The organism is Dysgonomonadaceae bacterium zrk40, from assembly GCA_016916535.1.
Taxonomy (GTDB): domain Bacteria; phylum Bacteroidota; class Bacteroidia; order Bacteroidales; family Dysgonomonadaceae; genus Proteiniphilum.
In genome coordinates this window covers 172,686-229,557 of sequence record CP070278.1, presented here as the reverse complement: position 1 = coordinate 229,557, position 56,872 = coordinate 172,686, and the positions used below count along the sequence as shown (strand labels likewise).

Below are 56,872 nucleotides of genomic sequence, written 5' to 3'. Positions count from 1 at the left end.
GAAATGCATATCCGTGCAGTGCCGCTCGCGCCCCGAAAGACAAAACCGGCAATGGCCGCAAGGCCGGCTTGGATTGACTGCAACCAGCATGCCGGGTTGAAAGCCCGCCACGTCCTGGCCGACGGATTCGACCCGGCCCGCGGCCTCGTGGCCGAGTATGATCGGCGCGCGCACGCGGATTTTCCCGACGCCGCCGTCGGCGTAGTAATGCAGGTCGGAACCGCAGATGCCGCCACGCTCCATGGATAGCCGAAGCTGGCCCGGCCCTGGCCGCGCCGACATTTCGCTTTCAAGGCGCAGGTCGCCTTTGGCGTGAAGACGGAGCACTGCGGCCGCAATCGAACCGCCGGAAGAAGCAGGCATCAGCGGCGCTCCGTGGCAAACAGAATGACGATAAGGATTGTGATGCCGGTGAAAATGTACCGCGAGCCGGCGGCGATGCCGGATGTGTTCAGCAGCGTTACCAGCAGGCTGAGAAAAAGCGCGGCGCCCCAGATGCCGAAGGCGGAGGCCCGGCCGCCGGACACGGCCGTCCCGCCGAGAACGGCGACAGCCACGGATTCCATCAGATAGGATTCGCCCATGTTGAGCGCTGCACCGCCGGTAAAGCCGGCCAGCAGCACACCGCAGAGCCCCGCCATCACGCCGGACACGACATAAGCGATCATCCGCACGCGTTCGGTTCTGACCCCGGCCAGCCGTGCCGCGCGCTCGTTCTGGCCGATGGCAAGCAGATGACGCCCGTATTCCGTGCGCGAAAGAACGATATGCACACAAAGCGAGCCTAGGAGAGCGAGAACGAGAACCACCTGCACGCCGGCGATCCGCCAGTCCATGAACTGCGAAAGCAAGGCCGGGGGTTTGACGGTGCTGTCGCCGCCGGCCCACATCGCAAACGACATGACAATGAAACTCGTGGCCAGCGTCGCGATGATCGGCGGAATGCGCAGGGCGCGCACAAGGCCATAATTGAACCCGCCGATCAGACCGCCGGCGACAAGCGCCAGAAGAATGCCAAGGGGCAGCATGACGGACGAACCGCCCATCACATTCATTCCCAGATAGGCGCAAGCCGTGATGACCGCGGAGCAGGACAGGTCGATATTGCCGGGGCCGGACGCAATCACGAACATCTGTCCGGTGCCAACGGTGACCGTGAAAATCGAAAACGAAAGGGCAATGGCCAGCATTTCCGTGGCGCCGCGTCCGTCCGACATCAGGATGGTCCCGCCCCACAGAAGCGCAGCCGCAATAAACCCATAGCTGGCGACCGGCGGCCTGCGTATCGCGCGGGAAAACAGGGCGGATGTCATTGATCGTCTCCCTTGAGAAGGCCGCGCAACAGCAGCACAAGAATGAGAAGGCCGCCCTGCGCGCCGATCTGCCAGACCGAAGGCACATGCAGAAAAGTCAGGACCGAGGAAACCAGTGTGAGGGTGATGGCGCCGACAACCGCGCCGAAAGGCGATACGATGCCGCCCACGAAGGCGCCGCCGCCGAGAATGACGCTGGCAATCGAAAGCAGCGTATAGGATGGCGCGATATTCGGCGCGCCGGAGGTGGTGAGCCCGGAGAGCAACAGGCCGGAGATCATCGCACACACCCCGGCCAGCAGATAGGCGATGGCCCGCAATCCCGCGACCGACCAGCCCGCGCGCACCATTGCCTGGGGATTGCCGCCGGCGCCGCGCAGCACGACCCCGGCGGACGATCGCATCAGGCCGAATTCAAGAACGATCACGCAGACAATGGCCGTCCAGATGGGAAACGGCATGAACGCTGGGCGCAGACGCGGCAGTGCGACCAGCCAGTCAGGCGCCTGCCCGCCCGGCGATGGAAGGATGAACAAGGCCAGTCCGAGCCAGACGAAGGACATACCGAGCGTAACCACGATCGACGGCAGCCGCCGCAACCAGGTGACAAGCCCGACAAGCCCGTACAGCAGAACCGAGCCGATCAGGATGCTCCAGCCCAGTATCGGCTGGTCGGCGAGGTAGACGGCGGAAATGCAGGTGACGAAACCGACATAGGCCCCGGTCGAAAGGTCTAGGTCGCCCTGCGAAATGATCAGCATCTGGCTGAGCGCGGCAAAGATAAGGGGCACAGAGAGCTTCAACAGAAGGTTGAGGCCCATATAGCTCATCGTGTTCGGGCGCAGGACGAACACCAGGCCGACAAGCATGACGAGTATCAGGAGGGGCAGAAGGACCGGCGTCAGGCGCCTGATCCTGCCCCCTGCCAGAGCGGCGGACATGGTGGTCATGAGGCACACCCTTCAAGACTGGAACGAGGCTGCAATGATGGCCTCTTGCGACAATGACTGGTGATCGATGCAGTGAACGGGCTGACCTTCGCGAAAGACATAGACCCGATCGCAGTTTTCCAGCTCTTCGACCTCCGTGGAGAACCACACAAAGGTTCGCCCGGCATCTGCTTCTTCCCTGATGATGCGGTAGAACTCGGCCTTGGTGCCGACATCCACGCCCCGCATGGGGTCATCGAGCAAGACGATGGGCGCGGGCGCCGCCAGCGCGCGGGCCAAGAGCACCTTCTGCTGGTTTCCGCCGCTCAGTTCGGTGAGGCGCTGGTTGATATCGCGGGCGCGAATCCCGATCCGTTGCCGCCGGTCCTCCGCGAAGGTCTGCTCGGTCGCATGGGAAAGAAACAAGCCGCGCCGGATGGCGCCGAGACAGGAAATCGTAAGATTCTCGGCGATTGTCCATACCGGCAACACGCCATCGCTTTGCCTGTCCCCGGCGACGAAACTGGTCGGGACTTCCGTGCCGCGGCCCTCGAGCTGGATCGCCAGCAAGGCTTCGCGCTGGCCGTGGCCATCTAGCCCGGTAAAGCCGATGATCTCGCCTTTTCGGGCTACGGCTTCGACGGCGCCAGGAACCGTTACCATGATCGCATTGTCGGTATTGCCGGCGCGCTCCTGCCGCTGCCGCCGTGGGGCGCCATTGCCGCCCATGAGGGCAACGAGCCTTTCTTTCGGCAGGTCCGATGACGGCGCCTGGGCGACGACCGTTCCATCCTTCATCACCACGATCTCGTCGGAAACCGCATAGATCTCGTTGAGCCGGTGCGTGATGATGACAATCGAAACGCCGCGCCGGGCGGTCTTTCCGACGTAATCGAGAAACTGCCGGGTTGCCTTTTCGCCAAGCGCCGAGGTCGGCTCGTCCAGAATGACCATCGCCAATGGCTTGTCGAGTTCGGAAAAAGCTCTGGCGACCTCGACCATCTGGCGCTGCCCGATCGGCAACTGCGACAGCCTGGCACCGACGTCTATGTCATTGTCGGGAAAAATCTCGTCGAGGCAGGCGCGCATCATCTGCGCCGCGCGACGGCGCCAGCCGGGGCCTTTCAGGCCGCGATGCACGAGGCGGGCATTTTCCACCACATCGAGATTTGCGCACAGCGAGAGTTCCTGAAAGACACAGCGGATCTCGGCATTCGCGCCGATTTCCATATGGCCGGAGTCAACCCTGAGGTTATCCATCATGACATTGACGAGGGTGGACTTGCCGGCGCCATTGTGGCCGACAAGCCCGACGACTTCTCCCCGGGAGATCGTGAAGTTAACATTCGTCAATGCCTTTACGGGACCGAAGGCCTTGGAGATCCCCACCAGCCTGAGGACTGTTTGAGAAGTCATTGTCCGACCCTTCGGCTTATTGATTTGGGGCGGGCGTCGCAGGCAGCGGATCGCCGTTCTTGTTGGCGTCGATCATCTTGACGACCAGATCCTGAGTATAGGTCGGATTGGCGACCCCGCCGACCGGCGTTGCGGCCAGCCATGCGTCGAGATCGTCGCCATTGATCGTCAACAGCGGAACCTCGACCTTTTTCGGAACATCCTTGCCCGCCAGGATCTGCTGGGCCGTCCAGAAGGCGATCTGCGAAACGGATGGCGTTGCCGCCAGCGACATGGTCTGGTAGCCGTTTGCGTCTTTCTGTTCCTTCCACCAGGCCAGTTCATCCTGGCGATTGCCCATGATGATGATCGGCATCTTGCGGCCCGATGCGGCAAACGCCATGGCCGCGCCATAACCGTCGCCCCCCTGCGTGACCACCGCATCAACATCCGGCAAGGTCGGCAGCACGGTTGCCACCTCCTTCTGGGCAACAGTTGATGTCCATTGTCCGTAGACGGTGCCAACGAAATTCAGGTCGGGATAGGCTTCGGCGGCGGAATGCAGTCCGTCCGAGATGTCCTTGTCGGTGGAATCGCCGGCAATGCCGCGGATTTCGAGCAGGTTGCCCTTGTCGCCGAGCTGACCGGCGACAAAGTCGATCTCCTGCTTGCCCATCGACGCCCAGTTGTAGTTGACATTGTAGGCGCAATCTTCTGTCACCGTTCCCGCAAAAACGACAACGGTGATCCCGGCGTCGCAGGCATCGCGAACCGCGCCGTTGAGCGCCGTGTCGGACCCCGCCAGGATCGCGATTGCGTCATATCCTTCCAGGATCATGTTCTGGATCTGGCCGGCCTGTTCCGTCACGTTGTTGTTGGCGCTGACCATGCCGTAATCGGCGATCACGCCATCGGCGACAGCCTGTTTGGCGATCGCCTCGAAGCTCTGGTTCATGACTTGGCGAAACGAATTCCCGGAATAGGAATTGCTGAAGCCGATCTTCATCGTGCTGGTGTCGCCGTCGGCGACCTGAGCCATCACACTGTTGGCACAAAGCAGGGCAATGGCGGCAACGCCCAATGACAGTGATTTTGAGAGATGCATTTGTTCCTCCATAAAATGCATTGAGCGGTCATTGCCTCCAAACAACCGACCGCAGCACACTAATATAACTACCATGGTAGTACGTCAAGAGTTGATTGCGCCCTGATTTTGTGACAAGACAGAAAGGCAAATGAGGCTTGCGTCATTTTGGGGCCGGTGACCGTCTGTCAAGAGAAGACGCAAGCGGTTGTTGCTGACGAAAGTGATGCCTGCGTTGGCGGTTCGCTCTGCGAATCTGAAGACAAAAGCGTCTGGATTTGCGCTGTAGGCCAGCAGCACCAGAAACGAGAAAGTGCGACATGACCCAGTTGGCGGCAACTGAAACTATACCGGCATTGCGGGAATCGTGGCGGGAGTGGTTCGATCCCAAACAGCCGATCGTGACGCAGCTCTATCGCTATCTTCGCAGCGAGATCCTGACGCTGTCGATCGCGCCCAAGGTGAGGCTCAGCGAAAAGGACCTTTCGGACCGTCTGGGGCTCAGCCGCACGCCGGTCCGTGAGGCGCTGATCCGTCTGGCCGAAGAGGGGCTGGTTGATATTCTGCCGCAGCGTGGCACATTCGTCTCGCCGATCCGGATCAATCAGGTCAAGGAAGCGCAGTTCATCAGGGAGGCACTGGAGACCGCGATCGCGAGACGGGCTGCAGAAACGGTCACGGACGAGCTCATGATCCAGCTCGACCGGCTGATTGCCCAGCAGGAAGCAGCAATCGGCGTGTCCGATCTCGACGGCTTCTTGAAATATGACGAGGCTTTCCACGAGACTCTCTGCGAACATTGCAGTCTGAACCGTACGTGGAAAATGCTGCAGCACGTCAAAGGCCAGCTCGACCGCGTTCGATATCTAAGCCTGCCCAATAACAGGCTTCACGTCGATGACCTGTTCAACCAGCACAAGGTGATTACGGAGGCCATCCGTGCGCGCGACGCGCAGTCTGCCAGCGCGGCGATGGCACAACATCTGAGCGAAGTCTACAGCACCATAGAACGGCTTATCCGCAGCAAGCCGGAGATTTTCGATCTCAGCGAGGCGCAGGCGTAATCGTGGAACAAGCTCTCAACGCATTGATGGCGGGCTATGAACACATCGACCTGACTCATAAATTGTCGCCTGACATGCCCGTCTGGCCCGGACATCCGCCGATGTGTCACGATCTGTGCGAAAGCTACGAGACCGGCGCCGTCAGCAAGTTTTACGCCGTCTCCCTTGGCGAGCATACGGGCACCCATCTCGATGCCCCTGTGCATTTCGTCGCCGGTGGCGCCTCCATCGACCAGGTTCCGGTCACGCAGCTGGCCCTCAGGCTTGCCTGCCTGCAATTTCCCGAAAGGACCGCCGGTGCGCTGATCTCTGCCGATGACATTGCCTCCTGGGAAAAGCAGAATGGCGCCATTCGAGCAGACGATGCTGTGTTTTTCCATTTCGGCTGGGATCGCTATTTTATCGAAGACCGCGCGCTGTTTCTCGCCGGCTGGCCGGGGCTTTCGGAAGATGCCGCGCTTTATCTGGCCAAGGGGAATGTCAGGATGGTCGGCTGTGACTGCCTTTCCATAGACAGTTCCCGGACGGAGCATTTCCCGGCCCACCGGGTCCTTCTCGGTAACGGCATCCTGATCGGCGAGAATTTTAATAATCTCGGGCGGCTGCCGGCCTTTTCGACCCTCATCGGCCTGCCGCTTCCCATCGCCAACGGAAGCGGCGCCCCGATACGCGCGGTCGCGCTTGTCTGAAATGTGATCACACCAACGTCTCCCGGGAGACAAATGACCGGATACGGCGCGCCCTTTTCGCGCATTACGGCGCGTCGTATGCAAGCGACGAATGCGCACCGAAACGATTGACCCAGAGACGAATTGGTGCTCGGCCGATAATCACGCCATGTTCGGCAAGCGGATCCCCGACATCAGTCGTGCTCAGCGAGAATCGCTGCTACGCCCGAACCGCGTAGGCGATGATTTCACAACGATAACGATAGCCCTTCAGGCGCGGCAATGTGGATGGTATCTTTATGTGCCTCCTTGTAGCCAAGTCAGCATGGCTGAACAACATGGAGGTCGATGTCGAAGTAGCCATGCGCGATCCTGTTGCGCGTGCCACAAATGCTGCGCCAGCGAACAGTGGCGTGCGACTGCGCGAACGCCGGATAGTCGGCGAGAACCCCGCTTGCGGCCTCCCCGACAATCATCAGGCTGATGACAACGGCACGCTGTGTCTTGAGGTCAGCCAGGAAGTCGCCTTCGTCCATGCTGTCTATGAAGATCACAGCGTCAGCCGAACTCTGAGGATGTCCGCCAGCGGGAGCATCGATCAGTTGAATCCTCTCGTTTTTGTTCGACGCCTTGCGACCGCACTAACTGCCCTGCGAAGGTCGACATGCAGTGAGGTCAGCCTCGCACGCTTTCAAAGTGCCTGGACGATAAGCTTTCCTTTCGAAAAGCCTCTCAGCCGGCTCATGCCAGCGGTCAATCGCGGCAGGGCTGAGCACTGCGAAGCCCGCCCGGTTCTCCCGATCCATCATGGTTCTGCGCGTTACGCTAGCTGCCGAAACCATTCTTCGCGTTGACCATGCCGCAGACAATGTTCTGCGGGTACTGCTGGTACATCGGATCCGGGTGCACGAACGACTTGAACTGCGCCGACATCGGGTCCTTGAGCTTGTCCATGACCGCCGCCATGGCAGCCTTGGCGTTCACTTCTCCGACCTTCGCGATGCTGTCATCGAGTACCTGTTGCGCGGAAGCGGTCGAGGCCATAAGGCCCAGTGCCAGCGCGACGTATGCGTATTTCATTGCAAAGCTCCTAGCCACCATATGTCCTGAACTCTTCCTTGGGCGATTCCGGGATAGGCATCCCTGAAAACCCCAGCAGGGTGATCTTCGTCGATCCACTCCTCAAGGCGGTCTGGAAACGGTGGAACCTGATCACGACTGATAGCTTCGACATAGTCTGGCATCGTGACCTTCGATCGACGCAGATGATTCTACATCAGGATTGCAATTTTACACAGCTTCGTGAGATTGCCGACTTGTCCCGCTAGAGTGTCATTCCCCCTCAGCCTGAACCGACCCCTTTATTGCTTCTTCGCCGGAAATGGCATGGGGACGCTTGGAATCCGCCCACCATTCCGGCTCCACTTCCAAATCTCCAAGCGAATGAATGGTCCATAGGAGAGCAACCTCCATCTCGGATGGAAGCGCTTGCTCGACCTTTTTTGAATGATTCAAACGGCCGAGAATGTAGTTAAGTTTGCCCTCGACCAATACGGGAGCAAGCTGGTCCAGCATCGGTAGCAAGCGCCATCGCGCAAAGATCGTCGTGCGCGAACCCCGCTCATCTGGCAGGCATTTCTTTCGGTTCCCGCTTGGACGAGGCTTTCCGCTGACGGCCGCGTGATTTCGCGCGCTCGGTCGGCAAGCGCGGCTGGAGGTCGAGGCTGCGCACAATCAACCGCAAGCAGCCGCCCATTTCCTGCTCGATCCGAGCAGCTTCTTCATTCAACATGGTGATGAGCCCGGCTAAGTCTAATGCCGCGCCGCTCTCGGGGTGCAGCCACGTGCGGCTAGAATTAGCGCTGATGAGCAAACAGCCTGCGCGACTGTTTTCCGCTGCCATGTATTTGACCACGAGTTGGTCTTTGATCGTGGCTTTCAGGTCGGCGGCAGAGCGGTCCTTTTCGCCAATCTTCAATTCGATAATCGCCTCATGTTCCGAGCCGGTAGAGCGAAGGCGGATGTCGGTTTCTTTCTCATCGGCCGTCACCGCCTCCTGATCGACCGTATAAGCACCGTTGGCAAGGGCACGCAGTTCGCGGGCGACCTGCTGGCGCATGACTTTCTCATCATTGATGAGCGCCCAAGCCGCACGGGGCGAGTCATCGCGCAGCAACGCATCGTCGATGTCGCCCAAGCGATCGGTCAGGAGGGTGAACATCTCGTCGCGCGTCAGCGGCGGCAATTCGCCATAGCGATCGAGAGCCACCATGTCGCCCTCGGTGAAGGCGGCTGCATCTGCTTCCTCGGAGGCCCGTTCGCGAGCCATGGCCAATGCCCGGTCTTTGAAGTCGGCAAAGAGCGGATCCTCAGCCAATTTGAGTTTGATTGCCCAACCTTCAGCCCCGGAGGTCGACAAAAGCGCATTGACGATATTGCTACGCCCGCGTTCGGCATGATCGCGCGCGTTGGGCGAGAAGCTACCCACGTCCCGCACAATATCGTCGGAAGGGCGGATGTATTGGTAGGCAAGGCGTGCCAGCCGAAGGAGCAATTCCGGAGTGAAGCCGGACGCCGAAAGATAGGTTTCCTCATCACCATGCCGGTTGCCGAAGAGCGAGCTGAACCAATCCAATGCCGGACCCAATTTTTCTGGTGCATGTGGCTTTAAGGTTTTCTCGAGCGCATCGATGCCATCCGCCGCGTTGAGCCGCATCAGAATCGGCAACCAGATGCTGGCCATCGCATCTCTTGCACCCTCGGCCAGTTCTGTCTTGGCGAGCGTATGGATGTGCGCCGTGGTGTCGGAGTCGCCATGCTGCACGAGGACTTGAACCACCTGGCGAAGCCGGTTCGCGCGGGCGGCTTCATCCTCGTTGCGCCCAAGCCGCCATTTGCCCGCATCTAGCCAAGCACGAAGGCGTGGTACGAAAAGGCGCGCGACTGCGGGAGCACCGTACTTAATATCTTGCAGCATGCCGGAATGGCCCACCGCTGGCTCGTCAAGTTCCGCCGTCAATTCCGTTCCCAGTACGGTGTCGACCGCAGCTGGATGCGCAGTGGCAAATCCTTCCAGCCAAGCGGGAAAGCCGTTGAGTTCGATGGAAACGTAGCGCAGGGCCAATTCGGTCTCGTCTTGACTGAGCTTTTTCGCCCACTGAGAATCTTCCGCCTCGGCGTAGATCCCTGCGAGGCCCAGTTGCCACCGGGTCAGGTACGCACCTTTTTCTTCTTCGGGGCGTTCACTTCGCAAGGTCGGATGGTCTTTGCGCCAGAATGCCATGACCGCGAGGCGCAATCGGTCAGCAACCTCTTTGCCAAAATGCCGCTCGATGAAGCGTCTGTTCCAGCCCGAGGCCCGACTTTCCTCACCGTTGCGCTCCATCGCTCGCCAAAGATTCCAAGCGGTATTCTCAGAACGGTCAGTGGCAAACACCGATTCAGGGTCATTGACGATTTCGCGCCAGAACATCACCCAACTGGCATGGGCTTTCGCGTCGCGGCGTTCATCGTGCTTCCGCCGCTTGGCATCTTCTCGTTGCCAGCGCAGCTCTTCTGGGGCGGGCTTACGCGGCTGCGCAAGCTGGTCGAGGCGTTCAATCAAGTCCGGTAGATCAAGAACATGCGATTTTAGCGAAGCTAGGTGTTCGGTCCAGTCAACATTGTCTTCGCGAATGCGAATGGCTGCTTCGAGCATCATCGTGCGATCTTCGGCAGAGCGGCTGCGATCGGCGAGCGACGCGAGAACCCAACCAGCGTCGACGGCGCCTATATCAATTGCAGCCCCGTGAAACGCCAATCGGGCATAGCGTTTGAAGGGGTCCGTTTGTGGCTGATACGCTTGAAGAAATGCGTCTTCGGCCTCGAACATGAGACGCCGAGCTTCGGCCGGTAAGTCCGAAAGGGCTGCCGCCAACTGTTTGGCCATCTCGGTATGATCGTACTCGCGCTCTGCCAACCGCAACGCAATCGCCGTGGAACGCATCACATCAGGGGTCGTCGTGCCATTCCGAACCTGGCGGAGGCACGTTGCAGCCAGTGCTGGCAGAAGGAACTGCCGCTTACTGGCAAGATGGGGCCATTGCTTCTCGTTCCAGGCGAGCCCCTCCAAAGCCAGTTCGGTAAGCCCGGAACGTAGTGTGTCGAGCGTCTCCGGCGATAGATCGACATGCTCGATCAGGCGAGGGAGATTCCATGAGATACCGCCAGCGGAGCGCTTCTTTTCTGTGATCCGGGTGAGCACATTGTACAAGTGTTCTACGGAGAGGTGGGCTGGGAACAGCCGTAGCAGCGCAGCGCGTGAGAGACGGTTTGGCCAAATTGGCCCGTTTTCGGCCAAGCTGGTGCTGATTGCAGTAAGGCGGGCATCGTTCAAATGGACAAGCGCATCGAGTGCATCAATCCGCTCGCCCTCGGGCGCTGTGGCATCGACCGCGATACCGTAAGCAATATCCGCACAATCGGTCATCTTACCAAGGCCGATCAGGTCCAGTAGAATTTCGCGGATTTCGTGATTCTCGATGCCGCCTTCCCAAAGGCGCTTCACCTCCGGTCCCAAGTCTTTGGTCGCAAAGCGATGGAGCTGGACGCTGGGCACACGCAATCCCCGCCAGCCGCCAGCGCTATGGCGTTCAACATAGGAGCGTAGGGCTCGCTGTCGTTGCGCAGGCGAGAGCGATTCAGGGTCGCCGAAATTCAAGAGAACGTCTGGCTCGCGTCGCAGCAGTTCTTCAAAAATAGCATCGTCGCGCAGGGCCATCCACGCAACAACCGGACGTAGCGATGGCCTAACGACCTCGTCGCCTTGCGTCGTGGTCGTAAACAGAATGCGCTTAATCGACCGGACGGGCACACCCCGTTCGCGCAAGGCAAGAAGATGCTCGGCAGCCAGATATTCGATCACTGAGCGGTGGTGGAAGCGCACCCGACCATAAGAGGCAAAGCCGAAAAGCGACCGCTCCAGCAACGTCGTGCATTCGTCCTGCGTCCAGTCGTGCAGGATGGTTGAAGGATCAAGCGGCGCGTCGGTCGGATCGCCTTCGCGGTCTGCCTCAGCGCTATGGCGCAAGGTAAGCTTGCGGCTCAAACTAGCGGCGAGAGCAAGACGCCGTGCTCCTTTCAATGCCTTGTCGGCAGACAAAGCAGCCCTTTCTCGGCCATCTTGGCGCGGTTTCAACTTCACGGCGATGTCGCTCGCCACTTGGTCGCGATGCGAGCTAATGCGACGATGCTCTCGCCAATCGGCGCACAGTTCGATCAAGTCTTGGGGGCGGCGAACAAAATCCTCGGCGTTGCGTTGCCGGATGTCGGCGAGCAATGCATCGGGATCATCTACGCCTTCCTTGATCGCCATTTGCTTGATCTGACCATTCGAGAGAGGCAGGAGTGCAACGTTGCGCCAATCTCGCGCAATCTGCTCCTCGGAAGATTTCTGCGCTCGGCGCGCCATGACGCTATTCGCGAACTTCTCGCTGGTCGCGGCTTCGTGCGGTTCATCTGGCACCGGCAAAAACTGACGGAAGATTTGCTCATCGACTGGAATGGGGCGGGACGTGATAATAACGCGGACCCGGCCGAGCTGCCCGGCAACCGCTTTGGCCAACCGCTTCAGTGCCTGCTCGAATGATCCGAGGCTAAGCTTCAGCTCATCGATGGAATCGAGAAAGAACGTGGCGACATCCGATTGGGACGCATGCCAAGAATCGAAACGGATTTCTTCATCGTGCGATAGGAGATCGCGCAGGTTGCTGTGTGCAAGGTCTGCCAGTTCAACATAGAAGGCAGGTTCGCCAGCAGCCCAAAGCATTTGCTGCTGCGTGCGGCATTCATACGTTTTGCCTGCCCCTGCTGCGGAAATGATGAGGATACGTTTGGATTTTAGCAGGTCAGCCCAATTCGAGCCCTTGTGCCAGCCCAAATCCATGAGGAAGGCAGTTTGCTCGGCCTCATTGATCTTATCGTCAGGAATGTCCTGAAAACTGCGCTCGATGTCGTTGGTTTCGGGTTCTGTTGCCATGCAGTTCTTCTCTTGTTCAAATAGAACTTAATGCCAACACGGGATTCAGGCTATACCTGAATGGACCTGGAGCAGGTTTCCAGAGCGGCGCTTGATTTGTGTTTTCGGTATCAGCGATTGAATGTCTGTTCTTCACGGTTTTCCGCTGATAGCTGACTGACAGCAAACGGCCCCGTTTTTGTGGGTCAGGAAGGCGCGTCCAAAGCGGTCAGTGTGTGCAGCAGACGAAACGGCCAACATGGTACAAAATTGGTTGCAGAGTCTACAATAACAACCGAATATTCAGATTCTAACACTGGGAGACAGCATGATTTCCTTGCTCCACACACTGTTGGAACTTGGCCATTCCACCTCGAAGAACTTGGAATTCGCCCATTCGCCCCATGTAAAGGTCAGCTATGGAGAAGAGACGATTACCGAGACGAATTTGCTGGAAATCAGGCGGCGCCATCCACGCAAAGTAACACTGCTGACATTTTCAAAATTGCAGGAAAGCAAAAACACCGGGGCCGACTGGGAGTGGCACATTATCGGAAGAGCCTACACGCTGAAGATGCGCGTGCAAGCCAAGAGAATTCATAAGGCCGGTGGAATTGGAAACTTGAAGCAAATGGGCAAAGGAGCCGCCAAGCCGCAGATAGATTTACTCATCGAAGATGCAAAAGCGAACAGCCTCTTCCCTGCATACTGCTTTTATTGTGCCGAACCCCAGAGGTCCTACTGGGTGAAAGGGATCGCAGAAGAAAAAGTCGAAGCATTCGAAACCGGTTGCCTTATTGCGGACGCTGAAACTGTGAAATCAAAAGCGCCCAAAAAACTCAATAAGATCGAAAACGATACTGTTCCCTGGCATTTTTTGTGCGCGAGACATAAGTTCTCGGCGACGCAGGGCCCCTACCTTCAGCGATTGCAGGAAGACCTTCCAATTGAGCGATATATGGAAGAAATCATCCCGTCCTATGAAGGTCGCGCGACCGATATTGGGCTGCCTACGATCTTCCAATTGAACGATTGGCGCTCCAGGCTGGACGAGAGAAAAGGGATATCCCGCACGCCGGAGGCCGTTGGCGAAGAGATCATTCCAGAGGATTTTGAAAGGCGAGGAATAACCAGAATTTTAAAAATCGACGTGCGGCAGCCGGACCTGTTCGCGATAAGAGGCTAACCAACTGAGCTATCGGGCTACGCGCAATCCCATTTATTTGCAATGGTCTCGATCTGGCCTTCGATGATGGAAACAGCCTCGAACTCGCTCAGCAGAAAACTAGATACGGCCACAGATCACATGAATTCGATGACCGGCAAAAATATAGAAACACTCATGGCCCTGGATTTCGAAGCCTCATCTCTATCGGCAGAGAGCTGGCCGATCGAAGTCGGCATATCATGGATTGAAGGCAACCAGGTTCAGACATGGTCGTCGCTGATACGGCCAGCATCGGTCTGGAATCGTGCGGATTGGTCGAGGCAAAGCGAAGCTGTGCATGGGATTTCGATGTCGGATCTGGAGACCGCCCCGACCGTTGAAGACGTCGCCCAACAGCTGATGCCCAAAATCGAGGGCTTTATTCTGGTTTCCGATGCTCCAAAACTCGAAACCCACTGGCTGAGCCGTCTCCTTGTCGCCGCAGGCTGGACACCGTCAGCAAGCACTGTCGAAGACTACGATGCTGTGAGCTTCGCTCATTTTGATGGCCTCGCCCTGGATTTTCTATACGAAAAGCTCGAGCGCATGCGTGTGCCCCATCGGGCCGGCGCCGACAGTGCTCGCCTGGCTTCGGGCTGGCTCAAGGCCTCGCAGGTACGCGAGCAACAGAAAACTGGATAATTCCTCGAATCGAGGCGGTTGCCAATTTGCAGGGTGAAATCGCAAGGTCTGCCGAAGGCAGCCATTCTGAACAACAGTATGCAGAAATCGACCGGCTTCCCGCCTGGCAGGTTTGCGTGTTACGCGATAGCGATCCGATCGTCCGAGTGCTAATCAGGCAGCAACCACGCGAAATGGCAATACCGAACCAGAGCGCTCATGATGCGAATACTCGTTACAGCCGATTGGCACTTGGACTTCTGGTGGCGAAGCTATCGCGATCCTTTTGCGACGTTTAGGTCGATTTTCGATGGGCTTGACGCTCTTGTTTTGGCGGGGGATCTCGCGAACAACCCATCGCAGAACTGGCCAAGGGGTCTGGAGCAGCTGTCACGTCTGATTAATCCGGCAAAGGTATTCATCCTGCCAGGCAACCACGACTATTATCAGTGGCAACTCGATGGTGACGAGCGGCTGAAGTCATTCGTGGAAGATGCCGGGATGCGCTTTATCCAGAAGGAGGCGCTGGAGCTCGGTGGTGTTCGTTTCCTTTGCTGCACGCTTTGGACAGATTTCTGTCTGACCGGGGATCGTGGAGCCGCAATCCGGCAGGCGAGCTATCGTATGACCGATTATGATCGGATCCGGATCGACGGGAGAATGGTGCACCCGGATGATACGATCGGAGTTCATGCGGACCATCTCGAATGGTTGACGCGAAAAATCCAGGAGCCTTTTGACGGTCGTACCGTCATCGTCGGCCATCATGCGCCCAGTCCATGTGTGGCTGGACCTGTCGATGATCTGACGCCTTGTTTCGCTTCCGGTCTGGACGGATGGATTTTGCGGCATAGCCCCGACTTGTGGCTGTTTGGGCATACGCACCGACACCTGAGCGGACAAGTCGGAAGGACGCCGATCGTGAACGTTTCTTTCGGGTATCCGGAAAACGTCAGAGCTGATGCGGAAGCGGATGTGTTGCTGCGGGGTCTGATTGACACAGACAAAGCCGGTCTGTTGGCGCGGGAAGCTTAGCACCGGCTGATCGGCGCTGCGTGGCATCTATTTTTTCAATTCATCGGTAAGGGGAGAGATCAGTAGGCGCCCGATTTGGAAGGCGAAGAGGTCTCCAAGGCATCGCCGCAAGCGGCGAATCGAAAAACCGTCTTTTGTCGCAAAGTCGGCGTTTCCGTGTCGGACGACAATCAAAGTCAAAATTCAAGGGTGGTGGGCCTGGAGGGACTCGAACCCCCAACCAAGCGGTTATGAGCCGCCGGCTCTAACCATTGAGCTACAGGCCCGCCCGGACGTCAGACGGTTTGTCCGGCGCCGCGCCGGCAATGGCTCCCGGCGCGGTTCTTCCGACTACCCCAAATTCGAAACCACGGCAAGCCTCGCCGCGGTCGTGCCTGCGATCCCGCCGAGGCATGCCGACGGGGCGCTCCGCCAACAGGAAGGCCGCGCGTTTCCGCGCCGGGGAGAAGGCTTCGGCGCGCGCGTCGCCCGCTTGTCGTCGCCAGTCGTCAAGGCCACGTGCCGGCGTCAAGCTCAAGCCTCTGAAAAAGGGCATCTCTACCCACCCAAGACGCTGCGGCGCGATGCGGTGGCCATCGACCGCCTTCGAAACAGGTTGTCCGTTGCCGCAGGCAATCCTTGCTGCTACGCAAGGCGGACCGAGGCAGTCTGCTATCCGGCGCGTTGGCGCCCGTTTTGCCGCATTGGCTTCACAATTGCCGGACAAGACTGCGCTCACGGCTTTTTTCAAGGAGGGATTTCCCATGGCCAATCTTCCGGTTCGCATCGCAGCCGCCGGGCTTGTTCTCGCGCTTCCGTTCGCAGGCGGCGCTGCGCTTGCCCAATCCCCGGAAAGTCCGGCGACGATCTCGATCTCGGCCGAGGGCGACGCGACGCTGGTGCCGGACATGGCGACTGTCTCGCTTTCCGTCATCAGCCAGGCGGACGACACGTCAACCGCCATGGCCGACAATGCGAGCGCCATGCAGAAGGTAATCGCAGCCCTGAAGGAGGACGGTATCGCGGAAAGGGATATCCAGACCGCAAACTTCTCCGTCAGCCCGCGCTACGAGCAGGTCAAGGCCTCCGACGGCTCGACGCAGAGCGAGATCGTCGGCTACGAGGTGCGCAACGGACTGAACGTGAAGGTGCGCGACCTTGCAAAACTCGGGGCGGTGCTCGACCGGGCGGTCGCTCTCGGCGTCAATTCGGGCGGCGGCATCGCCCTTACCAACAGCGATCCGTCCGCGGCCGAGGACGAGGCGCGGCGCGAGGCCGTCGCGAAGGCCCTTGCCAAGGCTGAGACGCTTGCCGAGGCCGCCGGCGTCTCGCTCGGCAATGTGCTGTCGATTTCGGAGCAGAGTTCCATGCCGCAGCCGATGATGTTCGCCCGGTCCGATATGATGATGGCGAAGGCCGAAGGCGCGCCGCCGATCGCCGCTGGCGAGAACACCTACACGATCACCGTCAACATGACGCTGGCGATCGAGTAGGCTTTTGGGCGTTTCCAGGAAAAGCGGAAGCGCTCTGCGCGTGCGCTCGGTCTCTCGGGCGTCGCGCGTCTCGACGCCGGCCAGAACTGATCGCCTTCTCGCTCGGGAAGGCGGATGAGCCGTTTGCATCGCCGCCTTTCCAACCGGCCGCCGGGCGTGGATCCGACGGATGGACAGGATCTTCGGCAAAGGCTTCAGCGGAACCTCAGCTTCAGGCCGGCCGGACCGAAAAATCATGGTTTGCGCGTGCTGCCGCGCTCGATGATGGTGGGCAGAATCTGCACATGTTTCACGGCCTTGCGGCCGCCGTGCCTTTCCATCAGCAGGTCGACCGCGGTTTCTCCGATCACGCCGGCTTCCAGCCGCAGGGTGGATAGCTTGGGCGCGAGCATGTGGGCAATCGAACTGTCGTTGAATGCGACGACCTGGACATCCCGCGGGATCGAAAGTTTCGCCTTTTCAAGTCCGCGATAGACCTCGACCGCCGTGCGGTCCGCATAGATCACCACGGCGTCGGGCAGCGGCTTGCCGGTATCCGCAAGCCGAGAAAACAAGGTGCGTATCTGGTCTTGCCCGTCGTCGGAAGAGTCTCTTGCATAGGTCACATAATCCGGGTCGAACAGACCGGCCTCCGACATCACCGAACGGAACGCCGCCAGCCGCCGCGACTGCGGGCCCTGGACGCCCACAAGGGCCGGTTGCCTGACGCCGCGCGTCAAAAGCCATTCGCAAAGCCGGGTGGATGCGCTCCAAAGGTCGACATAGGCGACGTCGACATCGACGGGCCTTTCCTGCGGATGGGCAAGCACGGTCGCAACGCCGAGCGCGCGGATCGCCTCCAGGTGCCCGTCGGGAAGATCGCCGACGGAGATGATGCCGACATTGCGCCCACGGGTAAGCATCGCCGGATCGAATTCGCCGGCAAAGAGCCTTGTCGTCGCCATGCCATAGGCTTCCGCGCGCGCTTCGATGCCCTGGCGCAGGCCGACATAGAAGGGCTGGGAGAGTTCGGAAGCACTGGAAAGAAAGTGCACGATCATCACCGATCGGAGGTCGCCGGGCCGGCGCAGCGCGACTGAGGCGTCTTCCTTGCGGCTGTTGCGCGACCGTCGCATCACATATTGCAGCGCTTCGGCCGTCTCGACCACGCGGCGACGCTTCTCATCGGAGATCGAAAGGGTCGGATCGCGGTTGAGAATGCGCGAGATGGTTGATTCCGCGACCCCGGTCCGCTTGGCGATCTCCTTCAGCGTTACCATGCACCCGTCCCTTTCTGCCCGTTAGTTCCCCGGGACGATCTCCGCGGGCGCTTCGCCGGCCGCGATGATACGCGCGGCAAGCCGTTTTGCCAGTTCGTCCCGAACTCCAGCGTAGTCGGGCGCGGCGACCAGATTGTCAAGTTCGGCCGGGTCGCGCTCCAGATCGTAGAGGTGCGTTTCCACATAGCGCCGGCTGGCGCTGTCGCTCCAGCCGTCGGCGTCTGGATCGGCGACACAGTATTTCCATCGTCCAGCCCTGAGCGCGCGACCGACCTGGCTTTCGCTGATCTGGATGAATACCTCGTCCTCAGGCCGGTCGGTCGGCCTCAGGAGCGACCGCCCCTCCATCGCGGCCGGTATCTCAATGCCGGCGGCGTCGAGCAAGGTCGGCGGCAGGTCGATCAGCGAGGCGGCACGGGTGATATCCCCCTTGCCGTCGAGCCCGGGTCCCGCAAGCAGTGTTGGCACCCTGATCGAGGCTTCGTGACAGGAGCGCTTGTATTCCGCGTTGCGGGTCTTGAAATGGCAGCCATGATCGGAGGTGAACAGGATGATGGTATTGTCGAGTTCCCCGCGCGAGATCAGCGCATCGATGATCCGGCCGAAGGCCTCGTCGAGCCGCGCGACCATGCCCATATAGCCGTGATAGTGCTCCTTCGTCGTGCCGCCCAGCGTGTCGAGGTCGGAAGGGTAGGATGTGATCCGCCGCGCGATCCGCTCCGCGTAGCCAACCGGCGCCGGGTAATTGTCGTGCTGGTTCTGATGGTGCGGCTCCAGGAAGGAGAGGAACAGGAAGAAGGGTTTGTCGCGCGCCCGGTCGATATGGCGGATTGCCGCATCGGCCAGCGCATCGACCCGGTAGCCCGGCAGACGATGGCGCTCGCCTTTGCGATCGAAGAGATCGGTTTGATACGGCCAGGAGGTGAACTCCAGGATATTGGCTGCAAGCCATTCGTCATAGCCGCCCTGCTGACTCTGGGGCACGGGGTCGGTCTCCGCCAGATGCCATTTGCCGATATAGCCGGTTTCGTAGCCGGCCTCGCCGAAATAGTGCGCAAGCGTCTTTTCGCCGGGGGGCAGCGGTATGTCATTGCGGTAGCAACCGGTCGTGGTCGGGTATTTGCCCGTCTGGAAGGCGGAGCGGGCGGGGCCGCAGACCGGCTGGCAGGTAAAGGAGTTGCGGATGAAGCGTCCCTTTTCGGCCATCATGTCGAAATTGGGGGTGAGATCCAGAGGGTTGCCATGGGCGCCAACCGTGTCCCAGCGCTGCTGGTCGGTGAAGAAGATCAGCACATTCGGGCATTTCGTCTTTTTCGTCATGGCCTCTTCCTCACTTCATGCCGGAGAGCATGACACTCTGCACGAAATAGCGTTGCATGATGACGAAGAGCAGGAAGCAGGGCAGGAACAGAAGCATGCCGCCCACGGCTGTGAGATTCCATTGGGTAAAGAATTCCTGGTTGAAAAGGGTAAGCCCGGTGGTGATCGGACGCATGCTCTCGGAAGAGACAGCCACCAGCGGCCAGATGAACTCGTTGAACTGGAAGACGAAGGTCAGAAGCGCCAGCGTCGCGATCGCGGGTTTGAGCTGCGGCAGGATGATATCGATGAAGATCCTGAATTCGCTCGCCCCGTCGAGCCGGGCGGCTGCCACCAGATCATCCGGGATCGGCATGATGAACTGGCGCATCAGGAAAATGCCGAAAGCGCTCATGGCAAAGGGCAGGATCAGGCCCGGATAGGTGTTGAGGAGGCCCATTTCGGCCGTCATCACGTAAAGCGGGATGAGCCGGATGAAGAACGGGATCATCAGCGTGGCCAGCAGCGAAACGAACATCAACCGCTTTCCCGGAAACTCCATCTTGGCAAAGACATAGCCGATCAGCGGATCGAACAGGACATGGAGCAGCGTGATCGTTCCCGCCACGATCAGGGAATTGAGCATGAAACGCGCAAACGGCGCCTTCTCCCAGATCGTCACATAGTTCGAGAATTGCAGGCTTTCGGGAATGACGACCACCTGACCGGAAAACATCTCCGCATCGCTCTGCAGCGAAAGCGACACCATGTAGAGGAAGGGCAGCACCGCCATCAGGACGAAGAAGGCCAGAAGCGGATAGATCAGCAGTTTTGATGCTGTTGTATGATTGTCCTTGCGGGCCATGTCGTCCTCATACGTGCCTGATGTCGCGGTGAAGCAGTTTGAACTGGGCCCATGTGATCAACAGGATCAGCATGAACATGGCGAAGGAGAGAGCGGAGGCATAACCGATGTTGAGCCCCTGGAAGGCGGTCTCGTAGACATGCAGCGAATAGAGCCGCGTGGCATTTGCCGGACCGCCCTGGGTCATCAGGTAAGGCAGCGCCATTTCCTGGAGCGAGGTGATCATGATGACCACGGCGAGAAACAGCGTGGTCGGCATCAACAGCGGCAGGGTGATGTCGCGGAACAGATGGTGGCGCCTGGCGCCGTCCATGCGCGCGGCCTCGTAAAGATGGGCGGGAATGCCCTGGATCGCGGCGATGTAGATCAGCACCGCATAGCCGAGATCCTTCCAGACGGAGACGGCGATCAGCGTCCAGATCGCGGTATCGGGATCGACCAGCCAGAATTGCTGCGGAAGCCCGACTTTGGCAAGCGCGGCATTGAGAAGGCCGGTATAGGGATCGAGGATCGCCCGCCACATCAGCGCCGAGATCACGAAGGAGATGATGTAGGGGAAGAACAGGATTGCCCTTATGCCGTTGCGCGCCCTGACCGGGCCGACCAGAAGCGCCGAGAGCCCGAGCGCCAGAACCAGCGTGAAGACCACGCTGCCGATGGCGTAGATCAGCGTCGCCTTGATCGCCTTGATCGCCAGCCTGTCGTTCAGGATATGGGCATAGTTCTTCAGCCCGACGAAGGCGGAGTCGCCGATCAGCGGCTGTCCGCTTCTGAAGCTCGCCCAGAACTCGATGGCGATCGGCCAGAAGAAGTAGATCAGGAAATAGACGATGGCCGGCGACAGAAAGGCATAAGCTGTCAATGTCCGCCTGGTTTTGTAGGTCATCCCGTCATTCCCCGCTGGAAAGCGGCATGCCCCGGCGCAACCGGCGACCGGGGCATGCTCCCGTTCATTCGTTGGCAAGAATCGCGTTGGCTTCATCCTCGGCCGCGGCAAGCACCTCGGCCGCCGGTTCATTGGCGAACAGAACCTCGTCAATGGCGCCGTTGAGCACCTCATCGATGGCGGGATTGTATTTGCCGGCCTGGCGCAGCTCGAGCGTCACGTCGCGCGAATAGGGAAGGCAGGCGCCGAACTGGCCGAGAATCGGATCGGCCTGCACTTCAGGGTCGTTCAGCCAGGACTTGCGCGGCATGGTCATCGAATATTGCAGCGAGGTGGCGACCTCGACATCGACGGCCGTGAGGCGCTTGATCAGGTCCCAGGCCTGTTCGGGATACTGCGCATCCTTGGGGATCATCAGGCTGACGCCGCCCTGGATCGTCGCCTGCTCGACTTCCTTCAGCGAAGGCGCAACCGCCCAGTTGAGGTCGGGATTGCCGGTGCGAATGGGGTTGATGTCCCAGGGGCCGGTGATGATCATTGCCGCGCGACCGGCGGTGAAGAGCCGCTGCGGGCCCTCGTAATCGGCGCCGGTGACCGGAACCGGGGCCGAGCGGTCCTCATGGATCAGATCCGACAGAAACTGCACGCCCTCGGCTGCGGCCTCGCTTCCGAAGGCGATCTTGCCGGTCTCGGGATCATAATACCGGCCGCCGTTCTGCATCACCCAGGGCATGGAATAGGCCCAGACCGCATTGGGCGCGAAGCCGAAGACGCCGTTCCTGGTGGTCGCCTTCGCGATCTCCCGGAATTCCGCCCAGTTCGTCGGCGGATTGTCGTAGCCCGCCTCCTTGAGCATGTCGACATTGTAGAGCAGGGTCGCGCAGGTCAGGTGGATCTGGACGCCGTAAAGCGAGCCGTCGACCGTGTTCTTTTCGACGGAAGCATCCTGCCAGTCGCCGGGATAATCGAATTCCGCCCGATCGCGCGCTGCAAGATCGTCGAGGTTGTAGAGCAGGCCCTGCTGGGCGAATTCCGGCACCCAGGCGCCGGGTTCTGCAACGAGGTCGGGTGGATTGCCGGCGGCGAAATCGGCCACCAGCTTGGTGCGCAGGTCCGGCCACTGGTAGCGCTCGAAGGCGACGGTCCAGCCGGGATTGTCGGCCTCGAACTCCTCGAAGACTTCAAGATAGGTGTCATAGCCGTGGCCGGCATTGAAATAGATGCGGATTTCCTCGGCGCTTGCCGCGCCAGCCATGATGCCGGACGCAATCAATGTCGCGGCGCTGCCCTTGAGTATCGATTTCAGCATTTTGTCCTCCCGTGCTGAAAGTTAGCGGAGCCTTCTCTCCGTTTTCTGATCAAAGAAGAATGCCCGCTCCGTGGGGATGGCGAGCGCGACGCTGTCTCCGGCCGCCGTCGTCCTGTGGCCCTGAAGATCGACGCAGAACTCGGTTCCGTCCGCAAGCGTCGCATAGCCGTAGGTGACGCCGCCCAGATGTTCGACAGCCCGCAGACGGACCTCCGTTCCGCCGGCGCCGAGCCGAAGGTGTTCGGGCCTGATGCCGAGTGGGCCGCGCCACGCGGCCGGGACGAAATCCGGTCGGGGCAAGGGTGGGCAATCAATCCCGGTCAGGCGGATGCCGTCGGCTTCAGCCTCTGCCTTCAGAAGGTTCATTGACGGGGATCCGATGAAGCGCGCGACAAACAGGTTTTCGGGGTTGTCATAAAGGTCGAGCGGCGAGCCGACCTGCTCGATCCGCCCGGAGCGCAGCACCACGATACGGTCGGCAAGCGTCATCGCCTCGACCTGGTCGTGGGTGACATAGACCATGGTGACCCCGAGCGTACGATGAAGATCGGCAAGCTCGAGGCGCATGCGCGTGCGCAGTTCCGCATCGAGATTGGAAAGCGGCTCGTCGAAGAGAAACACCTTCGGGTCGCGCACGATCGCCCGCCCGATTGCGACGCGCTGCCGCTGGCCGCCGGAAAGTTCGGATGGCTTGCGCTCCAGCAGATCCTCAAGACCGAGGGTGCGGGCGGCGCGCTCGACCGTTGCCTTGATCTCTTCCTTCGGCTTTTTCGCGATCTTGAGCGCATAGCCCATGTTCTGGCGCACGGTCATGTGCGGGTAGAGCGCATAGTTCTGGAAGACCATCGCCGCGCCGCGCTCTCCCGGGTGACGTTGGCTGACCTCTTCGCCGCCGATCAGGATCTCGCCTGCGCTCGCATCCTCAAGGCCCGCGATTGTTCTGAGCAATGTGGATTTGCCGCAACCGGATGGTCCGACGAATATGCAGAATTCGCCGTCCTCGATCGTCAGGTCGATGGCGGGAATGGCCTCGAAAGCCCCGTAGGATTTGCGTAATCGGCGGAGTTCGATCCCGGCCATTCTGTCTCCTCCCTCGCCGCCGGCGGTCCCTCCACGAACTGTCCGACGTGCGTTAGTAAGCTTTAGTAAAGTTTTACATGACGAAAGTCAAGCATGCTTCTATCCCGTGCGCGCTCGCGAATGATTGTGCCGGACATGGAAGAAACGACGCCCGCGCCGATCAAGATCCTGCCGGTCGCACGGCGGAAGACGTTGGGTGGTCGTGGCGCATTGATCTGGCTCAAGCAATGCGTCCGCCTGGCGGACAGTTTGATGCTGCGCCTCCCTTTTTCGGGTTCTTGCTTCTAGAAGCTGAAACGGAGGAAGCAGTGCATCGACCGGGAGGAAGTATGCAGCATAATGAACACGAAGCGCGCACTGTCATGCGGGGCCGGCATTGGCCCTGTTCCGGCGGAAGGCAGATCTGATGGCCGAAAGACGCAAGACAATCTTGTCGACGGTTCTTCTGGCCGTTGCGGCCGGGTGTTTTCTCGTCGGCGCAGGCGTCACGGTCACCGATGTCGCCATGCGCGCGCTCTTCGGACGCAACGTTCCGGCGGCGATCGAGCTCACTTCCTATTCGATCGGGCTGGGCGCGCTGTTGTCGATCCCGGTCTGCTACGCCACGCGCACCCATGTCTCGGCAAAGCTGATGTCGGAACTGATGCCCAGTCGCCTGTCGCGGCCGCTCGGCCTTCTCGGCGCGGCAGCCTCGGCGGTCTTCGCCGCGCTGCTGCTTTGGATCGTTGCCGCCAATGCGCTTTCCAAGCTCGGGTCGCCGGAAACGACGCCCGATCTGCGACTGCCGATGCCGCTGCTTCTGGGCATCGTCACCGCCGCGCTGGCGGCGGCCGCGGTAGCGGCTCTGGTCGGACTCTGGCTTGAGTTCAAAGGCGGGGGGACAGGCGAATGAGCGGGCTTTTCCTCGGCGGCGCCGGCTTTGCCGCTGCCATCCTGATGATCTTTCTCGAAATCCCGGTCGCTGTGGCGCTCGGCCTCGTCGGCATCACCGGCACGGCGCTGATCATCGGCGTTCCCGGCATGGTCGCCATGGGGGCGACGACGGTCTGGGACAGCGTCACCAACTACACGCTTACCATGCTGCCGCTGTTCGTGCTGATGGGCAACCTTGCCGCCCGCAGCGGGCTGTCTTCAAGCCTCTACCGCTCGATGGCCGTTCTGATCGGCCACCGGCGCGGCGGGCTTGCGCTCGCCACCATCGGCGCATCCGCGGGCTTCGGCATGATTTCGGGCTCCTCGCTCGCCACCACCGCCACCATGGGCCGCATCGCCCTGCCGGAAATGCGCGCGGCCGGCTACACGCCCTCGCTTTCGGCCGGATCGGTCGCCGCCGGCGGCACGCTCGGCATTCTCATTCCGCCATCCACCGTGCTGGTCATCTATGCCTTCATCGCCGAACAGTCGATCCGCTCGCTGCTGCTCGCGACCGCCGGACCGATCGTTCTCGCCGTCCTGCTTTACTGCCTGGCGATCTGGCTGCCGATCGCCTTCGGCTGGTCGAAAGCGCCGAAGCGCGACAAGGCCGGCACGGCCGAACGTCTGGCGGCGATCCGCGAACTCGTTCCGCCGACGGCAATCTTCGGCCTGATCATGGGCGGGCTTTATACGGGCATCTTCACCGCCAATGAGACGGCCGCCGTCGGCGCGGCGGTGGTGCTCGCCTACGGGCTCCTCTCCCGGCGGTTGACGGCGTCCGGCTTCTTCGCCGCCGCCACCGATACCGCGCTCACCTGCGGTGCGCTCTATCTGGTGCTGATCGCCGCTAACCTGTTCAATTTCTTTCTGGCCCTTTCCGGTCTGCCCTTCTCGCTCACCGGCCTTTTCTCCGGCATCACCGGCGAGCCGATCCTGGTAATCCTGCTGATGCTGGCGATCTATCTGGTGCTCGGCACGCTGATGGACAGCCTCGCCATGCTGCTTCTGACCGTGCCGCTGTTCGTGCCGATCGCGAGCAGCGCCGGCATCGATCTCGTCTGGTTCGGCATTTTCGCGGTCATGGTCGTCGAAATGGGGCTGATCACGCCGCCGGTCGGCATGAATCTTTTCGTCCTGAAAACCACCAATCGCGAGATTTCGATGGTGGAACTCTGGCGCGGAGTAACCCCCTTCGTCCTGGCCGATCTCGTCCGCGTGTCGGTGATCATCGCGATCCCGGCCATCGTCACCTGGCTTCCGAGCCACGCATTCTAGTTTCGCGAACTGTCATCAAGGGAGGAAGAATGATGTTCAGACTTTTGTTAAAGGCCGCCGCCCTGGCGCTGGTTCTCGGGGCGCCGCTTGCGGCCCAGGCCCGGGAAATGCGGGTCTCCTCGCACGAGCCGCCGCAGGGCTTTTATTCCGCGCAGATCCTGCAGCCCTGGATCGATGCGGTCAATGCGAAGCTCTCGGAGGGAAATGCCTTCAAGCTCTATCCGGGCGCCATTCTCGGCGCGCCGCCGGCCCAGGCCGAACTGGTGAAGGCCGGCGTCGCCGACGTCGCGCTGGTGGTGCCGACCTATACGCCGGGCCTGTTTCCGATGTCGGGCGTGGTCGAAGTGCCCGGCCTTGCCCGAAGCTCCGAGCAGGGCACGCACATTCTGAGCGCACTCTGGGACAAGGGAGCTCTGGAAAAGGAATATGCCGACTACAAGGTCATCGCGCTCTTCACCACGCCCGGCTACCGCCTGTTCATGGCCGGCAAGGGCGTGACGACGCCGGACCAGATGGCGGGACTGAAGCTGCGCACGCCCTCGCAGTTCGGCTCGACGCTCTACGAGATGCTCGGGGCCTCGGGCGTCTCCATCCCAGCGCCGCAGGTCTATGAGAATCTCGAGCGCGGCGTGGTCTCCGGCGCCGCCTGGGTGATGGATGCCTACAAGACCTTCCGCCTCGACGAGGTGGCGCCATCGATCACGACGCTGAAATTCACCGCCCAGCCGATGGCGATCCTGATGAACAAAAGGACCTATGAGGCCCTGCCCGAGGCCGACCGCGCCGCGATCGACGCGATGTCGGGAACGAGCGAAGCGGCAAAGATCGCAGCCACCGTTGATGCCGCCGACGCCGCGATCGAGGCCGACTATCGCGCCGCCGGCAAGGTCGATTTCGTCGTGCTGAGCGATGCCGACACGGCTCTCTGGAACGATGCGCTTTCGGGGGCCGCCGACAAATGGGTCAGCGAGCAGAGCGACGCGGAAACGGCCAGTGCCGTGCTCGAAGACGCCCGCAAGGCCTCGGCCGAATAGCCTTCGACGATCCGCGTCCGCCCAGCGGACGGGCGCGGATTGGTTCTCAGAGCAACCGGTTTCACCGGTTATGCTCGGGCCTCAACACACTTTTCTGTGGGAGAATGACCATGGCAATCAATGCACTGGGCTATCTCGGCGTGCGCTCCGACCGGCTCGACGACTGGTCCGATTTCGCCGGAAGGCTGCTCGGCATGCAGAAGATCGATCGCGGCGGCAAGGCGATGGCCTTCCGCATGGATGACCGGGTGCAGCGCCTCCTCGTTTCCGACGAGCCTGGCGAAACGCTCGCCTTCCTCGGCTTTGAAGTCGAAGACCGCGACGATCTCGAAGCTTATGCGGCGAGGCTCGACAGGGCCGGCGTGAAGGTGACGCGGGGGTCTCGCGAACTCGCCGACCGCCGCTTCGTCGGCGATCTCATCCACTTTGCCGATCCTGGCGGCAATCGCGTCGAACTGTTTCACGCGCCGATGATCGCGAGCGACCCCTTCGTGCCCGGCCGGCCGATCGACGGCTTCATGACCGGGCCGCTCGGCATGGGCCATGCGGTGCTGCATGTGACCGACATCGCGGTGATGATGCCGTTTTACCGCGACCTTCTCGATTTCCATGTGTCCGATTACGGGCTCGAACCCTATGGCCTCTATTTCTTCCATCTGAACCAGCGCCACCACTCCTTCGCCATGGTGGGCTCCGGAAAGCTCGGCTTCCATCATTTTATGGTTGAGTTCCAGAACCTCGACGATGTCGGTCAGGGTTACGACCTTGCCGGGCTCGAGGAAGGGCGGCTTGCCTATACGCTCGGCCGCCACACCAATGACTACATGACCTCCTTCTACGCCAACTCGCCGTCGGGCTTTTTCGTCGAGAACGGCTGGGGCGGGCGGCTGATCGATCCGAACACCTGGGAGCCGCACGAGACCCATGACGGGCCGAGCTACTGGGGCCATGAACGACTTTACCTGACCGAAGAGGGCGGCCGCAAACGGCTGCGCGACATGCGCCTCGACGCGGCTGCCAGGGGGCGGCGCGCGCCGCCGGTGGCCGATTGCCCCTGGCTTTTCGGTGAACTTGCCAAACGAAAGGGCTGAACATGGATCATTTTGACGTTGCTATTGTCGGCTATGGACCGGCGGGCGCGACGCTCGCCCATCTTCTCGGCCAGTGCGGGCTGAAGGTCCTGGTGCTGGAGCGCGAGACGGCGGCCTATCACCTGCCGCGCGCGGTGCATTTCGACGCCGAGGTGATGCGCGTCTTCCAGTGGATCGGCATCGCCGAGGCGATCGAGCCGCTGACGGCAATGCATCCCGGCATGCGCTTTGTCGATGGCAACGGCAAACTGCTGCTCGACTGGCCGCGCCCGCAAGGCACCGGACCGCAGGGCTGGCGGGCGAATTACCGCTTTCATCAGCCGGACCTCGAAAAGCTGTTGCGTGACGGCCTTTCCGCATATCAGAACGTGACCGTGCTCACCCGCGCCGATGTCTTTTACATCGAAGATCGCGGCGGCCATGTCGAAATGAGGTACGAGGACATGAGCCGCGGCAAGGTGGAGCACGTGACGGCCGGTTATGTCGTCGGCTGCGATGGCGCCCGCTCGATCGTGCGCCGTTATATCGAGACCGGCATGGAGGATTACGGCTTTCACGAGCGCTGGCTGGTGGTCGACGTGATCCTCAACCAAGACAAGCCCGAACTCGGCGATCATTCGATCCAGTATTGCGTGCCCGAGCGCCCGGCGACCTATGTGCGCGGGCCCGGCCTCAGGCGGCGCTGGGAGCTGACGGTGCTCGACGACGAGGACAGCGTCGCCATCACCCGGCCGGACAAGGTCTGGGAGATCCTGGCGCCCTGGCTGCGGCCGGAGGAGGCGGAACTCGAGCGCGCCGCCGTCTATGTCTTTCATTCCCTTGTGGCCGAGGACTGGCGCAAGGGCCGGCTTTTTCTCGCCGGCGATGCCTGCCACCAGACGCCGCCCTTCATGGGCCAGGGCATGTGCGCGGGAACCCGCGACGTCGCCAATCTCTACTGGAAACTGGCGCTGGTCTGCCAGGGCAAGGTTCAAGGCGCCGCAGCCGAACGGCTGCTCGACAGCTATGAGAGCGAGCGCAAGCCGAATGCCCGCGAATATATCAAGACCGCGGTGCGTCTCGGCGGGTTGATCAATACCTGCGGCACGAAAGAGGCGCTGGAGGCCGCCCTTCCCGCTGCCGATGGTTCGGCGCGGATGGAGAGCATCGCCCCGCCGCTCGGCCCCGGCCTTGGGCGCGGCGAGAAGGCCGGCCGCCTCTTCGGCCAGCCGCGTCTCAATGACGGACGGCTGATGGATGAGGCGATGCGCCATCGCTTCGTCGTCGTCGCGGAGGCCGACCTTGTCGAAGGGCTCGCCCTTCCCGAAAGCGTCTGTCTCGTCACCACGAAAACATCGCCGGATGCGGGCGAACACCTCACCCGCCTCGGCGCCCGCGCTGCCGTCATCCGCCCCGATCGCCACACGCTCGGCGCGGCCGACAGCCGGGCCGAACTTGAAGCGCTATTGGCGCTCGTCCTCCCCAACCCCTCTGAAACGCCTCACCCGGAAATGGTCTGATACATGAAACTCTGCTCTTATCTAATCAACGGAAACGCAAGCTACGGTCTCGTCACCGACAAGGGGATCGTCGATCTTGCCCCGCGTCTGCCGGAAAAGACGCTGCGCGCCTTCCTCGCGGCGGGCGATCTCACCCGCGCCGAGGCTTTTCTCGGCGAGCCGGCCGATTTCGCCTTCGACGCGGTCGCGCATCTGCCGGTCATTCCCGATCCCGACAAGATCATCTGCGTCGGCCTCAATTATCATGCCCATGTCGAGGAAACCGGACGGCAGGAAACCGTCAATCCCGTGCTTTTCGCCCGCTATGCCGGCAGCCAGATCGGCCATGGCCAGCCGCTGATCCGCCCGAAGGAGAGCATCGAGTTCGACTATGAGGGCGAACTCGCGGTGATCATCGGAAAGGAGGGACGCCGAATCCCGGAGGCCGAAGCGCTGTCCCATGTCGCCGGCTATGCCTGCTACAATGACGGTTCGGTGCGCGACTGGCAGAAGCACACGCACCAGTTCATGCCCGGCAAGACCTTCGCCGGAACAGGCGGCTTCGGCCCCTTCATGGTAACGGCGGACGAAATTCCGGACCCGACGAAACTCCACCTCCAGACCCGGCTCAACGGCCAGGTCGTTCAGGACACAGACGTTTCGCTGCTGATTACGTCGATCCCGAAGCTGATCGCCTATTGCTCGACCATCCTGCCGCTCCTGCCCGGCGACGTCATCGTCTCCGGCACTCCGGGCGGGGTCGGCGCGCGGCGTACGCCGCCGCTCTTCATGCGCGACGGCGATGTCTGCGAAGTCGAGATTTCCGGCATCGGCACGCTCGCCAATCCGGTTCGCGACGAAGTCTGAGGCGCTGCGGCGGTCGGTTGAAGGGGCAAGGCGGCTGATCGGCACCTAACGATCTCCCCCCAAGGGGGAGATTGAAGGCGGCTGGCTCCGCGATGCAAATCGTCTTCCGAACGAAGTGGCAGGGCAGAATCCGCTTCAACACCCATTGCCCGCATGCCATATCTTCACAATGGATGACCCGATGCCGAAACGGCCGCGCAGGAATGAAGGTGTCCGCGCACTGACGCGCGGTCTGGCGATCCTGCGCTTTATCAATGCCAGGGGTGCCGCGCGGGTGGGCGAGATCGCCCGCGCGCTCGACATTCCGCGTCCGACAGTCTACCGCCTGCTCGAAACGCTGGAGGAGTCGGGCTATGTGGCGCTGTCGCCGAGTTCGAGCCTCGTCAGGGTCACGCGGCTTGCCGCGAGCCTTGGCGATGGCTATGCCGCGACCTCGGAGCTCTGCCAGGTCTCCGGCCCGATCTTCGCCGAATACGCCGCGCGGCTTGTCTGGCCGCTCGATCTCTCGGTTCATGACCATTTTTCCATGGTGATCCAGGAAACGACGCATAACCGCTCGCCGCTTTCCATCGACCGCGCCATGACCGGCTATCGCATGCCGATGCTGCGGACCTCCGCCGGCCGCGCCTACCTCGCCTTCTGCCCGGAAGGGGAACGCCGGCATATTCTCGAACATCTGAGCCGTCTCGGCGATCCGGCGGACCAGCCTTTTCTCGCGCCGGTGTTTCTCGATCGCATGCTGGCGGAAACGCGGGCGCGCGGCATCGCCATCCGCGACGGCGGCGAGTTCCGGCCGCAAACCGCTTCGCTCGCCGTGCCCATCCTGACTGCCGAAGGCATTACTGGCTGCGTTTCGATGATCTGGATCCGTTCGGCGATGACGACGGAAAAGGCCCTTGAAACAGGCGCCGCGCCGCTTGCCGAAATCGCGGCGCGGATCGCCGCTGCCCTCAATGGCGCACCGGACTGACCGTTTATTCGTCCGGCCCGGCAAACACATCGGCGATGCCGGAGTCGAGCGGGGTGGCATAGGTCATCACGATATAGCCGAGCACGGAGTAAAAGCCGACCGTTGCCATCAGGTCAAACACGGCGGGCCGCCCGAACGCTTCGGCAAGCGCTGTCTCGATCGCGGGCGAAAGCCGATGCGTGTCAATCAGCATATCGACGGCGCGGGCGAGCAGCCCGTCCTCGCCTTCCGGCACGGCGCGAAGGGCCGCGATGCGTTGTGCTGAAAAGCCGAGCTTTGTTGCCCGATCAACATGGTGGTTCCACTCATAGGCTGCGCCGAGGCGGAAGGCGACGCGGAGGATCACCAACTCGGAGCGTTCCGGTCCGAGCGCGCTTTCCTGCACCACATGTCGGCGAAGCGGCGCCCAGGCGCTGAGCAGGTCCGGATGATGCGCCATGGTGCGATAGACGTTCAGCGTGCCGGCGAAACCATCCTTCATGTCGGCGATCTCCGCCGGCCAGTCGCGGTCCTCAAGCGGCGGCAGGGTCGTTTTCTCGGTCATGGCGAACGGCTCCGTTTGATGGCGCTGAGGCTGGGACGCGACAACAATCGCCCTTTGCGCGCGGGAAGGACAGGTGCAAATGCGCTCTGTCCGTTCGGCGGACATGTTGTCCGGGCCTTGCCGCCATCCGTTTTCCGTGATCAGCCGTCCTACCGGCAGATGTTCATAGAAAATGATGTCATCGCCGGTTACCGAAAGTCGGCAGGAAGCCGAGTTCCGTTTCTTCCCCCCGGCCGAGAGCGGTCCTTCAGGTCGCCCAGTTCAAGGCCGACCGCGCGGGCGACGATCAGCGCCTTTTCGAGCTGGCAGTTCGGCTTGCCGGCCTCCAGTTCCACGATGAACCGCTCGCCAGTGCCGGCGCGACGCGCAAGCTCGGTTTGCGTCCAGCCGCATGCTTTCCGTCTAGCCCTGACGAGCGTGCAGAAATCCCGTGCCGACCTGATCATGTCATCTCCCGCTGCAGTTTGAAGCCGGCTCGGCTTACCGTACAGGAAGTTTCATGAACGCCAAAGAAAACTTACCGAAAGGGAAGTTTTGAAGCAAAAAGACTATGTCTTCCCGATCGGGATTTTTCTGATTCGACAAACCCCGCAGGACCGGGTGACAAACGCAATCCCGGAGAGGCGCCGCTCATTGCGAGGCGTGCGGGCGCGAGCATACCGCAAAGTCCCCCTCGAACGGCCCGGAAGCCGGATCAGCCGGCTGTACCGCCATCGAGGATCTCACGCTTGCCGACATGGTTGGCGGGGCCGACAAGCCCTTCCCGCTCCATGCGCTCGACCAGCGAGGCGGCACGGTTGTAGCCGATCGACAGGCGACGCTGGATATAGGATGTCGAACACTTCTTGTCGCGCTGGACAATCTTGACGGCCTTGGCGAAAAGTTCGTCGGCATCGTCGCCGTCGGTCGCCATTTCGGTCGCATCGAAAACGGCGCCATCTTCTTCGCTCTCTTCCTCCTCCTCGTCGACGACGACGCTGCCGAGATAGGTGGGCGTGCCTTGCGTCTTCAGATGGTCGACGACCTTTTCGACCTCGTAATCAGATACAAAGGGGCCGTGAACGCGGGCAATCCGCCCGCCGCCCTTCATGTGCAGCATGTCCCCCTGCCCCAGCAGGTATTCCGCGCCCTGCTCTCCGAGAATCGTGCGACTGTCGATCTTGGACGTGACCTGAAAGGAAATGCGGGTCGGGAAATTGGCCTTGATCGTGCCGGTGATGACGTCGACCGAAGGACGCTGCGTTGCCATGATCAGGTGGATGCCGGCCGCGCGCGCCATCTGCGCCAGACGCTGGATCGTGCCCTCGATCTCCTTGCCGGCGACCATCATCAGGTCCGCCATCTCGTCGACGATGACGACGATATAGGGCAGCGCCGAAAGATCGAGTTCCTGGTCCTCGAAGATCTGATCGCCGGTGGTGCGGTCGAAGCCGGTGGGCACCGATACCATGATGGTCTCACCCGACGCGCGCGCTTCCGCCACACGCTTGTTGAAGCCGTCGATATTGCGAACGCCGAGCCGCGACATCTTGCGGTACCGATCTTCCATCTCGCGCACCGCCCATTTCAGCGCCAGAACCGCCTTCTTCGGGTCGGTCACCACCGGCGTCAGAAGATGCGGAATGCCGTCATAGACCGAGAGTTCCAGCATTTTCGGGTCGACCATGATCAGCCGGCATTCTTCAGGACGGAGATGGTAGAGCAGCGACAGGATCATTGTGTTGATCGCCACCGACTTTCCCGATCCCGTTGTTCCGGCGACGAGAAGATGCGGCATCTTTGCGAGTTCGGCGACCACCGGTTCGCCGCCGATGTTCTTGCCGAGGCAAAGCGGCAGGCGGAAATCCGTTGTCATATAGAGGCGGCTTTCGAAAAGCTCCCTCAGATAGACGGTCTCGCGCTCTTCATTCGGAAGCTCGATGCCGATCACATTGCGGCCTGGAATGACCGCGACGCGCGCCGAAAGCGCGGACATGGAGCGGGCTATGTCATCCGACAGGTTGATCACCCGCGAGGATTTGACACCCGGCGCCGGTTCGAATTCGTACATCGTGACCACGGGACCCGGACGGACATCGATGATCTCGCCCTTGACGCCGAAATCCTCCAGAATGCTCTCCAGCAGGCCCGCGCTCTGCTCCAGCGCCTCCTGGCTGAACTCGTTGGCCTCGTCCGCGCGCGGCGTTTGCAGCAATTCAATCGACGGGAAGACGAAGTCGGTGACTTCATGCCGCGCCAGAACATTGAGGGGACCGCCGGCACGCTCTTTCCGTTCCGGCTCGGCGTCGAAATCGTCCTCCTCGACATATGTGGCGATGCTTTCCGTCGGCCCATCCGCGAGCGCTTCGGCGGATGAAACGTCCGGAGCGTCGTCCGCGTCTTCCTTGAGGTCCGTCGGCATTGATGGCTCATCCGACGCTGCCTTTTCGCCAGACCGCGTCGGGCTGTGCAGGAGAACCTGCCGGTAGAGCGAGACCGGCGATGGCCCCTCCCCGATGCTTTCTTCCTGCTCGTCGAGGATGGTTTCCACGGCGTCCGAGGTCGCCGTCCATGCCGGGTTCGTCAGGTCGGCCTGCGCCGCTTCGGCGTTACGGTCGGCGGGTTCGGCGTCCGCGCTTTCTTGAGGCGGCTCCGTCCCGACCGGTGGTTCCGCCTGTGTCCGCCCTTCCGCCGGGCGGGCTTCCATACCGCCAAGCGCCATCATCTCGAATGCCAGCCCGTCCGGGAGATAGGAGAAGCAATTGGGTTGCGCGCGCGCTGTCGCGCTCAACGTTTCGGGCGTCGCATCATCGGCGGCGCTTGCATGGTCGGTCTCGTCCGATAGAGCCGTATCGATATCGGCGTCCCCCGAAAGATACCAGGGGATCGACGGAGCCCAGTCTTCCACGGCTTCTGTGGTATCGACCGGTTCCACCTCGGTCGGCACTTGTTCATCCTTCGCGTTCCAGGCCTGTTCGCCGGTTGGGGCGCCGCGCGCCGCGGTCAGTTCTTCCGCGATACGCTCCTGAAGCACGGTCGCCGGCGAAGGGAGATGCGGTCCGAAAACCGCCTCTTCCGTTTCTGTGGCGGCCGGCATCGCCGGCTCGGGATGTTTCTTGTGCGGGGTGCGTGTGAAGCGGACATTCGGACCCAGCACAAAGGGACGCTGCCAGGTCGGAAGGCGCTCGGGGTCGAGAATGGCGGCTTCCGGATTGCGTCGCGCGGCCTCGCCGGTCTGGTCGGCTTGTGCCTCGGCGTTGTCCGTTTTTGTCAAATCTGCGTGTTTCGATTGCAGGCTGGGATAACGCGAAATAGGCATGCTGATGAAGACCAATCTGAGAGCTGTCACACGGCCAATGTGATAGGAAAAAAACCTTAACCACTCGTTTCGCTCGCGCGAGATCGCACGATCTGTGCGTGGGCGCGCCGCTGATTCTGGAGACCCTCCTGCCCTCACCGCCGGGTGTCTCCGGCAAGCGCGGTCCGGTCAACCTGTTTGGGCCATGTGGCTGAGAAATCGCAAAAGCCCATCCATCGCGCTGAAGCCGACAGGACCTCGCCGGCCGTCGCCAACCGCCTGGCCTTCTCCTTTCACTAACTTGGCGGAACCTGAAGAGCCTCTTTAGATTGCAGAATATAATAAGTACGCGTTATAAGAGTAGAAAAGATCGAAAGACCCGGGCCGCTTCGGGCGCGAGGCCTTCGTCTAGACTGCATCATTATGCGGGGTCTTATTTTGGATCTGCGAAACTTGAAGTAATTCAAGTGTTCGGTGAAAAGCAACTTTCATCCGGAAATTTCCAGTCTGTTTTGGAGAGCTGCAACTCTTTCAGCTATTTCGATCATGGAGGGGGAGCGGTTCGCGGCGTAAGGCTAATGATGGGAAAGGGTGCGCTAATCGCTCTTTATAAAGGGGAGTGAGCCCCGACGATTGGTGCCCACCTGTATCGGAATATCGGTACTTTTCAGGCCCCGAAAACGGGATTTTCTGGATGAGCTTCATATCCATACGGCGTGCTTCGAGTTGCACAAGGGGCTGCGGTTGAAGCTCCGGCGATAATCACTCTGCCTGAAAGTTCCAACGATGAGATGATGTTGGAAACCAGTCCTGTGAAAGAGCTTCAGTTTTAGCTTTGTGATATCGGCCACCCTGCCACTTATTCCCGTTGCCCGGAGGCACGCAATGATACTCCCTGACCGAGGCGCGCCACATCATATTAAATCGGCAATAGCTTCTCACCGATCATTGTTGTCTGTGATCCGTCGCTGTTCTCTGCGTGACATCGAGGTTATGCCAAATAGGCTTTCGGATGCTCCCCTGCCCCGGGGCTTCCTCCCTCGATGCCGACGGGGGAGAGTTTTCAATTGAAAACATCCCTGCCCCATCTCGCCGCGTCAATTCTCTCTCGCCACGAAAAGGAAGGCAGCAAGCCTGAGGACGGTTTGCTCGAGGAGACGGAAAAGAGTAGCAGAGCATGGCTGCATCGCCGTCACGTCAGTTTCATGGCTCCCGCCATCGCCTTGTCCCGAAGAACCTCCGCATGAGGGGAGCCTAACGGCAGACGAGGGCGGGAAGGTCGTGAACGGCGAATAGGAAAGACCTGGGGTGCGAGGCGACTGTACGGACCGGCCGCGTCTTTCCGATGTGCGTTCAGCGTCCCCGCAATGAATCTCGAAAGCCAGGGCGGCAGCCGGGCGGCGGTCGGATGAAGGGCGTGTTCCAACGCTCAGCCCCAAGACTTGCGTGCCGATTGAACGGTTGGACGTCGCGAAGCCTGCATTGCCGAGGACTATCGCGCACGCCATGGCTCTGTGCCGGCGGATCTGGATCCAAATGACCTTGCTCTGAATTGCGAACATCGATCGATCTCCCTCTGAGGCAATAAATGCGCAGGGCAGGCCGCGCGAGGGCTCTTGATATCGAAGTCTGTGGGTCATCATCTGGCACGTGGCCATGGCCATGGCCATGGCGCTGCCTATAGCGTCGACGCCATCGTCGAATCAGCATACTCGGTTCCGGGACGGTTCTCGTGCCTCTTTAGGCGATCGGCTCGTTCCTTTTCGATGTCGCAGCCGGCGGATCGCCCGCCGTGCTCGAAGAAGTGGCTGGCGCCGAACGCCAGATCTTCAATGCACATGCCTTCGGACATGCCCGCGCCGCCGGCGATATCCGGCGGCGCACGACCAAGGCTGGGCGTCCGCGGATCAATGGGCAGGTCGAGCGCCACGCCGTCAAGGCCGCCACAGTCAAGCGCTTCTGCCATGTGAACCGCGAAGAAACCGGGCAACCTCTCGCCGGCTTGGCCACAGCGCGCAGCTTTTCCCGCAGGCCCAAGATCCTCGAGATCCTCACGCGCCACGGGTTCGACTGCGGAGCGCGACCATCAAGGCCGCATCGCTTCGACGTCACGTTGCTCCATGTGATGGCGCGCCTCAAGAAGGCGGCGGTGTCGCGAAGCCAGGTTCAAGATGAGGCGCAGGCGGCGCATTCCGGTCCGGGGAGGTGATCGCTGGCGACGCAGCAAGTCGTTCGCTGGTCCGGTGCAGCAAGGATGAAGTTCCCGAAGCACAGGACCGAGGAACATGCCCGGTCCGATCAAAAGCCAGTCGCAGCGCTCTTTCGTTCCATCATAAACAGGGACAACCGGCAGGCGTCGGCTACCTCAGATGTTTTCAATTGGAAACTTTCGCTGTGATCATGTTCGCTACGGCGCATCCGCTGTCACCGCAGGGACGCCTGCTTCAGGCTCCCGACACTTATGGTGTCTCGCGTCCGCTAGCCCCGAAGGCCAGCCGCCTTGCTCATGCAGGGCGTTGCCTCAATCCGATGATGGCTTCGGTCTGGCTCTGCAGGACCTTTGGTGTATGGGCCAGGAGGTCTGCGTGCTCCCGTTAACCATTCATTAACGAAAAACCCCTTGCAGAATCGGTCCGAGTCATGCAGCGTTGACGCAAATAAGATGAATTCGGATAGGAAACCGTCAGATGAGCGAAACGGCCGCATATAACGCGATCGGCGACACAGCGGCAAAGATCGAGGATTATACGGATCGGCTGTCCGCCGAACTGCAGGCGATGCGTCACCGCATCTATCCGCCGGAAGCACGCAAGCAGTTCACGCGCACCTTCTCGACCCTTGATCTCGTCAAGCTGCTCAATGTGCCCGAAAGCACCTTGAGGGCAATGACCATCGATGGCAAGGGCCCGCAGCCTTCGCGTGCGGATAATAACCGGCGCATCTACCAGGTCGGTCAGCTCCTCGAACTCCGGCAGTTTCTGGCAGACCGCCGTCCGGACGATGCGCTGAGGCTATGGCCGCGCCGCAAGGATGGGGAGAAGCTGCAGGTCGTCGCCACCGCGAATTTTAAGGGCGGCAGCTCCAAGACCACGACCTCGATCCACCTGTCACATTATCTGGCGCTGCAGGGTTACCGTGTGCTCTGCATTGACCTCGATCCGCAGGCCTCGATGACCTCGATTTTCGGGCTTCAGCCGGAATTTGACGTCGGCGAGAACGAAACCGTCTATGCGGCGCTGCGCTACGACAATGAGCGACGCGCACTCGCCGATGTCATCCGCGAAACCTATTTCCCCGGAATCGACCTCGTTCCGGGCAATCTGGAACTGATGGATTTCGAGTTCGATACGCCGGCCTATCTCGCCCAGCGCGAGCGTGATGAACTCGGCCTGTTCTTCGAACGTTTGAAGAATGCGATCGCCTCGGTCGAGAACGACTATGATTTCGTCGTGCTTGATACGCCGCCATCGCTCGGCTATGCGACGCTTGCCGCGCTTTACGCCGCCACCGGCCTGATCGTCACGGTTCATCCGGCAATGCTTGACGTCGCCTCGTGCAACCAGTTCCTGATCATGATTTCGGATCTTGCGGATACGCTTGCCCAGTTCGGCGCCCGTTTCGACCATGATTTCCTGAAATTCCTGATGACCCGGGTCAATCCCAATGACGGCCCGCAGAAATACATGTCGGGCGTGATGCGTCGGCTCTTCGAGGACGATGTCCTGGTCTACGAGGCGATCGAATCGACGGCGATCGCCGGCGCCGGCGTCGCCAAGAAGTCGCTCTACGAGCTGGAAAGCGGCGAAGTCGGGCGCGAGGCGCTGAAACGCGCGATCGAAAGCGCCGACAATGTGAATGGCGAGATTCTCGCCCTTCTGCAGAACGTATGGGGCAGGGCGCCATGAAGAAGAACATTCTGAAAATGATGGCCGAGGCCAATGACGCGGAAAACAACCCGCAGTCGCCGCCCGTTTCGCCGCTTTCGCGGTCCAGGCGCGGCTCGTCCGTGGTCAGCAATGTCGGCAAGGCGCTCAACACGCTGTCGGAATCAAGCAGCATCGTGCTGGATCCGTCAAAGATCGACGCATCGCCCTATCAGGATCGTTTCGAAAGCGATAGCGAGGTCGGCGAGGAGATCGAAAGCCTTGCCGCCTCGATCCGGGCGGAAGGGCAGAAGATGCCCGTTCTGGTCCGGCCCCATCCGAAAGAGGAGGGGCGCTACCAGCTTGCCTATGGTCACCGCCGCCTTGCCGCCATCCGGCTTATTGCCGCTGAAAGCAAGACGCCCTCCGAGGTGACGATCAGGGCCTTCGTCCGCCCGCTGGACGACCGCGAACTCCTGGTCGAGCAGTCGCTGGAAAACGGCGTGCGCGAGAACCTGACCTGGATTGAACAGGCGCTCTGGGCGGCGCAATTGCGTGAGGCCGGGTTTTCGAGCGTCGCGATCGAGCCTGTGCTCGGCCTTTCCAAGACGCCGATTTCGCTGATGCTGAAAGTGGCCAACGCGATTCCGCACAACGTCATTTTCGCAATTGGCCGCGCCAAAGGCGTCGGTCGGCCGAAATGGATGACGCTTGCGGAAGCCTGCCTGAAAGACGGAGAGGAAGCGGTGGCGCGCATTCGCCCGGTTCTTGAAACCAATGCCTTCAAGTCGGCCGACGCCGCGCGCCGCATTGATCTTGTCGTGAAGGCGGCGCGGGGCGGCGAGGACAAGCGCCCTGAAAAATCCGTGCGCGAACTGGTGGCGAATGGAAGGACCGTTGGCCGCATTGCGACCGGGGGAGGTGGCACGACGATTTCGATCGCCGGGCAGGAAGCCGGCTTCGCCGAATGGCTTGCAGAGCGCATGGACGCGCTTGCGGAGGAATATTTTTCATCAACCGCCGGCGCGAATCGCAAAGACTAGGAAAGCGACGCCTGGCGGCCAGTCACTGAAGCAGCAAAAGGAGAGAAACAGACAAAAGAAAAGGCCCCCAAACGACAAGCGTCCGGAAGCCGATAAGTTCTTAGCACCTACTGATTCGCATTTCCGGCCGGTCCCGTCAAGAGGCTGTGGTTCATTTGATGAGCCGCAGGGGTGGATTCTTTTGCCTTTTTGAAAGGTGAAACCATGGAAAATGCGATAACCACGACGCCCTTCGGGCGGCGGCCGCTGTCGCTCGCGATGCTTTCAAGCCAGAAAGCGGCGCGGGAAGCCCCGAAAGGGGCGCGGCTTAACAAGTGGAAGGTGTTTCATACCGTGCGGGAGGCGCGGGAGGCGCTGGGGGCGAGCGATCGCGGCCTTGCGATCCTGAATGCGCTCCTGACCTTCTATCCCGAGAACGAACTGTCGGAGGAAACCGGCTTCGTCGTCTGGCCGTCCAACGAACAGCTGATCGCGCGCGCCAACGGCATCTCGCCGGCGACACTTCGGCGGCACCTGGCGGTGCTGGTCGATTGCGGCTTGATCATCCGCCGCGACAGCCCGAACGGCAAGCGCTTCGCCAGGAAGGGCAGGGGAGGGCATGTCGAACAGGCCTATGGCTTCGACCTGTCGCCGCTGGTGGCAAGGGCGGAAGAGTTCGCTTCGATGGCCGAAAGGATTGCCGAGGAGCGCCGGGCGCTGAAATGCGCGCGCGAACGGCTGACATTGCTGCGCCGGGACATCGTCAAGATGATCGAGGCTGGCCTCGACGAGGGCGTGCCAGGCGACTGGGCGGCAATGAGCCAGATCTATCGCGCGATCATCGACCGGCTGCCGCGTTCGCCGGACCTGGCGACGGCGGAGGATATCTGCGATGCGCTTGCGCTTTTGCATGAGGAAGTGCGTGACGCATTGGAATCGCACGTAAATTCGCAAAAAACGAACGCCAATGAGTCTCATACTGAGCGCCACAAACAGAATTCAAACCCAGAATCCCAATTTGAATATAAATATGGCTTAGGAAAGAAAACAGAAGCGAGCGGCAGCGCCGGCGAAACCGACAATCTGCACAGCCTGCCGAAGCGGGAACTGCCGCTGGCACTGGTGCTGGATGCCTGCGAGGGCTTTCGGGATCTGGCAAAGGGGGGATCGATCCGCAACTGGCGGGACTTCCTGGGCATCGCTGAGATCGCCCGGCCAATGCTGGGCGTCAGCCCGAGCGCCTGGCGGGAGGCGGCCGAAATCATGGGCGACAAACAGGCCGCGATCACGCTTGCCGCGATCTACCAGCGCGGAGAGGCCGTCGTCAGCCCCGGCGGCTATCTGCGCAACCTGACGGAACGGGCGAGGGATGACCAGTTCTCCGTCTGGCCGATGGTCATGGCGCTTTTGAGGGCAAGGATCGAGGCCGGGAACGCGACACAAACGCCAAAACCCGATGACGACGGGGCAGGGGAGGGCGCCGGCGATGAAAGTCTCTCGATTTCGCCCGCTTTGGCACGCTCATTGAAGAAGCCGCGGCGATGAACAGGGGAACCGTCGCCATCCGACGGCAGCGTCGCTTGTGAAAACGCTGGTGACGAACTATATATGACTACAGTGGTCACCAAATAGGATTACAATAATGAGGGAAATTCAGCTCAGAGATGCGAAGGCAACGTTTTCTGCTGTTGTCGATCAGGCCGTGCACGGTACGCCGTCGGTGATCACGCGGCGCGGGCGTAAGGAAGTGGTCGTCTTGTCCTATGAGGAATACGAAAAACTTGCGCATGTGCCCAGTTTCGGTCGGCTTCTGGCTGCCTATCCAGGCGAGGACGATACGATTCCCGAGCGCGGAGATAAACCCGGACGTGATGTCGCGTTTTGATGTATCTCATCGATACAAATGTCATTTCGGCACTTGCGCCGTCGAAACGCGGAGGCGACGCGGCGCTGATCGGGTGGCTTGACAGGGCAAGCGATGCGCTTTTCTTGTCCACTGTGACGGCTGCCGAGGTGCGGGCCGGGATTGCCAAGGCGGAACGGGAACAATCGACGACGAAGGCAGAGCGCTTGCAGGCGTGGTGGCAGAGCATCGAATATCTTTATGGCGATAAGATCCTGTCATTTGATCTTCGCTGCGCCCATGCCGCAGGCGAAATCCTTGATGCCGCCCGCGCCCATCAGCCGGGCTTTGCCGATATCGCCATCGCCGCGACTGCAAAGGCCCACGGGTTGACGATCCTGACCCGCAATCTCCGCCATTTCGCACCGCTTGGCGTTCCGGTGCATGATCCGTTTCAGTCGCTGCCGGGTTGAAATGCCTTTGTCGGAGGTGCGCGCAAAAGGCGACCGTCTTCCAGGCCGATGCGCGTCGACCAGCGGTCCCTGATTGATGGCCCCAGCGCACTCGGCGACGGTCGACCAAGCAGCGAAATCAACGCGCACATGACGTGGAGCTTCCAAGCTTCAATAGGTTCGGATTGCCGCTTAAAATGGACTTGATTTCGCTTTGGGACTCTTGACGAATTAGAGCAATTCCAGGTGAAGCGGAAAGACTCCAGAGCAGATTATAGCCCCGCCGCCTTGGTGAGATTGACGCGGAACCGGTCGCGCCTGCGCTGATAACGCCTTGTCATTTCGGCCGATGCATGGCCGAGCTGTTTCTGGACGTACCGTTCATCGACCTCGGCCGAGGAGGCGAGGCCGGCGCGCAGCGAATGACCGGAGAACAGTTTTATCCGTTCGGCCTCCGGCAACTCGCCGCGAATGCCGGCGGCGAGAACGGTCTTCTTGACGAGGCGGGCAATCTCCTGGTCCTTCAGCCGTTCGGGACCGACGGCCTTGCCCTTGCCGGTGACCCGGCGGAACAGCGGGCCGTGGCCGATCCTGCCGAGCTTCAGCCAGGTTTCCACGGCATGGACCGGGCAGGTGAGATCGGAGGAGCCGCGGCCGATCTCCACCTCGCGCCAGCCGGTCTTGCCGCGCAGCATCACCAGCATGCCCTTGTCGAGGATTTCGATCCAGCCGTTTCCGTCCTCGGTCTGGTCGCGGCCGCAATCGAGCGCGACGATCTCCGAGCGGCGCAACCCGCCGGCAAACCCCATCAGCAGCATGGCGCGATCGCGCAAACCCCGGAGCGTGCCCCGGTCCAGTGTTTCGACCATGGCGATCAGCTCTTCCGGCAGGATCGCCTCCTTCTGGCGGGGCGGCGCTGCATGGCGATTGCGGATGCCGGCAAGCACCGTGGCAATATGGCGGTCGCGGCGATCAAGCGTGAGGCCGCGCTGCATATAGTTCCACGTGATCGCCGAAAGCCGCCGTTCGATGGTGGAAACCGCGCTCGGCTTTGTCCGTGGCGCGGCTTCGCCTGCGGCAAGCGCCGTAATGTAGAGCCCGACGATTTGCGGATCGGGGGGCAGGGGCGCAAGCCCCTTGCGCCGGCACCAGCTTGAAAAATGCGCCCAGTCGGCGGCATAGGCGCGCCGCGTATTGGCCGCGCTCGAGGCGTCGACGTAACCGCGGGCGCGTTCGACCAGCGGCGCGAGATGCCCCGTCACCGCGCCCGACGTCCCGGACGGCTGCAATTCATAAGCGGCGCTCGTGCCGAGAGACGGGCTGGCGTGCGGATCGGCGTCGTTTTCGGGCATTGAGGGCCTCAAAATCGGGGTTTTCTCTATAATGAGCATTATGAACGATAATGCAAGATTATCATTCATAAAAAGATAACGACAGGCAGTGCGGATATTGCTGAAACGGATGGCATAAACCGCACATCCGGTGTAGCGTCTCCGGCATGGATTCGTTGCCATTCGCCCCCTCATCAATGCCGATCCGACTGTTCAGTCTGCCGGGATGGTCGCGGTCGCGCGGCCGCGATGTATCGGAGGCGGATGCGGCCTTTGCAGCCGGCATCGCCTTGAAATCACTTGATGATCTGGTTCAGCTGGATCCGGTCTGGGCCGGCTGCTGGCGGTCGCGGCAAGCCCTTAAATGTGCTGCCGTTGCCGTGCGGCTGATGGGCCGAAACGAGGACGATCACGCGTTGCGTGACGCGGTTTTGCTGACTGCCCCAGGGGATGATCCCGGACCGGCCGGAAAGCTGTTTTTGGTCACGAAAAGATCGCCAGGTCGATCCGGTGGTGTCACCACGAATTTCGTAAATGAGCTCGCGGACTTGTTGGCGCTCGGATGGGATGAAGACCTTGCGGCAATTCCTGATCTGGTCGATGCTGCGCTTCAATCCGGGCGGGCGGCTCCCTTCGCGGTGGCGGACCTGATAACGGCGATTTCTGCCGTTCGCCCGGACGCTGAAGTGCTGGCGTTTATGCTGGCCGACAGTGTCCTGGCGCAAAAACTCAAATGGCCAAAACCTGTCCCGCTTCTGCTGTCCGAACGCTACGGTCCAGCCTTCCGCACCATTGGGGGGAGGGGGCGGGTCCGCCCCGGCGAAGTGGCGTTCGCCACAGCTATCTGTTTGGCTCTGGTTGACGCGATCGATTCAGCCTTGCGGTCAGCAGCGGAGATAGCGCGTCGCGCAGATCAGCTTCTGGCCGTTGCTCCCAAACTGCGTACCAAAGGTGCCGAACCGATCATTCGTAGCTTGCTGGATGAAGATGCGGTCCTGGCTTCGGCCCCGGGCATCAAACTATCTCGTTGGGCAAGCACCCGGATGTTCGAGCGGCTTCAGAGTTTTGGCGCCGTGCGCGAGCTGTCCGGCCGATCGTCGTTCCGGATCTATGGATTGTGAGGATGACCGGAACGAGCCCCGCGAAGTCAAGACAAAGAACGCGATCAAGTGAAGGAGACGAACGTCTGCTTGATCGGGAGTTGAGGGATCTGCCGGTGGAATTGCGGTGGCGGGAATGGATGATGCGGGTCGAGGCAGTGATTTTTGCCTCGGCTGAGCCGGTGACGCGTGAAATGTTGGCGCGCGTGGTCGGAAAGGATTGCAGCATTGACCTGATCATTGATGACCTCATCGAAGAGTTGCGTGATAGGCCTTATGAGCTGGTCTCCGTGGCTGGTGGTTGGCAGCATCGGACCCGAGTGGCTTATGCGGAGGCGATCCGGGCTTCTTGCGCGCCGACGCGATCTGCCGCTGCGGTGCTGTCCGAGCATGAGTCCATGGTGCTGATGGCAATTGCTTATTTCCAGCCAGTCACACGCGGCGAGCTGTCGAAGATCTTTGGCAAGGAGGTCAGCCGCGATCTGATCGGATCGCTGCGTGGCGCAGGGTTTATTTCCTCTGGGCCGCGCAGCCCGACGCCAGGGGCGCCGTATACCTATGTGACGACGAAACATTTTCTGTCGGCCTTCGGCATGGAGACATTGCGGGACCTCCCGGACATGGAGGCGCTGGAGGATGCAGGGTTGTTGAGCCGCAATGCTGTCAAAGAGGAGGTGGCCGATTCACAAGGCGGAGCCGCCGATGAGGAGGGCCAGGAATCGCACTCTATCGAGTGAACGGAACTGGCTCCGAACGCTTCAGGATCAGCTTCGGAATGATGGTAAGCATCGAAAGAGCCGTTGTGACAGACAGCCGAATACTCAGACCTTGTTGGCCAAGTGTGAGAGGTCGAACGCCGTGAAGGCGCCGAGAGCCCAAACCCCAAAAATGAAGCCTACCATTTGAGTGGCAAGCGCAAGCCGGCGCCATGTCGTCAGAACGTCTCGATATCAGTGCGTTGATCTCGATCCGTGACAATGAAATGTTACCAACAGAATTCAGTCGGCAAATACTGAAAGGGTCGAAGAATGAATGAACAACCGCCGGTGCCGACTATTGATGGCATCCTGTCCGGCCTCGTTTTCGAGGGACAGGGTTATGAGTTCAAGGCACTCCTGAACCTGGATGATAAACGTGGAAAATCAAACTTCATCGATGATGTCGTGGCGTTCTTGAACGCTGGACCTGGGTACTTGATCGTCGGCGTGCATGAAAAGAGGGGAGTCTTCTCGCGCTTCGAGCCAATGGAGGGCGATCGCGATGCCCTACAACGCCGCATCACTTCAATCATTCAGGACAACATAGACCCCAAGCCATTGGGCGTTCATGTGAAATTCCTCGATTTGGACGCGGGAGGGTTCATTTTGTGGCTCGATCTCCCTGACCATCGCCTGCGGCCTTATCAGAATAAGATTACCGGCGGCTTTCATTTACGCACCGGTGCGCAAAACACGCCGATCCCCCGTGACCAACTCCACGCGCTGTTTACACCGATCGAGAAGCTGGAAGCCGATACCGTACAGCTAATGGAGCGTGAGAATGCGGCTGTCGAGGCGCGTGACATCATGCAGAACGACGGCGCAACGCTGCATATCGCGATCGTGCCACAAGAGCATTATGAACGGGAGCGGGCGCCTTTCGATCCCGGGCGGGGTGTTCTGAAAGTGATGCGTCATTATCACGGGGAGAGCCAGGGTGTTTTCAAAGGGTGTGAGAATGGCGTCGAGGCTCGGGACGCGACGTTCCAAGAATGGCGATCAATCTCGCGCTTCTTTATCGGTGATGATTGGCTCGTCCACTCCTATGTCTCCCATCCTTTCTCTGTCCGGGATGGGGAGGGACGACTAACAGTTCATGAGTTTCGCGAGGAGTTCGCTCGACACTTGCGTGATATCCAGCTCGTTCTGGACGATTCTGGCATCCGAGGACCATATGGGGTTCTTCTCGCGGTGAAGAATCTGCGCCGCAATCCAAAACTTGAATGGGCCTTTCCCAATGCCAGCGCTGCCAGTCTCGGTCGGCCGATGCGGGTTGAACGCGTGGATGAACAAGGTCTCATTGATCGGTTCTATGATAAGGTCAGAAGTGTTTCGGTCTATGGCCGCTGACGATCGCGTGTCGAGCGCCCTTGACGAATCGCAGCGGTAGCGCAATTGTTCCCGGTGGACCGTGGTTCCTAACCTGTCGCCAAGTTAAAAGCCGCACTTCTCTTATAAGATGTACGCCGAATCCTGTCCCTCGGCTGCTGATTTAAATGGCGTCCAGCTGCCGAAGCGATGAGGTTTCGCCATGCACTTGCTTGTCCATGAATCCGATCTACCCTTCATCAAGGAAAGCCTGAGAAAGTCTCATCCTGAGACACGGCCGACGCACCGAATGGAGGCGGCCGCAAAAGGCTTAGGGTTTTCAACCTATGCCAGCTTTCTGACGTCGATAAAGAGCGGCCGCCTACGGATAGACGTCGATAACGAAATGTATTGTGCCGCTTTAGGTGTATCTGCCATCATCGATGGCGAAAAGCGCGCCCGATATCTTTCGCGCTCCGTGGCTCGGGCAATGCTTCGCAAGGTGCTTGATGAGAATCCAGAGCTGACGCTACGAGGTTTCGACTCGATCTGGCATGGCGGCCGTGATGAGTTGCGGAAGCCGAAGGAAGAGCGTGAAGCTCTGTTTGCGGACAGACGACGCGAAGCCTACAATGACGATTGGGCGGCAGACCAGTTCGAGTTGGCACTGATCTTCCTTTCGCGGCAGAAAAGGACGAAATCGTTCAATCGCCAAGTTGGGAGTTACGGCTTGAAACATCGTGCCGAAGACTTGTCGCGGGCGTTCGGACTGTTCACATACTTGGGGAATTATGTTTCCAACGGAATGCTTCTTGCCGCTGCCTTTACTACAGGATTTTCAGTGAAACGCGTCGCCTACGATTCGTATAATGCCTATCTGAACATCTCCATGCAGACCGTGAACGCGGCACGAGGTTACGAGCGAAACTCGCGGATCGAGGAAAATCCGGCAATCGTTCTCTCGATGTACGCGCCAGCTACTGATTTTGAACCTGCGTATTCTGGATAGCGGCGGGATCGACCAAAACGCTGCTCCGCGCCCCGAAATGATTTGTATCAATGATGATCGAGGTTGTGTCCGGGAAGGTCAGGTCGGCAGTATTTTGCCTTGGACCAGCCTTTCGATGAATCCTGCGTAGATAGGGGAGGCTAAATGTATAGTTGCTTGAAAGTAGGCCACACGATTGCGTATTTTTCCTATGGCGCATACCTTCATCTCTATCAACTACAATAGTATAGAGGATTCTGCATGCATATTCTTCAACGCGTAGCGAAGACAACCAAGGTAAATGGCAGTGGCGTACCCTCCGACGCTGAGTATGACGTTGTGGCTGGCGTCTGGCGCGGTCAGGAGGGATTAATCGCCTTTGATCCGGAAAGCGAGATGAAGACCAAAAAGAACGATCTCGAGACCGGTGAAGATCAAAAAGGCGAATGACTTTGCTGGCGGAACGCGTGGAGGTGCTGATCTTTTCCAGTTTGGCCGATCTGTCCACCGATCGTATATGTCATCATTTGGCGGACATGAACGTGTCCTTTCTCCGGATTAACCGCGAGCAGCTTTCCGAGTGGGGGATTACGATTGATCCTTTGGCGGCCAGTATGATTTGTCGCCATGACCAGAGAGAATGGCAGGTGGGCTCGGGACTTCGGTCGGTCTGGTGGCGGCAGCCCACCTTTCTCAGAAATACGCCTGGGCGAGGGCTGTCTCCGTCAGAGCAATTGGAACGGTCGCAATGGGCTGCCTTGATGCGTGGGATGATGCTCTTCGATCAGGCGGTCTGGGTCAATCGGCCGACAGAGACTTATAACGGCGAAATCAAGCCACTGCAGTTGCGCAAGGCGGCCATGCTTGGATTCGCGGTACCGAAGACTAGGATAACCAACGACCCGCTGGCGGACATTCCGCACGTCATTGGGGACAAGGTTGCACTAAAGAGCATTGATACCGTTCTTTTGTTCGAGGGTGACGTACAGCATTTTGGGTACACGACGATCATTGATTGGAGCGAGTGCGCCGACGAAAGCTTGCGAGCAGCCCCTGCGACATTTCAGGCTGTCCTTTCTCCCAAAACGGATCTTCGAGTTACGATTGTCGGAAAGCGGTTGTGGTGTGTTGCTGTGACAGACGGTGGTGCGGCAATCGAAGGCGACTGGAGGCTTCGACCGAAGGCGGTATTGGAGTATCACGATTATTCTCTTCCCCCAGAAATCGCCGACCGTTGCCTGAAGTTGGTGGAGCAATTCGGGTTGGAATACGCAGCGATCGATCTGGCTCTTTCGAAAGATCAGTATTGGTTCATTGAGATAAATCCGACTGGGGAGTGGGGCTGGCTCGACCGAGGAGGTCGAGGGATTTCAAATGCTATTGCGGAGGCACTCGCTTGTCGTGGTCAACCTTCCTGAATCCGCTCTTGCCGGATTTCTTCCGGATATACCCTATTAATCGGAAGCTTCTGAAAAGGATGGAAGTTTGGCAAACGCACGAGGCTTTTGCTGATATCCGAAAACTCGGTGATGACGATCTTAAAAAGTATATCGAGAGCGAGTGGGTGAGAGCCAAGGAACTCGATGATAAACTTTCAAAGTTGACTGCGACACTATCGATTGCTCTGACTGTTGGTGGCGCAGTGGCGAAGACTGTTGTCGATGGTTTGGCGCCATCGACGATAAAGTACATCGTTTTGGCATTGCTGTTTGTATCGATGCTGTTCTTTCTTTGGGGGGGCGCTTGTCGGCTTCCAGGGTTTAAGACCAAAACCTCGATATGGCTATGGATCGAAATATCTCGCAATAATTGCTGAAGGCGGAGCGGGTGGCCGTCAAGCAATGGAGAATGCCGCTTGCGGGTTTGAGACAGTCAACCTGGTACGCGCAAACGAAGCATCTTTGGCAATCGGCCTGATCCGCAACGGCGTCTTTGCCTTTGCCATTGCAATGGCTGTCAGTTTCATCAGTCCCTCGAAAGGTCAGGAACCGGCTCCAGCTTTGCCAAAATTCGAATTGGTCGTGGTACAGAGCCGTATTGTCGGATTCGAAGCCCGTAATCCTCGCGACGATGCCTCTTGAGCTTTTCTGGATCGGCCTGTTGGTCAGAGGTTTATCATTGATGGCGAGCAACACGGTGAAACATCACAGCGCAGACGGCTACCAAGATCTGAAAATGCAGCGCGCGGAACGCGGCTCGTCAGGACAACCGCCGCGTGCCCCGTGCTTATTCTTTTGACTGAAGCCCCTCAATCTCTCGCCGTTGCTCGGCATGTTTTTCGGGGTTCTGTGCCCTCAGTTTCTCGAGGTTGAGAACCTTCCAACGAACGGCCGGCAGATCAGCCGCTTGTGGCAACCCGATGGCTTCGAAATCTGGTTCGCCGTCGTGGAGTGACAGCAGGAAGCGCATCGCGTTGTCGTCAAGCTTTGCGAGGATATCCGCCGTCATCCGGTTCCTCGCTGCCTTCAGATCGTCGAGGCCGACTGGCTCGATCGTCATCCCCTCGAACTCCTTGACGAAGGCCTCGTCTAGCGTTGCGAGCGAAGGCCTGACCAACTCGTGCGGCGGGCGGCCGGAACTGCCAACGTAAATCAGAAATGTTCGAAACAACGCGTCGCTCAGCCCCTCGTTTTCATAGAGCAGTTTTACGTCGAACAGATCACGCGGATGCTGCCGGTCTACCGCCGCATGGAGCTTTCCGCCAAACAGGTCCTCGAACGAAACGACCTGCATTTCGGCGAAGCCGAAATTGTCCTCTACGGCCGCGCTCACGCGTCGGCGTTCGGGTGGATGGACAGTTCCGCGCGCAACGGGAGATGTCTCGACCTTGATTTCGGCAATGCCCTGCCGGACGAGGAGGCGGGTGTGGTTGTTGCCGCCGCCGGCGATCCTCTGGACGTTCACGCCCCGCAGGTTGCCCATCAAGTCTTCGCGGATGTGCTCCAGTGTCGTGTCGATATTTTTCAGTGTCGTTTCGCGATCCTCAATCGGCAGATAGGTCAGGTCGATATCGACCGAGAGCCGCGGCATGTCGCGATAGAAGAGGTTGATTGCCGTTCCACCCTTCAGGGCGAAGGCCTCGTGGCGGGCGATGAATGGAAGGGTCCGCACCAAAAGGTCGACCTGGCGCATGTATTGGTCACGGGCCATACTGGGCCTCCTTTGGCATCAAGTCATTCGGGACTGTGATGCGATAGATGGGGTGCAGCCGGCCGCCCGGTGTCAGCGCCCGGTCGCCCTTTCCGAGATCGACAGAGGAGACGTCGATGTGCCGGCGCCAGGCATGATTGTGCTTGTCAGCAAACACGAAGAAGAGGCGCTTGGTTTTGACGCTTCGGCACAGGGTAAGGAGCGTCGTCAATAATCTCGGGCGCAGATTGGCAAGGCTCTCGAACGCCACGTCCACCTTGTGGTAGCTTTCGCCCTTTGGGACTTCGTCTAGCATTTCGAGGATCGCGCGCTCGGGTGAGGACATCGGCATTGGCCAGCGCCATGGGCTTTGTGCCAGCTCTGGATCATCGTCGTTGGAAAGGTCGAAATCCGCGTTTTCGACGCCGGTCGCCCCTTCGCCGAACAGGACGTTACTCCTGGTCTTCACGTCGGCGTCCGTCCGCAGCTTCGATAGCCATGTCGGGATATCGGATCCATAGAGATAGAGGGTAAGTTCGCGGCTGAACGAGAGGTAATGAGCATGTCCCCGCAAGGAGAGGGAGCTCGCCCCGCCGACATGGAACTCATGCCGCATGAGCCAGACGGCTGAGAGCAGGGGTATCTTCCAGCCACCGACAGCTTCTGGATTGGTATCTGAGGAGAATGGGCGGCGGTACACGCCCGACATGACTGGCTCGAGCCAGCCCTGCTTGATATAGCCAGACACGGATTGTCGCGAGATGGCATGGCGGGCCATCCATTTCGAGTCTACCAGGAAGCCGGGGGGGACTTGCTGGAGAAGTTGCTTTAGCTTTGTCTCTGGTTGTCCATTCATGTTTGACGTTATGCCACAAAATTAAAGCAGGTGCGAATGAAACTTTACAAATAAATCAATTTGTCAATTCTGAATTGACTATTTGTGTCAACTGAAAAGTGACGTGAGAAGTTTGATGCTCCCTCGGCGTAACGGACTCGGATCGCCCTAGACGGTTCAGCGCAACTGTGCAGTGTGCTCGCATTCTGGATACTGATTGCATCCCAGAAACCGGCTGTTACCGCGGCCATTCCTTTCGACCAACTGGCCAACCCGGCATTTGGGACATTGATGCAGGGGATCGCCATCGATCGATTCAAATCGCAAATCTTCGCCGGCAATGTCGGAAAGTTCGCGGATATATCGAGAAGGCTCCCGGCTATTCGTGAGCAAAAACACGCCGCGGCTTGCCCGAGTCAATGCGACATAGAAAAGGCGACGCTCTTCGGCAAACTCGAAGCTTTCTGGTCGTGGCATGACCAGATTGAGAAGTTCGTCGTCCTCGATCCGGCTCGGCACGCCGTAGTCGCCTTCGCTGACATCGAGCAGGATTGTGTAGTCGGCCTCGAGTCCTTTGGCGCGATGGAACGACAGTCCGGAAACCTCGATATTTTCGAATTTTGGCGGTGTACCCTTGAACGGATCGAGCTGGTTATAGCGCCATAGGACCATGACGTTGAGCTTTTCGCGCCCCTTTGTCCGCCATTGCCCCGAAATCCCACCCAGGAACGAATTTAGCCGTTGCAAGAGCTGGTGACACGCCTCGCCGAATTCCGGCTTGCTCCCTTCACCACTGATCGGAATGACCCGGATCGATCGTGGGATGGCTGGTCGCGTCGAGCGTACCGACTTCTTCAGCTGAGCCGAGTTTCGCTGAACGAAGCTGGCGGCCGTCTCCGCTATGAGCTGATTGCAACGGTACGTTTGCTCCAGTCGACCTTGCCAGCTCGCTCCGAAGTTTGCCTCGAACTGCGTGAAAATGGTAATGTCAGAACCGGCAAAACGATAGATCGATTGCCAGTCGTCACCAACGGCAAAGATTTTCGTGAACGGCTTCTGGTGTTTCAGCGCCTTGATCAGATTCGCGCGTGGCTCCGATACATCCTGGAACTCATCGACAAGGATCAGCGAGTAGGGGCTCCGGTATTGCCCCGTCTCCACGAGATGTGTGGCGTTCGCGATCATCGAGTCGAAGTCGATGCGTTTAGCCTGGTCCAGCTTCCGTGAATAGGATTCGGTGATCTTCCAGATCACCTGAGCAAATTCTCGGGCACGGGTCCGGTCATGGAGCGATTTGGCTCGCTCAAGCAGCATGTCCAGGGTGAGGTGGCTAGCCCGGATGTGCTTGATACAGACCGCTGTCAGCTTGTGATAGTGCTTGATGACCACTGGCTCGAGACCTTTGACGATTGCCGTGTAGCTTTTTTGTTGGAGTGGAATGCCTCGTTTCGTGATTTCTGCCTGTAGGGTTGCGAGCAGCGATCCGTCGCGTGCTTGCGCCGACGTTGTCTGAAATACGTCGATGCCGGCGTTGCGGTAGGCGGTCATCTTATGCTCGGCATGGGTAATGTAGTTGTCGAACGGGGAGGAACCGTCCGCATTGATGGCGAGGTGCTCATGGATGGTATTGCTGGCAGGGTAGTGGAAGTCCGGATGCAGATGTCGGATCCCGCCATTATCCTCTTCGATGGGGATCTGACGCTCGTATTCGAATTCGACGGACTGCAACCAGAGCCAATTGACGATCGTCTGTTCCTGAAGTGATTTCACATAGATGCCAGCCATTGTGCCAATGGTCGCATTACCTTTTCGTCGACGTGCTGAGAGGTACCGATCATAGTCCGCCTTGGAATCGAACACTTCTGCCGGAATATCCGCCTTGGGATGAAGGACGAGGAGATTGACCCAGAGCCGGGAGAACTCCGGATCCGACCGCAGCAACTCGTCAATGATCTGTTCAATGACCTTCGCTTCGCCGGCGGGGTGCTCAACCCAGTTGACAAGCTGTGGCGGCTGTCCTTCGACTTCCCGAATGACACCGAGACCGAGCGCGTGAAACGTGGTCACCTTGCATTTCAGATCGTCCGGATCGACCGCCAGCTGCCGGGCTACTCGCTCCTTCAGTTCGTGGGCCGCGTCCTTGTTGAAAGCGAGCACAAGAATATCTTCCGGGCGGTAAAGCTTCTTGTCGAGGACATAGGCGACCTTGCCGACCATCGTGGCGGACTTGCCCGATCCAGCGGAGGCGACAAGAAGGTTGTTGTCCTCCAGTCGAATGCAAGCTTCGCGTTGCTGATCGGACAACGACCGGCCGTCCAGGTCGTCGAAGAACGATCGGTATCTCGCCAGCTCGGCCGAGACAAACGCATCGTTGTATCTGTGGCGGACAGCAGGATCGGTGATGAAGGCGAGCGATCGGGGAAGCGTCGCTTTCACGGTGGCTGTCATCAATTCCGGATCGAACAGGGGGTGCGAAAGTGCCGCGGCGGCTTGACTCTCCACACTGGCAATAGCCCGTGCAAGGTCAGCATGGGCGAGATATTGGTTTTGTCCCTCCACGATAGCCATCAGTTTCGTATCCACCGCGTTCAGATGCTCGGTATCGGAGCTGATCAGATCGAAGAGGTAGCTGTTGATGAAACTATAGAGATCGGCCGCCAACCGGGTGGCAGCCTCTTCTCCAAGACAATTTAGGCTGTAGACCTGATCGCGAGCCCGGACTTCGACCGAATGCCAGAGCAACGCTTTGCTGACGGAAATCGCGACAACATTCAGGCACGCAATGTTCTCGGCGCCGTTCTGGGTAATTTGTATGGTCGCCGGTAAAGACAGGCGCAGTGTCACCTTCCATTTCCCTTGGGGAAGGAAGCGCGCAACGAAACCAGGCCGGTATGTTCGAACACGATCAGACATCAGGGCTAAGCTCTACCAGAACGTTCAGTCCGGAAGCCATGCGCAATCTATCCAGTATCGTTCATACCGTTTTGCGAATTCCGTCATCTCTCGGACATTGGCCTGAGGTGTCTGGCAGGCCCGGGCGCAGGTGGTAACAACATCTCGGTATAAAGCCTGAGAAACCGGCCGAATGCCCTCGTAGTTTAGAATCAGGTCGGGAAGCCGTTCCGTGATCACCTCGCCGCGAGGGGCCATGACAATGGTCGGCGGTGTGCTATGCGCATTGATCAAGACGTACCTCCAGCTCGGATCGGCCTGTCCCTGAGCCGGAACGAGTTCGCAGGGGCAGGCATCACCGCCTCCGGAAATCTCCTGATAGATTGCCTCGATCGCTTGAGCTTTCCTGGCGATCAAAACATAGGGCCCTGCCGGCGTATAGCCGCCCATCCGCTCGTCATACTCGATGCCCAGTAGATGCCGCAGGTCGTAGTGGGTCGATTTGTCTAGGGTCGCACGTTCCGAGGTAAACCATTGGAGTTGGCGCAGGGTGATCCCGGCTGCCGCTGCGACGTCTTTCGGCGGGTTGGGCCAGCAGGCGACCAGATTCCGGGCGATTTCAGCCGTATTGTCGTGCTCTTCGTAGGCCGGAAATTCGTAGTCATCATCGTCGTCATCGTCTGACGGCTCTTCTCCCGAAATCAGCCAAGTCCTTCGGCTCATACCGTCGTAATGAAAATAGCGGGGTTGATCGGGTGGGAGCGCCGTTTCCCAGGATGACAGCCATCGGCCAGCTTCCCAATCCCGGTCTTCGAGGGGAACAGATGGCGGTTGGCGCATCGGCAAGCTCAGCCATTGCTCTATGCTGTCCTCCAGTTTTCGATTGCTGAGGCCGCGAGGCCCGCGGTGCGCACTCCGGTTGTGAGCGTCCTGCGCATCGAGACAAAGGGCTTCCACGCATGCGGCCAACGACAAATCGACCGGATCATGCCGTTGCGACAGCCATCGGGAGTCATCGTGAGCCGAGCGAAGTGATGCAGGAGCTGTCTTATCCTTGGTATCGGCAACCTCAAGACGGACGCCGATTGTGGCGAGATCCGCCGCGAGCCCCGGATCTGCCTGTGCCATATAGCGATTGACACGAAGAACATCCGGCAAGCCCCGCAACCCCTCCGCGTCTTTCCAAGCCGTCCACAGCACCTCGCATAAAGATTTGCGCTGGCCGACGGTCGAGAATGTCAGCCAGCGGATCGGCAGGCCGGCGACGGTGACGCCGTAGAGTATGATGGGATCCAGCTCGCGTCGTTTCGCATCGGCCAGCCTTATGGGATCGCGGACAGCGACGATGCCGTGCTGAGGATGATGGAAAAGAAACTTCGCAGTCGATACGAAGAAGTGGTGCTCTCTTTGTGGCTGCTGCTGCGGTTTATCAACCATGGCTGTTCCCGAACGACCAAATCACTGTTCGCAATCTTACGATTTTGAGGTCAAAGCCCAAATCCTTTTCTCCCCGCGTAAAAAGCCGTACGCGCGGGTTCAGGAAAACCGTGAGGAATAGACCGTTTTCGAATTGCGCGCTCCGGTGCGCTCCTGCGGACAGCCGTTTAGATGGAAGTACTTGCCAGCGAAAATACTTCCTCGTCAAATCAGTGGCTTAGCAAACGCGGTCTAGACCGACTTTTGGCGCCGCCACTTGGCAAACCTCCAGTGGCTGCTAAACTGCGTAGCAGTAGCAGCCCACCAACATTTCTTTTGGTGAAAGGACTGCGCCATGGAACCCAAAGACTCTCTCTTTCTTGAAATCCTCGGAATCAAAGCTGGCGCTCACGGGCGCTTTGCAATCGTCGCCGTGTTGTTGACTTTTCTTGTGGCGGGAGCGGGCTATCTATCGGGTCACTCCGTCGGAATGTGGTGATGTCGGCGGCTGCAACGGTGGCCCAGGCAATTTTAGGAGCTGGCGCCCGTCGCTTTGTCCAGTCCACGCGATCAACATATCTTCTCCATTCCCCGCGATAGTCCGCAGCCGCGCGGAACGAGGGAGAAAACAAGATCGGGTTTCCGTCATCCGGTGACGGTCAAAATCCAGAGGCGCCCAGTTTCGGTCTCGCCCCAGATCCGTCATGTTATTGAGATCAAGCCAAACTAGGTTGTTGAAGAATTTGAGGCCGAGGACTTTGGTAGCAGCTGGGTCGCGGGTTCGATTCCATTCAAGACCTTATAGTCGGCAAAACAGGGGGGAAGGGCTGCTCTCAGAGATATCAACGAATGACCGGAAAGGGGCCGACCGCTGGCTGGCGGCTCTTGGTTACACTTCTCAAAAAACAGACCTTCGTCTAGCTAAGGTCGGAACGGAATGGCCGAATCCCATTGCTCGAGTTTTCGCAATGACATTGAGGTTTCGGAACGACGCTTTTGTAAA

53 protein-coding genes, 1 tRNA gene and 1 pseudogene (1 of these 55 running past the window's edge) are annotated in these 56,872 nt (G+C 59.8%); 30 read left to right on the top strand and 25 right to left on the bottom strand.

The window, feature by feature from the left end:
* The 5 genes in view from JS578_14655 to JS578_14635 are tightly spaced (at most 23 nt apart) and all read right to left on the bottom strand, a layout consistent with a single transcriptional unit that may run on beyond the window.
* Positions 1-339: the 5' portion of an L-idonate 5-dehydrogenase gene (locus JS578_14655; protein ID QRX65400.1), read on the bottom strand. Its footprint begins 726 nt before the window's first position; 339 of the gene's 1,065 nt are visible here — the first part of the coding sequence; it begins with the start codon at positions 337-339; its stop codon lies off the left edge, out of view.
* A 23-nt stretch (positions 340-362) separates the two neighbouring features.
* Positions 363-1,313 carry an ABC transporter permease gene (locus JS578_14650; GenBank protein ID QRX65271.1) on the bottom strand — a complete coding sequence of 317 codons (951 nt, stop codon included), beginning with the start codon at positions 1,311-1,313 and terminating at the stop codon, positions 363-365.
* Complete coding sequence (locus tag JS578_14645; protein QRX65399.1) at positions 1,310-2,254, bottom strand: ABC transporter permease; 945 nt, start codon at positions 2,252-2,254, stop codon at positions 1,310-1,312. Before JS578_14645 ends, JS578_14650 begins: the two co-directional genes overlap by 4 nt.
* A gap of 21 nt (positions 2,255-2,275) precedes the next feature.
* A complete protein-coding gene (locus tag JS578_14640) occupies positions 2,276-3,658 on the bottom strand; it encodes a sugar ABC transporter ATP-binding protein (protein ID QRX65270.1) in 1,383 nt (460 codons plus the stop codon).
* A gap of 16 nt (positions 3,659-3,674) precedes the next feature.
* Positions 3,675-4,754: an ABC transporter substrate-binding protein gene (locus JS578_14635; GenBank protein QRX65269.1), complete on the bottom strand. Its 1,080-nt coding sequence runs from the start codon at positions 4,752-4,754 to the stop codon at positions 3,675-3,677.
* Positions 4,755-5,041: 287 nt separating this feature from the next.
* Here JS578_14635 and JS578_14630 point away from each other — a divergent pair, with 287 nt between their 5' ends.
* Positions 5,042-5,785: a GntR family transcriptional regulator gene (locus JS578_14630; protein QRX65268.1), complete on the top strand. Its 744-nt coding sequence runs from the start codon at positions 5,042-5,044 to the stop codon at positions 5,783-5,785.
* 2 nt (positions 5,786-5,787) lie between these two features.
* Positions 5,788-6,474 (top strand): cyclase family protein, encoded by a 687-nt coding sequence (locus tag JS578_14625; protein QRX65267.1) that lies wholly within the window; start codon positions 5,788-5,790, stop codon positions 6,472-6,474.
* Between the two features lie 299 nt (positions 6,475-6,773).
* Here the strand turns inward: JS578_14625 and JS578_14620 are convergent, their stop codons facing one another.
* The 5 genes from JS578_14620 to JS578_14600 form a co-directional block, all read right to left on the bottom strand.
* Positions 6,774-6,989, bottom strand: coding sequence for a DUF86 domain-containing protein (locus JS578_14620; GenBank protein QRX65266.1), 216 nt, complete (start codon positions 6,987-6,989; stop codon positions 6,774-6,776).
* A gap of 289 nt (positions 6,990-7,278) precedes the next feature.
* Positions 7,279-7,533 (bottom strand): hypothetical protein, encoded by a 255-nt coding sequence (locus JS578_14615; protein QRX65265.1) that lies wholly within the window; start codon positions 7,531-7,533, stop codon positions 7,279-7,281.
* A gap of 10 nt (positions 7,534-7,543) precedes the next feature.
* Positions 7,544-7,687, bottom strand: coding sequence for a hypothetical protein (locus JS578_14610; GenBank protein QRX65264.1), 144 nt, complete (start codon positions 7,685-7,687; stop codon positions 7,544-7,546).
* Positions 7,688-7,785: 98 nt separating this feature from the next.
* The gene (locus JS578_14605) at positions 7,786-8,028 is read right to left on the bottom strand and encodes a hypothetical protein (GenBank protein ID QRX65263.1); all 243 of its coding nucleotides are present in this window, start codon (positions 8,026-8,028) and stop codon (positions 7,786-7,788) included.
* A gap of 46 nt (positions 8,029-8,074) precedes the next feature.
* The gene (locus JS578_14600; protein QRX65262.1) at positions 8,075-12,469 is read right to left on the bottom strand and encodes a hypothetical protein; all 4,395 of its coding nucleotides are present in this window, start codon (positions 12,467-12,469) and stop codon (positions 8,075-8,077) included.
* Between the two features lie 307 nt (positions 12,470-12,776).
* Between JS578_14600 and JS578_14595 the strand changes: the two genes are divergently transcribed.
* From JS578_14595 to JS578_14585, 3 genes are all read left to right on the top strand, one after another.
* Complete coding sequence (locus JS578_14595) at positions 12,777-13,634, top strand: hypothetical protein (GenBank protein ID QRX65261.1); 858 nt, start codon at positions 12,777-12,779, stop codon at positions 13,632-13,634.
* A 129-nt stretch (positions 13,635-13,763) separates the two neighbouring features.
* Positions 13,764-14,297, top strand: coding sequence for a hypothetical protein (locus tag JS578_14590; protein ID QRX65398.1), 534 nt, complete (start codon positions 13,764-13,766; stop codon positions 14,295-14,297).
* Between the two features lie 201 nt (positions 14,298-14,498).
* Entirely contained in the window at positions 14,499-15,311 is an 813-nt protein-coding gene (locus tag JS578_14585; GenBank protein ID QRX65397.1) for a metallophosphoesterase, read from the top strand.
* Positions 15,312-15,501: 190 nt separating this feature from the next.
* Here the strand turns inward: JS578_14585 and JS578_14580 are convergent.
* Positions 15,502-15,577: transfer RNA gene (locus tag JS578_14580), tRNA-Ile, on the bottom strand.
* 477 nt (positions 15,578-16,054) lie between these two features.
* On the opposite strand from JS578_14580, the gene JS578_14575 reads away from it, so the two are divergent.
* Complete coding sequence (locus JS578_14575) at positions 16,055-16,783, top strand: SIMPL domain-containing protein (protein ID QRX65396.1); 729 nt, start codon at positions 16,055-16,057, stop codon at positions 16,781-16,783.
* 233 nt (positions 16,784-17,016) lie between these two features.
* Here JS578_14575 and JS578_14570 read toward each other — a convergent pair whose 3' ends face one another.
* From JS578_14570 to ugpC, 6 genes are all read right to left on the bottom strand, one after another.
* Positions 17,017-18,042, bottom strand: a complete 1,026-nt coding sequence (locus JS578_14570; GenBank protein QRX65260.1) for a LacI family DNA-binding transcriptional regulator — start codon at positions 18,040-18,042, stop codon at positions 17,017-17,019.
* Between the two features lie 21 nt (positions 18,043-18,063).
* Positions 18,064-19,362: a sulfatase-like hydrolase/transferase gene (locus JS578_14565; protein QRX65259.1), complete on the bottom strand. Its 1,299-nt coding sequence runs from the start codon at positions 19,360-19,362 to the stop codon at positions 18,064-18,066.
* A gap of 10 nt (positions 19,363-19,372) precedes the next feature.
* Positions 19,373-20,206, bottom strand: coding sequence for a carbohydrate ABC transporter permease (locus JS578_14560; protein QRX65258.1), 834 nt, complete (start codon positions 20,204-20,206; stop codon positions 19,373-19,375).
* A gap of 7 nt (positions 20,207-20,213) precedes the next feature.
* Complete coding sequence (locus tag JS578_14555) at positions 20,214-21,092, bottom strand: sugar ABC transporter permease (protein ID QRX65257.1); 879 nt, start codon at positions 21,090-21,092, stop codon at positions 20,214-20,216.
* A 64-nt stretch (positions 21,093-21,156) separates the two neighbouring features.
* The gene (locus tag JS578_14550) at positions 21,157-22,401 is read right to left on the bottom strand and encodes an extracellular solute-binding protein (protein QRX65256.1); all 1,245 of its coding nucleotides are present in this window, start codon (positions 22,399-22,401) and stop codon (positions 21,157-21,159) included.
* Positions 22,402-22,422: 21 nt separating this feature from the next.
* On the bottom strand, positions 22,423-23,481 hold the full coding sequence (gene ugpC, locus JS578_14545) for a sn-glycerol-3-phosphate ABC transporter ATP-binding protein UgpC (GenBank protein QRX65255.1): 1,059 nt from the start codon (positions 23,479-23,481) through the stop codon (positions 22,423-22,425).
* Between the two features lie 135 nt (positions 23,482-23,616).
* Between ugpC and JS578_14540 the strand changes: the two genes are divergently transcribed.
* The 8 genes from JS578_14540 (at position 23,617) to JS578_14505 (ending at position 31,111) form a co-directional block, all read left to right on the top strand.
* On the top strand, positions 23,617-23,769 hold the full coding sequence (locus JS578_14540; GenBank protein QRX65254.1) for a hypothetical protein: 153 nt from the start codon (positions 23,617-23,619) through the stop codon (positions 23,767-23,769).
* Between the two features lie 118 nt (positions 23,770-23,887).
* Positions 23,888-24,373 (top strand): TRAP transporter small permease, encoded by a 486-nt coding sequence (locus JS578_14535; GenBank protein ID QRX65253.1) that lies wholly within the window; start codon positions 23,888-23,890, stop codon positions 24,371-24,373.
* Entirely contained in the window at positions 24,370-25,671 is a 1,302-nt protein-coding gene (locus tag JS578_14530) for a TRAP transporter large permease (GenBank protein QRX65252.1), read from the top strand. Before JS578_14535 ends, JS578_14530 begins: the two co-directional genes overlap by 4 nt.
* Positions 25,672-25,703: 32 nt before the next feature.
* Positions 25,704-26,705 carry a TRAP transporter substrate-binding protein gene (locus JS578_14525; GenBank protein ID QRX65395.1) on the top strand — a complete coding sequence of 334 codons (1,002 nt, stop codon included), beginning with the start codon at positions 25,704-25,706 and terminating at the stop codon, positions 26,703-26,705.
* Between the two features lie 110 nt (positions 26,706-26,815).
* Entirely contained in the window at positions 26,816-27,796 is a 981-nt protein-coding gene (locus JS578_14520; protein QRX65251.1) for a VOC family protein, read from the top strand.
* Positions 27,797-27,798: 2 nt separating this feature from the next.
* Positions 27,799-29,295 carry a bifunctional 3-(3-hydroxy-phenyl)propionate/3-hydroxycinnamic acid hydroxylase gene (locus tag JS578_14515; protein QRX65250.1) on the top strand — a complete coding sequence of 499 codons (1,497 nt, stop codon included), beginning with the start codon at positions 27,799-27,801 and terminating at the stop codon, positions 29,293-29,295.
* A gap of 3 nt (positions 29,296-29,298) precedes the next feature.
* On the top strand, positions 29,299-30,141 hold the full coding sequence (locus JS578_14510; GenBank protein ID QRX65249.1) for a fumarylacetoacetate hydrolase family protein: 843 nt from the start codon (positions 29,299-29,301) through the stop codon (positions 30,139-30,141).
* A gap of 169 nt (positions 30,142-30,310) precedes the next feature.
* Positions 30,311-31,111, top strand: coding sequence for a DNA-binding transcriptional regulator (locus tag JS578_14505; GenBank protein QRX65248.1), 801 nt, complete (start codon positions 30,311-30,313; stop codon positions 31,109-31,111).
* A 4-nt stretch (positions 31,112-31,115) separates the two neighbouring features.
* On the opposite strand, the gene JS578_14500 is transcribed toward JS578_14505, so the two are convergent.
* From JS578_14500 to JS578_14490, 3 genes and pseudogenes are all read right to left on the bottom strand, one after another.
* The gene (locus JS578_14500) at positions 31,116-31,655 is read right to left on the bottom strand and encodes a carboxymuconolactone decarboxylase family protein (protein ID QRX65247.1); all 540 of its coding nucleotides are present in this window, start codon (positions 31,653-31,655) and stop codon (positions 31,116-31,118) included.
* A 178-nt stretch (positions 31,656-31,833) separates the two neighbouring features.
* Positions 31,834-32,101, bottom strand: a pseudogene (locus JS578_14495) (helix-turn-helix transcriptional regulator).
* A 248-nt stretch (positions 32,102-32,349) separates the two neighbouring features.
* Positions 32,350-34,953: a DNA translocase FtsK gene (locus JS578_14490; protein ID QRX65246.1), complete on the bottom strand. Its 2,604-nt coding sequence runs from the start codon at positions 34,951-34,953 to the stop codon at positions 32,350-32,352.
* A gap of 1,771 nt (positions 34,954-36,724) precedes the next feature.
* Between JS578_14490 and JS578_14485 the strand changes: the two genes are divergently transcribed.
* From JS578_14485 to JS578_14455, 7 genes are all read left to right on the top strand, one after another.
* Positions 36,725-37,141, top strand: a complete 417-nt coding sequence (locus JS578_14485) for a hypothetical protein (protein QRX65245.1) — start codon at positions 36,725-36,727, stop codon at positions 37,139-37,141.
* Between the two features lie 170 nt (positions 37,142-37,311).
* Positions 37,312-37,530 (top strand): hypothetical protein, encoded by a 219-nt coding sequence (locus JS578_14480; GenBank protein QRX65244.1) that lies wholly within the window; start codon positions 37,312-37,314, stop codon positions 37,528-37,530.
* An 89-nt stretch (positions 37,531-37,619) separates the two neighbouring features.
* Entirely contained in the window at positions 37,620-38,837 is a 1,218-nt protein-coding gene (repA, locus tag JS578_14475; GenBank protein ID QRX65243.1) for a plasmid partitioning protein RepA, read from the top strand.
* Positions 38,834-39,838, top strand: a complete 1,005-nt coding sequence (gene repB / locus JS578_14470) for a plasmid partitioning protein RepB (protein QRX65242.1) — start codon at positions 38,834-38,836, stop codon at positions 39,836-39,838. The genes repA and repB overlap by 4 nt, the downstream gene beginning before the upstream one ends.
* 204 nt (positions 39,839-40,042) lie before the next feature.
* Positions 40,043-41,362, top strand: a complete 1,320-nt coding sequence (locus JS578_14465; protein ID QRX65241.1) for a replication initiation protein RepC — start codon at positions 40,043-40,045, stop codon at positions 41,360-41,362.
* 97 nt (positions 41,363-41,459) lie between these two features.
* On the top strand, positions 41,460-41,702 hold the full coding sequence (locus JS578_14460) for a type II toxin-antitoxin system Phd/YefM family antitoxin (GenBank protein ID QRX65240.1): 243 nt from the start codon (positions 41,460-41,462) through the stop codon (positions 41,700-41,702).
* Positions 41,702-42,133, top strand: a complete 432-nt coding sequence (locus JS578_14455) for a type II toxin-antitoxin system VapC family toxin (GenBank protein ID QRX65239.1) — start codon at positions 41,702-41,704, stop codon at positions 42,131-42,133. The genes JS578_14460 and JS578_14455 overlap by 1 nt, the downstream gene beginning before the upstream one ends.
* A gap of 251 nt (positions 42,134-42,384) precedes the next feature.
* Here JS578_14455 and JS578_14450 read toward each other — a convergent pair whose 3' ends face one another.
* On the bottom strand, positions 42,385-43,464 hold the full coding sequence (locus JS578_14450) for a tyrosine-type recombinase/integrase (protein QRX65238.1): 1,080 nt from the start codon (positions 43,462-43,464) through the stop codon (positions 42,385-42,387).
* A 146-nt stretch (positions 43,465-43,610) separates the two neighbouring features.
* Between JS578_14450 and JS578_14445 the strand changes: the two genes are divergently transcribed.
* From JS578_14445 to JS578_14410, 8 genes are all read left to right on the top strand, one after another.
* Positions 43,611-44,564, top strand: coding sequence for a DUF1403 family protein (locus JS578_14445; protein QRX65237.1), 954 nt, complete (start codon positions 43,611-43,613; stop codon positions 44,562-44,564).
* 2 nt (positions 44,565-44,566) lie between these two features.
* Entirely contained in the window at positions 44,567-45,280 is a 714-nt protein-coding gene (locus JS578_14440; protein ID QRX65236.1) for an SMC-Scp complex subunit ScpB, read from the top strand.
* Between the two features lie 291 nt (positions 45,281-45,571).
* Positions 45,572-46,651 (top strand): ATP-binding protein, encoded by a 1,080-nt coding sequence (locus JS578_14435; protein ID QRX65235.1) that lies wholly within the window; start codon positions 45,572-45,574, stop codon positions 46,649-46,651.
* Between the two features lie 181 nt (positions 46,652-46,832).
* Positions 46,833-47,618 (top strand): hypothetical protein, encoded by a 786-nt coding sequence (locus JS578_14430; GenBank protein QRX65234.1) that lies wholly within the window; start codon positions 46,833-46,835, stop codon positions 47,616-47,618.
* Positions 47,619-47,858: 240 nt separating this feature from the next.
* Complete coding sequence (locus JS578_14425; GenBank protein QRX65233.1) at positions 47,859-48,047, top strand: hypothetical protein; 189 nt, start codon at positions 47,859-47,861, stop codon at positions 48,045-48,047.
* Positions 48,044-49,015, top strand: a complete 972-nt coding sequence (locus tag JS578_14420; GenBank protein QRX65232.1) for a hypothetical protein — start codon at positions 48,044-48,046, stop codon at positions 49,013-49,015. The genes JS578_14425 and JS578_14420 overlap by 4 nt, the downstream gene beginning before the upstream one ends.
* A 59-nt stretch (positions 49,016-49,074) precedes the next feature.
* Positions 49,075-49,413, top strand: coding sequence for a hypothetical protein (locus JS578_14415; protein QRX65231.1), 339 nt, complete (start codon positions 49,075-49,077; stop codon positions 49,411-49,413).
* Between the two features lie 25 nt (positions 49,414-49,438).
* Positions 49,439-49,678, top strand: a complete 240-nt coding sequence (locus JS578_14410) for a hypothetical protein (GenBank protein QRX65230.1) — start codon at positions 49,439-49,441, stop codon at positions 49,676-49,678.
* A 145-nt stretch (positions 49,679-49,823) separates the two neighbouring features.
* Here JS578_14410 and JS578_14405 read toward each other — a convergent pair whose 3' ends face one another.
* From JS578_14405 to JS578_14390, 4 genes are all read right to left on the bottom strand, one after another.
* The gene (locus JS578_14405) at positions 49,824-50,747 is read right to left on the bottom strand and encodes a nucleotidyl transferase AbiEii/AbiGii toxin family protein (protein QRX65229.1); all 924 of its coding nucleotides are present in this window, start codon (positions 50,745-50,747) and stop codon (positions 49,824-49,826) included.
* The gene (locus JS578_14400; GenBank protein QRX65228.1) at positions 50,737-51,582 is read right to left on the bottom strand and encodes a type IV toxin-antitoxin system AbiEi family antitoxin domain-containing protein; all 846 of its coding nucleotides are present in this window, start codon (positions 51,580-51,582) and stop codon (positions 50,737-50,739) included. The genes JS578_14405 and JS578_14400 overlap by 11 nt, the downstream gene beginning before the upstream one ends.
* 156 nt (positions 51,583-51,738) lie before the next feature.
* On the bottom strand, positions 51,739-54,474 hold the full coding sequence (locus JS578_14395; protein ID QRX65227.1) for a UvrD-helicase domain-containing protein: 2,736 nt from the start codon (positions 54,472-54,474) through the stop codon (positions 51,739-51,741).
* A gap of 24 nt (positions 54,475-54,498) precedes the next feature.
* Positions 54,499-55,890, bottom strand: coding sequence for a hypothetical protein (locus tag JS578_14390; GenBank protein QRX65226.1), 1,392 nt, complete (start codon positions 55,888-55,890; stop codon positions 54,499-54,501).
* 334 nt (positions 55,891-56,224) lie between these two features.
* On the opposite strand from JS578_14390, the gene JS578_14385 reads away from it, so the two are divergent.
* Positions 56,225-56,368, top strand: a complete 144-nt coding sequence (locus tag JS578_14385; GenBank protein QRX65225.1) for a hypothetical protein — start codon at positions 56,225-56,227, stop codon at positions 56,366-56,368.
* Positions 56,369-56,872 lie beyond the last annotated feature (504 nt).

Excerpts from the sequence above, each read along its gene's own strand:
- JS578_14615 (QRX65265.1), bottom strand. The coding sequence starts at position 7,533 with ATGAAATACGCATACGTCGCGCTGGCACTGGGCCTTATGGCCTCGACC.
- JS578_14400 (QRX65228.1), bottom strand. The coding sequence starts at position 51,582 with ATGAATGGACAACCAGAGACAAAGCTAAAGCAACTTCTCCAGCAAGTC.
- JS578_14490 (QRX65246.1), bottom strand. The coding sequence starts at position 34,953 with ATGCCTATTTCGCGTTATCCCAGCCTGCAATCGAAACACGCAGATTTG.
- JS578_14465 (QRX65241.1), top strand. The coding sequence starts at position 40,043 with ATGGAAAATGCGATAACCACGACGCCCTTCGGGCGGCGGCCGCTGTCG.
- JS578_14505 (QRX65248.1), top strand. The coding sequence starts at position 30,311 with ATGGATGACCCGATGCCGAAACGGCCGCGCAGGAATGAAGGTGTCCGC.
- JS578_14445 (QRX65237.1), top strand. The coding sequence starts at position 43,611 with ATGGATTCGTTGCCATTCGCCCCCTCATCAATGCCGATCCGACTGTTC.
- JS578_14530 (QRX65252.1), top strand. The coding sequence starts at position 24,370 with ATGAGCGGGCTTTTCCTCGGCGGCGCCGGCTTTGCCGCTGCCATCCTG.
- JS578_14570 (QRX65260.1), bottom strand. The coding sequence starts at position 18,042 with ATGGTAACGCTGAAGGAGATCGCCAAGCGGACCGGGGTCGCGGAATCA.
- JS578_14525 (QRX65395.1), top strand. The coding sequence starts at position 25,704 with ATGTTCAGACTTTTGTTAAAGGCCGCCGCCCTGGCGCTGGTTCTCGGG.
- JS578_14575 (QRX65396.1), top strand. The coding sequence starts at position 16,055 with ATGGCCAATCTTCCGGTTCGCATCGCAGCCGCCGGGCTTGTTCTCGCG.
- JS578_14535 (QRX65253.1), top strand. The coding sequence starts at position 23,888 with ATGGCCGAAAGACGCAAGACAATCTTGTCGACGGTTCTTCTGGCCGTT.
- JS578_14450 (QRX65238.1), bottom strand. The coding sequence starts at position 43,464 with ATGCCCGAAAACGACGCCGATCCGCACGCCAGCCCGTCTCTCGGCACG.
- JS578_14390 (QRX65226.1), bottom strand. The coding sequence starts at position 55,890 with ATGGTTGATAAACCGCAGCAGCAGCCACAAAGAGAGCACCACTTCTTC.
- ugpC (QRX65255.1), bottom strand. The coding sequence starts at position 23,481 with ATGGCCGGGATCGAACTCCGCCGATTACGCAAATCCTACGGGGCTTTC.
- JS578_14620 (QRX65266.1), bottom strand. The coding sequence starts at position 6,989 with ATGGACGAAGGCGACTTCCTGGCTGACCTCAAGACACAGCGTGCCGTT.
- JS578_14430 (QRX65234.1), top strand. The coding sequence starts at position 46,833 with ATGCACTTGCTTGTCCATGAATCCGATCTACCCTTCATCAAGGAAAGC.
- JS578_14385 (QRX65225.1), top strand. The coding sequence starts at position 56,225 with ATGGAACCCAAAGACTCTCTCTTTCTTGAAATCCTCGGAATCAAAGCT.
- JS578_14595 (QRX65261.1), top strand. The coding sequence starts at position 12,777 with ATGATTTCCTTGCTCCACACACTGTTGGAACTTGGCCATTCCACCTCG.
- JS578_14640 (QRX65270.1), bottom strand. The coding sequence starts at position 3,658 with ATGACTTCTCAAACAGTCCTCAGGCTGGTGGGGATCTCCAAGGCCTTC.
- JS578_14585 (QRX65397.1), top strand. The coding sequence starts at position 14,499 with ATGCGAATACTCGTTACAGCCGATTGGCACTTGGACTTCTGGTGGCGA.
- JS578_14440 (QRX65236.1), top strand. The coding sequence starts at position 44,567 with ATGACCGGAACGAGCCCCGCGAAGTCAAGACAAAGAACGCGATCAAGT.
- JS578_14510 (QRX65249.1), top strand. The coding sequence starts at position 29,299 with ATGAAACTCTGCTCTTATCTAATCAACGGAAACGCAAGCTACGGTCTC.
- JS578_14515 (QRX65250.1), top strand. The coding sequence starts at position 27,799 with ATGGATCATTTTGACGTTGCTATTGTCGGCTATGGACCGGCGGGCGCG.
- JS578_14610 (QRX65264.1), bottom strand. The coding sequence starts at position 7,687 with ATGTCGAAGCTATCAGTCGTGATCAGGTTCCACCGTTTCCAGACCGCC.
- JS578_14590 (QRX65398.1), top strand. The coding sequence starts at position 13,764 with ATGACCGGCAAAAATATAGAAACACTCATGGCCCTGGATTTCGAAGCC.
- JS578_14500 (QRX65247.1), bottom strand. The coding sequence starts at position 31,655 with ATGACCGAGAAAACGACCCTGCCGCCGCTTGAGGACCGCGACTGGCCG.
- JS578_14650 (QRX65271.1), bottom strand. The coding sequence starts at position 1,313 with ATGACATCCGCCCTGTTTTCCCGCGCGATACGCAGGCCGCCGGTCGCC.
- JS578_14435 (QRX65235.1), top strand. The coding sequence starts at position 45,572 with ATGAATGAACAACCGCCGGTGCCGACTATTGATGGCATCCTGTCCGGC.
- JS578_14645 (QRX65399.1), bottom strand. The coding sequence starts at position 2,254 with ATGTCCGCCGCTCTGGCAGGGGGCAGGATCAGGCGCCTGACGCCGGTC.
- JS578_14425 (QRX65233.1), top strand. The coding sequence starts at position 47,859 with ATGCATATTCTTCAACGCGTAGCGAAGACAACCAAGGTAAATGGCAGT.
- JS578_14455 (QRX65239.1), top strand. The coding sequence starts at position 41,702 with ATGTATCTCATCGATACAAATGTCATTTCGGCACTTGCGCCGTCGAAA.
- JS578_14555 (QRX65257.1), bottom strand. The coding sequence starts at position 21,092 with ATGACCTACAAAACCAGGCGGACATTGACAGCTTATGCCTTTCTGTCG.
- JS578_14635 (QRX65269.1), bottom strand. The coding sequence starts at position 4,754 with ATGGAGGAACAAATGCATCTCTCAAAATCACTGTCATTGGGCGTTGCC.
- JS578_14395 (QRX65227.1), bottom strand. The coding sequence starts at position 54,474 with ATGTCTGATCGTGTTCGAACATACCGGCCTGGTTTCGTTGCGCGCTTC.
- JS578_14605 (QRX65263.1), bottom strand. The coding sequence starts at position 8,028 with ATGCTGGACCAGCTTGCTCCCGTATTGGTCGAGGGCAAACTTAACTAC.
- JS578_14405 (QRX65229.1), bottom strand. The coding sequence starts at position 50,747 with ATGGCCCGTGACCAATACATGCGCCAGGTCGACCTTTTGGTGCGGACC.
- repB (QRX65242.1), top strand. The coding sequence starts at position 38,834 with ATGAAGAAGAACATTCTGAAAATGATGGCCGAGGCCAATGACGCGGAA.
- JS578_14560 (QRX65258.1), bottom strand. The coding sequence starts at position 20,206 with ATGGCCCGCAAGGACAATCATACAACAGCATCAAAACTGCTGATCTAT.
- JS578_14410 (QRX65230.1), top strand. The coding sequence starts at position 49,439 with ATGGAGAATGCCGCTTGCGGGTTTGAGACAGTCAACCTGGTACGCGCA.
- JS578_14420 (QRX65232.1), top strand. The coding sequence starts at position 48,044 with ATGACTTTGCTGGCGGAACGCGTGGAGGTGCTGATCTTTTCCAGTTTG.
- JS578_14565 (QRX65259.1), bottom strand. The coding sequence starts at position 19,362 with ATGACGAAAAAGACGAAATGCCCGAATGTGCTGATCTTCTTCACCGAC.
- JS578_14520 (QRX65251.1), top strand. The coding sequence starts at position 26,816 with ATGGCAATCAATGCACTGGGCTATCTCGGCGTGCGCTCCGACCGGCTC.
- JS578_14550 (QRX65256.1), bottom strand. The coding sequence starts at position 22,401 with ATGCTGAAATCGATACTCAAGGGCAGCGCCGCGACATTGATTGCGTCC.
- JS578_14460 (QRX65240.1), top strand. The coding sequence starts at position 41,460 with ATGAGGGAAATTCAGCTCAGAGATGCGAAGGCAACGTTTTCTGCTGTT.
- JS578_14540 (QRX65254.1), top strand. The coding sequence starts at position 23,617 with ATGGAAGAAACGACGCCCGCGCCGATCAAGATCCTGCCGGTCGCACGG.
- JS578_14600 (QRX65262.1), bottom strand. The coding sequence starts at position 12,469 with ATGGCAACAGAACCCGAAACCAACGACATCGAGCGCAGTTTTCAGGAC.
- JS578_14415 (QRX65231.1), top strand. The coding sequence starts at position 49,075 with ATGGAAGTTTGGCAAACGCACGAGGCTTTTGCTGATATCCGAAAACTC.
- repA (QRX65243.1), top strand. The coding sequence starts at position 37,620 with ATGAGCGAAACGGCCGCATATAACGCGATCGGCGACACAGCGGCAAAG.
- JS578_14630 (QRX65268.1), top strand. The coding sequence starts at position 5,042 with ATGACCCAGTTGGCGGCAACTGAAACTATACCGGCATTGCGGGAATCG.